This is a genomic window from Thioclava indica, from assembly GCF_000714545.1.
Classification (GTDB): domain Bacteria; phylum Pseudomonadota; class Alphaproteobacteria; order Rhodobacterales; family Rhodobacteraceae; genus Thioclava; species Thioclava indica.
In genome coordinates, this window is record NZ_AUNB01000010.1 from 1 (window position 1) to 56,495 (window position 56,495).

The 56,495-nt window shown below is 59.0% G+C and carries 53 protein-coding genes, 1 tRNA gene and 3 pseudogenes (1 of these 57 running past the window's edge); 33 read left to right on the forward strand and 24 right to left on the reverse strand.

Annotated elements, in window-relative coordinates; translation table 11 throughout:
* Positions 1-192: 192 nt before the first annotated feature.
* Complete coding sequence (locus DT23_RS03250) at positions 193-1,884, reverse strand: ankyrin repeat domain-containing protein (RefSeq protein WP_038128206.1); 1,692 nt, start codon at positions 1,882-1,884, stop codon at positions 193-195.
* Positions 1,881-2,243 carry a hypothetical protein gene (locus DT23_RS19325; RefSeq protein ID WP_156023841.1) on the reverse strand — a complete coding sequence of 121 codons (363 nt, stop codon included), beginning with the start codon at positions 2,241-2,243 and terminating at the stop codon, positions 1,881-1,883. Before DT23_RS19325 ends, DT23_RS03250 begins: the two co-directional genes overlap by 4 nt.
* 925 nt (positions 2,244-3,168) lie before the next feature.
* Between DT23_RS19325 and DT23_RS19680 the strand changes: the two genes are divergently transcribed.
* The 4 genes from DT23_RS19680 to DT23_RS03275 all read left to right on the forward strand — a co-directional run bounded on the left by DT23_RS19680 (position 3,169) and on the right by DT23_RS03275 (position 8,799).
* Entirely contained in the window at positions 3,169-3,351 is a 183-nt protein-coding gene (locus DT23_RS19680) for a hypothetical protein (protein WP_162177169.1), read from the forward strand.
* A gap of 156 nt (positions 3,352-3,507) precedes the next feature.
* Positions 3,508-4,119 carry an ImuA family protein gene (locus tag DT23_RS03265; protein WP_240473535.1) on the forward strand — a complete coding sequence of 204 codons (612 nt, stop codon included), beginning with the start codon at positions 3,508-3,510 and terminating at the stop codon, positions 4,117-4,119.
* Entirely contained in the window at positions 4,034-5,494 is a 1,461-nt protein-coding gene (locus tag DT23_RS03270; RefSeq protein ID WP_038128214.1) for a Y-family DNA polymerase, read from the forward strand. The genes DT23_RS03265 and DT23_RS03270 overlap by 86 nt, the downstream gene beginning before the upstream one ends.
* On the forward strand, positions 5,491-8,799 hold the full coding sequence (locus tag DT23_RS03275; protein ID WP_038128216.1) for an error-prone DNA polymerase: 3,309 nt from the start codon (positions 5,491-5,493) through the stop codon (positions 8,797-8,799). The genes DT23_RS03270 and DT23_RS03275 overlap by 4 nt, the downstream gene beginning before the upstream one ends.
* A 129-nt stretch (positions 8,800-8,928) precedes the next feature.
* Here DT23_RS03275 and DT23_RS03280 read toward each other — a convergent pair whose 3' ends face one another.
* The 6 genes from DT23_RS03280 to DT23_RS03305 are packed head-to-tail and all read right to left on the reverse strand — an operon-like array spanning position 8,929 to position 15,128.
* Positions 8,929-9,342, reverse strand: a complete 414-nt coding sequence (locus DT23_RS03280) for a Na+/H+ antiporter subunit G (RefSeq protein ID WP_038128218.1) — start codon at positions 9,340-9,342, stop codon at positions 8,929-8,931.
* Between the two features lie 7 nt (positions 9,343-9,349).
* Entirely contained in the window at positions 9,350-9,619 is a 270-nt protein-coding gene (locus tag DT23_RS03285) for a K+/H+ antiporter subunit F (protein ID WP_038128220.1), read from the reverse strand.
* Positions 9,616-10,107 (reverse strand): Na+/H+ antiporter subunit E, encoded by a 492-nt coding sequence (locus tag DT23_RS03290; RefSeq protein ID WP_038128331.1) that lies wholly within the window; start codon positions 10,105-10,107, stop codon positions 9,616-9,618. Before DT23_RS03290 ends, DT23_RS03285 begins: the two co-directional genes overlap by 4 nt.
* Before the next feature lie 13 nt (positions 10,108-10,120).
* Entirely contained in the window at positions 10,121-11,791 is a 1,671-nt protein-coding gene (locus DT23_RS03295; protein ID WP_081846898.1) for a monovalent cation/H+ antiporter subunit D, read from the reverse strand.
* On the reverse strand, positions 11,791-12,129 hold the full coding sequence (locus DT23_RS03300) for a Na+/H+ antiporter subunit C (RefSeq protein WP_038128221.1): 339 nt from the start codon (positions 12,127-12,129) through the stop codon (positions 11,791-11,793). Before DT23_RS03300 ends, DT23_RS03295 begins: the two co-directional genes overlap by 1 nt.
* Complete coding sequence (locus DT23_RS03305; protein ID WP_081846899.1) at positions 12,129-15,128, reverse strand: monovalent cation/H+ antiporter subunit A; 3,000 nt, start codon at positions 15,126-15,128, stop codon at positions 12,129-12,131. The genes DT23_RS03300 and DT23_RS03305 overlap by 1 nt, the downstream gene beginning before the upstream one ends.
* Before the next feature lie 402 nt (positions 15,129-15,530).
* Here DT23_RS03305 and DT23_RS03310 point away from each other — a divergent pair, with 402 nt between their 5' ends.
* Genes DT23_RS03310 through DT23_RS03325 form a run of 4 tightly spaced genes read left to right on the forward strand, consistent with a single transcriptional unit; the run spans position 15,531 to position 20,445 of the window.
* Positions 15,531-17,192 carry an OpgD/OpgG family glucan biosynthesis protein gene (locus tag DT23_RS03310; protein WP_038128223.1) on the forward strand — a complete coding sequence of 554 codons (1,662 nt, stop codon included), beginning with the start codon at positions 15,531-15,533 and terminating at the stop codon, positions 17,190-17,192.
* Positions 17,189-17,407 carry a hypothetical protein gene (locus DT23_RS03315; RefSeq protein WP_038128224.1) on the forward strand — a complete coding sequence of 73 codons (219 nt, stop codon included), beginning with the start codon at positions 17,189-17,191 and terminating at the stop codon, positions 17,405-17,407. Before DT23_RS03310 ends, DT23_RS03315 begins: the two co-directional genes overlap by 4 nt.
* 1 nt (position 17,408) lies before the next feature.
* Positions 17,409-19,220 carry a glucans biosynthesis glucosyltransferase MdoH gene (mdoH, locus tag DT23_RS03320; protein WP_038128227.1) on the forward strand — a complete coding sequence of 604 codons (1,812 nt, stop codon included), beginning with the start codon at positions 17,409-17,411 and terminating at the stop codon, positions 19,218-19,220.
* Positions 19,213-20,445, forward strand: a complete 1,233-nt coding sequence (locus tag DT23_RS03325) for an OpgC family protein (protein ID WP_051697021.1) — start codon at positions 19,213-19,215, stop codon at positions 20,443-20,445. Before mdoH ends, DT23_RS03325 begins: the two co-directional genes overlap by 8 nt.
* Positions 20,446-20,452: 7 nt before the next feature.
* On the opposite strand, the gene DT23_RS03330 is transcribed toward DT23_RS03325, so the two are convergent.
* Positions 20,453-21,349 carry a LysR family transcriptional regulator gene (locus DT23_RS03330; RefSeq protein ID WP_038128228.1) on the reverse strand — a complete coding sequence of 299 codons (897 nt, stop codon included), beginning with the start codon at positions 21,347-21,349 and terminating at the stop codon, positions 20,453-20,455.
* 330 nt (positions 21,350-21,679) lie between these two features.
* Between DT23_RS03330 and ffh the strand changes: the two genes are divergently transcribed.
* The 11 genes from ffh (at position 21,680) to DT23_RS03385 (ending at position 29,967) form a co-directional block, all read left to right on the forward strand.
* Positions 21,680-23,176 carry a signal recognition particle protein gene (gene ffh, locus DT23_RS03335; protein WP_038128229.1) on the forward strand — a complete coding sequence of 499 codons (1,497 nt, stop codon included), beginning with the start codon at positions 21,680-21,682 and terminating at the stop codon, positions 23,174-23,176.
* Positions 23,177-23,180: 4 nt separating this feature from the next.
* Positions 23,181-23,477, forward strand: a complete 297-nt coding sequence (locus DT23_RS03340) for a chorismate mutase (protein ID WP_038128232.1) — start codon at positions 23,181-23,183, stop codon at positions 23,475-23,477.
* 57 nt (positions 23,478-23,534) lie between these two features.
* Entirely contained in the window at positions 23,535-23,909 is a 375-nt protein-coding gene (rpsP, locus tag DT23_RS03345; protein WP_038128235.1) for a 30S ribosomal protein S16, read from the forward strand.
* 76 nt (positions 23,910-23,985) lie between these two features.
* Positions 23,986-24,492 (forward strand): ribosome maturation factor RimM, encoded by a 507-nt coding sequence (gene rimM / locus DT23_RS03350; RefSeq protein WP_038128238.1) that lies wholly within the window; start codon positions 23,986-23,988, stop codon positions 24,490-24,492.
* Between the two features lie 3 nt (positions 24,493-24,495).
* On the forward strand, positions 24,496-25,317 hold the full coding sequence (locus DT23_RS03355) for a hypothetical protein (protein ID WP_038128240.1): 822 nt from the start codon (positions 24,496-24,498) through the stop codon (positions 25,315-25,317).
* The gene (gene trmD / locus DT23_RS03360) at positions 25,310-26,146 is read left to right on the forward strand and encodes a tRNA (guanosine(37)-N1)-methyltransferase TrmD (protein ID WP_038128242.1); all 837 of its coding nucleotides are present in this window, start codon (positions 25,310-25,312) and stop codon (positions 26,144-26,146) included. The genes DT23_RS03355 and trmD overlap by 8 nt, the downstream gene beginning before the upstream one ends.
* A gap of 252 nt (positions 26,147-26,398) precedes the next feature.
* Entirely contained in the window at positions 26,399-26,770 is a 372-nt protein-coding gene (gene rplS, locus DT23_RS03365) for a 50S ribosomal protein L19 (RefSeq protein WP_038128337.1), read from the forward strand.
* 11 nt (positions 26,771-26,781) lie between these two features.
* Entirely contained in the window at positions 26,782-27,003 is a 222-nt protein-coding gene (rpmE, locus tag DT23_RS03370; protein WP_038128245.1) for a 50S ribosomal protein L31, read from the forward strand.
* A 274-nt stretch (positions 27,004-27,277) separates the two neighbouring features.
* Positions 27,278-27,817, forward strand: a complete 540-nt coding sequence (locus DT23_RS03375) for a hypothetical protein (RefSeq protein WP_156023842.1) — start codon at positions 27,278-27,280, stop codon at positions 27,815-27,817.
* Positions 27,818-27,824: 7 nt separating this feature from the next.
* On the forward strand, positions 27,825-28,826 hold the full coding sequence (locus DT23_RS03380) for a glycosyltransferase family 2 protein (RefSeq protein ID WP_156023843.1): 1,002 nt from the start codon (positions 27,825-27,827) through the stop codon (positions 28,824-28,826).
* 4 nt (positions 28,827-28,830) lie between these two features.
* Positions 28,831-29,967, forward strand: a complete 1,137-nt coding sequence (locus tag DT23_RS03385; protein ID WP_038128249.1) for a glycosyltransferase family 2 protein — start codon at positions 28,831-28,833, stop codon at positions 29,965-29,967.
* A 407-nt stretch (positions 29,968-30,374) separates the two neighbouring features.
* Here the strand turns inward: DT23_RS03385 and tnpC are convergent.
* A pseudogene (gene tnpC, locus DT23_RS03390) lies at positions 30,375-31,672 on the reverse strand (IS66 family transposase); the annotation flags it as partial.
* Positions 31,673-31,890: 218 nt separating this feature from the next.
* Between tnpC and DT23_RS19935 the strand changes: the two are divergent.
* Both DT23_RS19935 and DT23_RS03395 read left to right on the forward strand, forming a co-directional pair.
* Positions 31,891-32,220: an IS110 family transposase gene (locus DT23_RS19935; protein WP_240473533.1), complete on the forward strand. Its 330-nt coding sequence runs from the start codon at positions 31,891-31,893 to the stop codon at positions 32,218-32,220.
* Positions 32,199-32,825 carry a transposase gene (locus tag DT23_RS03395; RefSeq protein WP_240473534.1) on the forward strand — a complete coding sequence of 209 codons (627 nt, stop codon included), beginning with the start codon at positions 32,199-32,201 and terminating at the stop codon, positions 32,823-32,825. Before DT23_RS19935 ends, DT23_RS03395 begins: the two co-directional genes overlap by 22 nt.
* 49 nt (positions 32,826-32,874) lie before the next feature.
* On the opposite strand, the pseudogene DT23_RS03400 reads toward DT23_RS03395, so the two are convergent.
* From DT23_RS03400 to DT23_RS03410, 4 genes and pseudogenes are all read right to left on the reverse strand, one after another.
* Positions 32,875-33,404 (reverse strand): annotated as a pseudogene (locus DT23_RS03400) (IS66 family transposase zinc-finger binding domain-containing protein); the annotation flags it as partial.
* Between the two features lie 18 nt (positions 33,405-33,422).
* Positions 33,423-33,824, reverse strand: a complete 402-nt coding sequence (gene tnpB, locus DT23_RS20285) for an IS66 family insertion sequence element accessory protein TnpB (protein ID WP_420804674.1) — start codon at positions 33,822-33,824, stop codon at positions 33,423-33,425.
* A 23-nt stretch (positions 33,825-33,847) separates the two neighbouring features.
* Positions 33,848-34,171, reverse strand: a pseudogene (locus DT23_RS20290) (transposase); the annotation flags it as partial.
* A 226-nt stretch (positions 34,172-34,397) separates the two neighbouring features.
* Positions 34,398-35,237, reverse strand: a complete 840-nt coding sequence (locus tag DT23_RS03410; RefSeq protein WP_156023845.1) for a sulfotransferase family protein — start codon at positions 35,235-35,237, stop codon at positions 34,398-34,400.
* Between the two features lie 400 nt (positions 35,238-35,637).
* On the opposite strand from DT23_RS03410, the gene metG reads away from it, so the two are divergent.
* The 5 genes from metG (at position 35,638) to DT23_RS03430 (ending at position 39,295) form a co-directional block, all read left to right on the forward strand.
* The gene (gene metG, locus DT23_RS03415; protein WP_038128253.1) at positions 35,638-37,347 is read left to right on the forward strand and encodes a methionine--tRNA ligase; all 1,710 of its coding nucleotides are present in this window, start codon (positions 35,638-35,640) and stop codon (positions 37,345-37,347) included.
* A gap of 139 nt (positions 37,348-37,486) precedes the next feature.
* Complete coding sequence (locus DT23_RS20135) at positions 37,487-37,618, forward strand: hypothetical protein (RefSeq protein WP_276202207.1); 132 nt, start codon at positions 37,487-37,489, stop codon at positions 37,616-37,618.
* Positions 37,619-37,669: 51 nt separating this feature from the next.
* Positions 37,670-38,551: an SPFH domain-containing protein gene (locus DT23_RS03420; RefSeq protein ID WP_038128255.1), complete on the forward strand. Its 882-nt coding sequence runs from the start codon at positions 37,670-37,672 to the stop codon at positions 38,549-38,551.
* The gene (locus tag DT23_RS03425; protein WP_038128259.1) at positions 38,551-38,826 is read left to right on the forward strand and encodes an NfeD family protein; all 276 of its coding nucleotides are present in this window, start codon (positions 38,551-38,553) and stop codon (positions 38,824-38,826) included. Before DT23_RS03420 ends, DT23_RS03425 begins: the two co-directional genes overlap by 1 nt.
* Positions 38,827-39,055: 229 nt before the next feature.
* Positions 39,056-39,295, forward strand: coding sequence for a hypothetical protein (locus DT23_RS03430; RefSeq protein ID WP_038128260.1), 240 nt, complete (start codon positions 39,056-39,058; stop codon positions 39,293-39,295).
* An 8-nt stretch (positions 39,296-39,303) separates the two neighbouring features.
* Here DT23_RS03430 and pyrF read toward each other — a convergent pair whose 3' ends face one another.
* A complete protein-coding gene (pyrF, locus tag DT23_RS03435) occupies positions 39,304-40,017 on the reverse strand; it encodes an orotidine-5'-phosphate decarboxylase (RefSeq protein ID WP_038128263.1) in 714 nt (237 codons plus the stop codon).
* Between the two features lie 71 nt (positions 40,018-40,088).
* Positions 40,089-40,298 carry a hypothetical protein gene (locus tag DT23_RS03440; protein ID WP_038128265.1) on the reverse strand — a complete coding sequence of 70 codons (210 nt, stop codon included), beginning with the start codon at positions 40,296-40,298 and terminating at the stop codon, positions 40,089-40,091.
* 213 nt (positions 40,299-40,511) lie between these two features.
* On the opposite strand from DT23_RS03440, the gene clpB reads away from it, so the two are divergent.
* The 3 genes from clpB to DT23_RS03455 all read left to right on the forward strand — a co-directional run bounded on the left by clpB (position 40,512) and on the right by DT23_RS03455 (position 44,958).
* On the forward strand, positions 40,512-43,133 hold the full coding sequence (gene clpB, locus DT23_RS03445) for an ATP-dependent chaperone ClpB (protein ID WP_038128266.1): 2,622 nt from the start codon (positions 40,512-40,514) through the stop codon (positions 43,131-43,133).
* Between the two features lie 96 nt (positions 43,134-43,229).
* Positions 43,230-44,507 (forward strand): DNA polymerase IV, encoded by a 1,278-nt coding sequence (locus tag DT23_RS03450; protein WP_038128269.1) that lies wholly within the window; start codon positions 43,230-43,232, stop codon positions 44,505-44,507.
* Positions 44,508-44,577: 70 nt separating this feature from the next.
* A complete protein-coding gene (locus DT23_RS03455; protein WP_038128271.1) occupies positions 44,578-44,958 on the forward strand; it encodes a CZB domain-containing protein in 381 nt (126 codons plus the stop codon).
* A gap of 4 nt (positions 44,959-44,962) precedes the next feature.
* Here DT23_RS03455 and DT23_RS03460 read toward each other — a convergent pair whose 3' ends face one another.
* Positions 44,963-45,829 carry an N-formylglutamate amidohydrolase gene (locus DT23_RS03460; RefSeq protein ID WP_038128274.1) on the reverse strand — a complete coding sequence of 289 codons (867 nt, stop codon included), beginning with the start codon at positions 45,827-45,829 and terminating at the stop codon, positions 44,963-44,965.
* A gap of 183 nt (positions 45,830-46,012) precedes the next feature.
* Between DT23_RS03460 and DT23_RS03465 the strand changes: the two genes are divergently transcribed.
* Positions 46,013-46,087, forward strand: a tRNA-Val gene (locus tag DT23_RS03465).
* A gap of 73 nt (positions 46,088-46,160) precedes the next feature.
* A complete protein-coding gene (ykgO, locus tag DT23_RS03470; protein WP_038065693.1) occupies positions 46,161-46,286 on the forward strand; it encodes a type B 50S ribosomal protein L36 in 126 nt (41 codons plus the stop codon).
* 77 nt (positions 46,287-46,363) lie between these two features.
* On the opposite strand, the gene DT23_RS03475 is transcribed toward ykgO, so the two are convergent.
* From DT23_RS03475 to DT23_RS03505, 7 genes are all read right to left on the reverse strand, one after another.
* Positions 46,364-46,852, reverse strand: coding sequence for a holin family protein (locus tag DT23_RS03475; RefSeq protein WP_038128277.1), 489 nt, complete (start codon positions 46,850-46,852; stop codon positions 46,364-46,366).
* Positions 46,843-47,454 (reverse strand): holin-associated N-acetylmuramidase, encoded by a 612-nt coding sequence (locus tag DT23_RS03480; protein WP_038128279.1) that lies wholly within the window; start codon positions 47,452-47,454, stop codon positions 46,843-46,845. The genes DT23_RS03475 and DT23_RS03480 overlap by 10 nt, the downstream gene beginning before the upstream one ends.
* A 92-nt stretch (positions 47,455-47,546) precedes the next feature.
* Positions 47,547-47,990 carry a cytochrome c maturation protein CcmE gene (ccmE, locus tag DT23_RS03485; RefSeq protein WP_038128282.1) on the reverse strand — a complete coding sequence of 148 codons (444 nt, stop codon included), beginning with the start codon at positions 47,988-47,990 and terminating at the stop codon, positions 47,547-47,549.
* Between the two features lie 24 nt (positions 47,991-48,014).
* The gene (argC, locus tag DT23_RS03490; RefSeq protein ID WP_038128284.1) at positions 48,015-49,043 is read right to left on the reverse strand and encodes an N-acetyl-gamma-glutamyl-phosphate reductase; all 1,029 of its coding nucleotides are present in this window, start codon (positions 49,041-49,043) and stop codon (positions 48,015-48,017) included.
* 80 nt (positions 49,044-49,123) lie between these two features.
* Entirely contained in the window at positions 49,124-49,747 is a 624-nt protein-coding gene (locus DT23_RS03495) for a VPLPA-CTERM sorting domain-containing protein (protein WP_162177170.1), read from the reverse strand.
* A 66-nt stretch (positions 49,748-49,813) separates the two neighbouring features.
* Positions 49,814-50,626 carry a glutamate racemase gene (gene murI, locus DT23_RS03500; protein ID WP_038128286.1) on the reverse strand — a complete coding sequence of 271 codons (813 nt, stop codon included), beginning with the start codon at positions 50,624-50,626 and terminating at the stop codon, positions 49,814-49,816.
* A gap of 90 nt (positions 50,627-50,716) precedes the next feature.
* A complete protein-coding gene (locus DT23_RS03505) occupies positions 50,717-54,127 on the reverse strand; it encodes an indolepyruvate ferredoxin oxidoreductase family protein (RefSeq protein ID WP_038128288.1) in 3,411 nt (1,136 codons plus the stop codon).
* 159 nt (positions 54,128-54,286) lie between these two features.
* On the opposite strand from DT23_RS03505, the gene DT23_RS03510 reads away from it, so the two are divergent.
* The gene (locus DT23_RS03510) at positions 54,287-55,195 is read left to right on the forward strand and encodes a LysR family transcriptional regulator (RefSeq protein WP_038128289.1); all 909 of its coding nucleotides are present in this window, start codon (positions 54,287-54,289) and stop codon (positions 55,193-55,195) included.
* 451 nt (positions 55,196-55,646) lie between these two features.
* On the forward strand, positions 55,647-56,495 hold the start of the coding sequence (gene purL / locus DT23_RS03515) for a phosphoribosylformylglycinamidine synthase subunit PurL (protein WP_038128290.1). Its footprint extends 1,314 nt past the window's final position; only the first 849 of its 2,163 coding nucleotides appear in the window; its start codon is at positions 55,647-55,649; its stop codon lies off the right edge, out of view.

Here is a 56,495-nt window from a genome sequence, read left to right on the forward strand (position 1 = left end):
AGTGTGGGAGCGGCGCACCGCTTACGCTACAAAGCTACTATGCAACAGGATTTTGCAACTACCTAAATGGCCCATAGGTCCACGTTGCGCAAAGGACCGTTTGCGAAGCAGCTATGGTTGGGCAAGGAGCGAGATCCAATAAGTGTTCTTGCGGTCAGACCGATCCGCTGACTATTCAGACCGCGGGGATGATCAGTCGAACATCGCTGTCTCTCTCAGCCAAATCCGATCTGACGGTGGTAACCAGCTAAGAAATTCTGACACCAGTCGCGAATGGCCAAAGAAGTGAAGGCGTGACAAGGCGGTTCCGCCGCGCGCATCGCGCGAACGAATTTCAGCACCATGATCGATGAGCGATTTTAAGAGCCAAGGGTTTCCCACTTCGGCAGCATACAAGAATGGCGTCAACTTCCCCTCTCCGATCGGTGCATTTACATCGGCGCCAGCATCCAGAAGAAGTCGGATGATTTCACGGATTGCTGAGCTGTCTCCTCTGACAAATTGCTTTGCGATCTCTGGCAGAATGGCCAATTCCTCAGGGGTGTATTGAGAAGTTGATTGCGCCTTGACTTCCTCATCTACGAACGGTGAGCTTGTCTTACGCAAGGCCGCAGGGATGTCGGCGCCAGCCATTCCGTTCTGCATCGCCGCTTGGACAAAAGCGTTTGGGTCTGCAAAGTGTCCGACCACTTCGAACAGAGCCGTTTGTTGCTTCGGCCCCTTCATTTCAACATCTGCACCTTGGTCCAGAAGGGCTTGAAGAATGTCCGCCCGCCCGTTGGCAATCGCTTCAAAGAGCAGGGATTTACCGCCCTTTGTTCTGCTGTTGATCAGCTCTCTGCGCGTCATTGGCATCAAGGCCCAAAAGCACGTGTCATGACCACCCTGAAGCGCGTTCAAAAGCGCCGAGCCGCCACTTTGATCCAGGATATTTGGATCAGCTCCAGCCGCTAACAGTTGCTTAACTTTGTCGAGCTGTCCGAGATGCGCAAAAATTGCGAGCTGAGGAGACGGGGTCGGGCCGTATCCTTTGATAGTTCGGTTCGGGTTGCGAAGGTCGACAAGGCGGTTTTCCCATTTTGAAAGATCGAGGACATAGTTTTCGACTGGATGCGACTTGAAAACAGGATCCGCTTCGGGAAACAAATTGGGAAAATCCCTCGCGACCGCGAGATTTGCATCTGGGATGTCGAGTCTCAGACCTAGGCCTTCACAAAACCCTTTCCACTTCCCATAGATCCGTTGCTTCCCAAGCATCTGCGAAATGTTAAGAACATAATGAAGGCACCTCTTGAGCTGAACTGCACTGCGAAACTGGAACCAATCGGCTGCATTATCAAAAGCCTTAAGTGCGCTTTCGAGCTCGCCCATTTGCGCAAAATAATGCCCCCGGTAGAAGCCCAGACCTGCCAAACGAGGTTGCCCGCGCAAAGAGCTCTCCAAACTTTCGAAAAGAGTTTCGGCAGTGGCAGCATCGCCATGCATCTTTTCTCGGCGTGGGTCCGTAAGCCGCGCAATTTCATTGACAGCGCTCTGTTGTGCATCTGTCAGCTCGCAGCTGCGCCGAAGATCTGGCAACTGCATTAGCTTTCCAATCGCTGACTGAATTACATCGAGATTGAAGGGTATTTCGTAGTCTAGAACATGCTTCTGGCAATCGACCAAACTCAAGTCGCAGTAGCGTTGGTATAGCCTCGCTCCCAATAGAGCTCGCGCGAATTTCCGATCCCAGTTCTTCAACAGCGCCAGTATAGTGTTGATCTGAATGTCGTGTTCGCCTTTCGACCACCGCTTGATCGAAGCTTCCCAGTTCTCCACTCCACGGCGCAAACCGGGCTTGGTCTCGATTTCTAGTGCAAGCCGTGTTGCCCCCTGGTCTTTCACGCGGGATTGCGGAAGATGTCTTGGAAGACGCCGAATACTACCCTATCGAAAACTCCGCGCACGACCTGGAAGGGCAAAGCGGCACAATCAAGACGAAGGCACAATTGTGTGTATTCCTCAAGCATTGGCAAGAAATCGGTTGCCGCCCAATATTCATTGCCATTTGCATCATGAAAATCGCGCAGGTGCTTTCTCAGAAGGTCATTTGCTGCGTCGGGAGACAACGGTTTGCCTTTACGAAGGCGTTGCAGCTCCTTCTTAAGGCCTGCCTCATTGGCGTCGTCTACATGAGACATCGCACGGATCAGGAATGCGACGATTTCTGACGGTTGAGGGATAGGTGTAATATCGTGGCGCATTATGCTTGAGCCTGCTGTCGATGCAATCTGGCCAGGTCTGCCTTCACATTCCGAATTGCCCTGCGGTCACTCGGCGTACGCGAAAATACAAGTAGGCCGCCACCTGCGAAGAACAGCTTTGCATGTTTCTTTCCTCGGACGAAATGCGCTCCAGAATTTACTTCGCCTGAAATCAACTTGTTCAACGCTTTGTCTTTTGTGTAGTACATCTTGCACCTCGATAACGGGATGGTGGATTGACCACCATCCCGAACCCTTCACTTCTTGCTACTGGACCGGTTAGCGCTTTTTGCAGCGGCACTTTGCGCACGCGCGGCGAAACTTCCCTTGGCCGTTTGCCCCCCCGTCTTGGCCGCGCCTGCGGACTGAATGCGGGCGGCGGCCTTCTGGCTCATATTTTGTGCTTTTGACATCCTTGCTTCCTTTCGTTTTTAGGATGCCTGAAATGTGTGAAACGTGGTGGCGATTATCAAAGGACAAGCTGGGGACAGCATTTGGAGATTTTACTGGCGCAAGCTGTGCCTCAGCACCGTTGATGCCAATGGCAGAGTTTGTCCAACTCGGCTCTTTCGATGTATTCAACCCAACTTCGACGAAAGGCCAAAATACGTACTAGGTCAGAAATGCTCGACGTTTGAGTCAGAATTGAATGATGAGATTTACTCATTTACTGAGGTAACGGTAATCCAAAGAGTCAAAGGTCCGTGACGTTCCACACCTCTTGTTGAACGGCGCAGGTGTTCACCCATAGATCATCATGTCGCAATCCCCTCTGGCGATGATCCCGCAATTTCATGCATCCATCCCTTTAGCGCACCCAATGCGATGCTGCTGATGCAAGTCGACTGGTTCTGCCTCATCATGATCAACCCGAGCGATCAGCGCCAAATGATGCGTGACACGCGTGCGACCGATCTGATATTATATGCTCATGAAACATGTCCCCAAAGAAACCACGGATGATGCGCTTATTCAGGAATTCCTGAACAAAGGCGGCACGGTCAGCGTCGGGAAAACCAAACCCCTTCCAAGCGAATTGGGTTTGAGTAACAATTCATGGAACAACAAACTAACCAAAGAAGAAAAAGCGGCACGCGAGAAGAAGTGATCGTGTCGGCGGATATTGATTGTCCGCGCGTGATACGAGCCGAACCTGGCCCTTACCCGACTTTCATAGCCTCTCGATACACTCTAACCTTAGCGGTCATTCATTCACCTTTGCAGCACTCACGAGCACTGGAGGCCATGAACCGCCCCATTGGCAATGACGTGCGATCGCCGTAGTTTCGGTGTTATGCAAGCTGATCGTCTTTCCCAGTTTCCTTTGCGCTGCGGGCGGGTGCATGAGGTTTACGGCCCCGCCAGCGTCGCGTTTGCGGCCATTGCGGGGGCGAAGGGGGCTGTGCTGTGGATCGGGCAGGCGTGGCAGGGCGCGCAGTTGAACCCCATCGGGTTTGAAACCTTCCTTGATCCCGCACAGCTTTTGCTGGCGCGCACGCAAAACCAGACCGACAGTCTCGCGATTGCCGAAGAGGCGCTCAAGGATGGCGCGCTGCCTTTTGTGGTGATCGAAACCACCCGCACGCTTGATCTGCGCGAGGGGCGGCGGCTGCAACTGGCGGCCAAAGCGGGGGGCACGACGGGGCTGTGTCTGATTCCCGAAGGCATGGGGTCGAACGCGGCCGAGACCCGGTGGCATGCCGCGCCGGTCTTTGATCCTGCAAGGGATGACTCGACTCTGATGCGCTGGGAAATTATTAAGAACAAAGCAGGAACGATTGGGGCCTGGAATGTTCGATGGGAGCGCGAAACGCGTCGTGTGCATGTGGTTTCCCCGGCTGGCGAGCGACCGGGTTTTACGCGCACGCCCGATTGAGGGCCCCTTTGCGCTGACGTTGAAGCAGCAAAACACCGACCGAATCTATTGTCTGAACATGGCGGCCGAGCGGCTGGGCCTGCATCGCGCCATGAGCTGTGCCGATGCCCGCGCGTTTTGCCCCGATCTGATCAGCCAGCCCGCGCGCCCCGATCTGGATCAGCGCTTTCTGGGCGCGCTGCGGCGCTGGGCCACGCGCTATTGCCCTTGGGTGGGATATGAAGGCGCGGACGGGTTGGTGCTGGATGTCACCGGGGCCGCGCATCTGTTTGGCGGTGCGGGAACGATGCTGCGGGATATGCGCGCGCGAATGGCGCGGGCGGGGCTGACGCTGCGGCTTGGGATGGGGGCCACGCGCGGCGCGGCTTGGGCGTTTGCGCATTTCGATGAACACGGCACGGACCTGAACGCCTTGCCCGTGGCGGCACTACGGCTGGATGCGGGCACGGTAACCGCCTTGCAGCGGCTTGGTCTGCGCAGCATCGGTGATCTGTCCGCTGCGGCCCGCGCGCCTTTGGCCCGTCGGTTTGGGCCGGAACTGCTGTTGCGGCTGGATCAGGCGTTGGGTCAGGTTGGCGAGGCGATCTCTCCCGAGGTCGAGCCGCCCCATTACGGCATCGCGCTAAGTTTTCCAGACCCCATCGGCCTGTTTGAAGATGTGATGGCGGCCACGGCCCGGCTGCTAGACCCGCTTTGTGACAAGCTCAAAGCTTACGAAACGGGGGCGCGTGAACTGACGCTGACGCTGCGCCGCGTCGATCAGGGCAGCCAGCAGGTTACGTTGCGACTGGCCGCTGCGATGCGCGATCCGGCGCGGATTTTGCCGCTGTTTGCGCGCGGCTTGGGCGAGGTGGATGCAGGCTTCGGGATTGACCGGATGCGGCTTGAGGCGACGGTGGTCGAGCGCCTGCCGGTGCAACAAACCGGCGCTATGGCCACGCCAGCCAGCCCCGACCGGCTGAACGATCTGATCACCCGTATCGGCACGCGGATCGGGCTGGAGAATATCCAGCGGTTTCTGCCCGCCGACAGCCATATCCCCGAGCGCAGCTTTCTGATCGCGCCCGCGGCCTATTCCACCCCCGAAAGCGGTTGGTCCTCCCCGCGCCCGCGCCCACTGCGTCTATTTGCGCCCGAACCGATCACAGGGACGGGGCCGCAGCCGCCAAAGCAGTTTCGCTGGCGGCGCATGGCCTTCACGCTTGCGCGCGCCACGGGACCGGAACGCATCACGCCGGAATGGTGGTTGGAGGATGACGCGTGGCGCTCTGGTCTGCGCGATTACTGGAAGGTGGACACCCGCGAGGGCCGCCGCCTTTGGCTGTTTTACACGCCGCAAAATCCGGGCTGGTTTGTGCAGGGGGCGTTTGCATGAGCTATGCTGAACTGTGCGTCACCTCGAATTTCACCTTTCTGACGGGGGCCTCGCATCCCGAAGAACTGGTGCTGCGCGCCGCCGAATTGGGGCTGGAGGCGATTGCGATCACCGACCGTAATTCGCTGGCGGGCGTGGTGCGGGCCTATAGCGCGCTGAAAACCTTGCGCAAAGAGACGGACGCGGCGCTGCGTGTCAGATCGAGCCAGCAGTTTGATAGCTGTTCGCGCCAGGAGGTGGGCCATCCGATTGATCTGCCCCATGCCCCTGCTTTGACATTGCCCAAGCTGATTGTTGGCACGCGGTTGGTATTGCGTGATTGCGCGGTGGAGTGGCTTGCTTTGCCCACCGACCGCGCCGCCTATGAACGGCTTTCGCAGCTTTTGACGCGGGGCAAACGGCGCGCGGAAAAAGCGCAGTGTTACCTTGATCTGGCCGATCTTGAAACGGGCTGTCAGGGGATGATCCTGATTGCGCTGCCGCCCCCCGATCTGACCTGCTCGCGCGCGCCGATCCAAAGCCTCGCACGGCGCTATCCGGGGCATGTCTTTCTGGGCGCCGCGCCGCGCTATGACGGCTCGGATCAGGCGTGGTTCTCGGCCTGTGCCGCGCTGGCCCTGCGCACGGCTGCGCCGATGGTGGCAGTGGGCGATGTGATGATGCATCACGGCGCACGCAAGCAACTGGCCGATGTGCTGACCTGTCTGCGCGAGGGGATCACGATTGACGCCATCGGCACCCGCGCCTTGCCCAATGGCGAACGCCGCCTGAAGGGGGCGTCTGACATGGCGCGGCTTTATCGCAATCACCCCGCCGCCCTGCGCCGCACGCTGGAAATCGCGGCGCGGTGCAGCTTTGATCTGAGCGAACTCAGCTATGAATATCCCGACGAGATTGCGGATGACGAAACCCCGCAGGGCCGTCTGGAACGCCTTGCACGCGAAGGGATCAAGCGGCGCTATCCGCATGGGGCCAGCACGCGGGTGCATGATCTGATCACCAAAGAGCTGACCCTCGTGGCCGAGCTGGGCTATGCCGCCTATTTCCTGACCGTGCATGACATTGTGTCCGAGGCGAAATCGCGCGGTATTTTATGTCAAGGGCGCGGCTCTGCGGCCAATTCGATCATCTGCTATCTGCTTGGGATCACGGATGTTTCGCCCGATATGATCGGGATGGTGTTTGAGCGGTTTATCTCGCGCCATCGCGGCGAGCCGCCCGATATCGACGTGGATTTCGAACATGAGCGGCGCGAGGAAATGATCCAGTGGATCTATGCCCGTTATGGCCGCCACCGCGCCGGGCTTTGCGCCACGGTGATCCATTTTCGCACCCGTGCCGCGATCCGCGAGGTGGGCCGCGTGATGGGGCTAAGTCAGGACGTGACCGCCAGTCTTTCGGGGCAGATTTGGGGCCAATCGAACGGCGGCGCTGATCCCGCACGGATCCGCGAATTGGGCCTCAACCCCGACGACCGCCGCCTTGCGCAAACCATCCGTTTGATCGGGGACATCATCGGCTTTCCGCGCCATCTTAGCCAGCATGTCGGCGGGTTCATCATCACGCGCGGACGCCTTGATGCGCTTTGCCCGATTGAAAACGCCGCGATGGAAAATCGCACAGTCATCGAATGGGACAAGGATGATATCGACGCTTTGGGCATTCTCAAAGTCGATATCCTTTCACTGGGGATGCTGACCTGTCTGCGCAAAAGTTTCGATCTTCTGGAGGCACACGAGAAGACCCGCCTCACTCTGGAGAGCGTTCCCCAAGAAGACGCCACGACCTACGAGATGCTGCAACGCGCCGATGCGGTGGGGGTGTTTCAGGTGGAAAGCCGGGCGCAGATGAACTTTTTGCCCCGGATGAAGCCAAAGACGTTTTACGATCTGGTGATCGAGGTCGCCATCGTGCGCCCCGGTCCGATCCAGGGCGGCATGGTGCAGCCCTATATCCGGCGACGGCAAGGGGTGGAGGCCCCCGAACCCTTCGGCCCTGCCTTGGCCGAGGTCACGCGCAAAACGCTTGGCGTGCCGCTTTTTCAGGAACAAGCGATGCAGATCGCCGTGGTCGGCGCGGGCTACACGGCGGAAGAGGCCGATCAGCTGCGCCGCTCGCTGGCCTCGTTCCGGCGTATGGGCACGATTGGCGCGCATCGCGACCGCTTCGTCGATGGCATGTTGAAAAACGGCTACTCAACTGAAATCGCACAGCAATGCTTTTCCCAAATCGAGGGCTTTGCCGATTATGGTTTCCCCGAAAGCCACGCGGCCGCCTTTGCGATGCTGACCTACGTGTCGTCCTGGCTGAAATGCCACCACCCGGCAATCTTCGCCTGCGCGCTGCTCAATTCCCAGCCGATGGGGTTTTATGCCCCCGCGCAGATCGTGCGCGATGCGCGCGAACACGGAGTAGAGCTGCGCCCCGTTTGCGTCAATCACAGCACGTGGGACAATGCGCTGGAACGGCGCGGCGATGGTGCCTTGGCGCTGCGTCTCGGGTTTCGCCAGATCAAAGGCTTTCGCGCAGAGGACGCGGGTTGGATCGTAGCCGCGCGCGGCAATGGCTATCGCGATCCCGAAAGCCTGTGGCTGCGCGCGGGGCTTGCGCCGGGCGTGTTGGAACGTCTGGCCGAGGCGGATGCGTTCTCGGGGGTGGGGCTGACGCGGCGCGACGCACTTTGGGCGGTGCGCGCGATCCGCGCCCCCAAACCGCTGCCGCTATTTGCCAATCCGCTGGATGGCGAGGGGCTGTCTGAGCCGCAAGTCACGCTGCCGGCGATGCACTTGGGCGAAGAGGTGGTCGAAGATTACGTCGCCCTACGCCTGTCCCTGCGCGCCCATCCGATGGAGCTTTTGCGCCCTACAATCGCGGGGCTTACGCCGCATGATCAACTCGCCACCGCACCGATCAAACGCACAACCGTGTGCGGCCTTGTCATCACCCGCCAGCGCCCCGGCACGGCCTCGGGCGTGATTTTCCTGACATTAGAGGACGAAACCGGCGTCTCGAATATCGTAGTTTGGCCAAAGGTTTACGAGCGTTTTCGCCGCATCGTCATGGGCGGGCGCTTGCTGCGCGTCACAGGGCAGCTGCAACGCGAAGGCATCGTCGTGCATCTGATCGCCGAACAGATCGAAGACCTCTCCGCCCGGATTTCCTCTCTCGGCCACCCGATGCAAGAGGTCATCGGCATCACCCAGCCCCAAGCCGACGACGCCCCCCGCCCACAACGCTACCCGCCCCGCGCCTACCACCCGCGCGATCAAGCCAAACGCCTATTCCCCAGCCGCGATTTCCATTGAGCTACCGGCTGTACAGGCCCGTCCAGTCGGGACTGGCGTTTCATCAATTTTGGATGTCGGCTTCGAAGAGATGGGGCTCAAGCTTTGCATCATGAAGTAAACTGTCGCGCAGAAACAGACATCGCCGCGTCAGTCCTGCTGCGTCGCCTCGGTCTCTTGCTCGCCAGCCAACTCTTCCTTTGAGGTATCGGCATCGGACTGATGCACCGCCCATTCGCCCTCGCCTGCCGGGCGGGGCAGCTTATCGGCAGGCCAGTCGCGAAAGATATTTGCCTTGGAGATGAAATGCGCTGTGACCGGAGCGGTGAGAAAGATGAACACCGTCACTATCAGCTCATGCAGGCTGAGGTGATCTTGCTTGACCGCGAACCAGATCATCGAGGCGATCAGGACCGAACCCACGCCCACGGTCGCGGCCTTGGTCGGGGCATGCAGCCGTGTCATCGGATCGGGCAGCTTCACAAGGCCAAGCGAGCCAACAAAGCCAAATATCCCACCGATTACGAGGAAGGCCGAAATCACGATATCCCAGATCAATTCCATGATGCCCTCACTCGATGATATCGCCGCGTAGGATGAATTTGGCAAACGCCACGGTCGCCACGAACCCCGTCATCGCATAAAGGATCGAGGCTTCGAAAAACAGCGCCGTGCCCTCATAGATGCCAAACAGCACGATCAATGCGATTGCGTTGATCGCCATCGTATCGAGCGCCAGCACGCGGTCGGTCACGCCGGGCGCCTTGACCACGCGGTAGAGGTTGAACAACAGCGCCGCGCAATAGCAGGCGAAAGCGAAGATCAGTGCGTAAGCGATCATTCGAAGATCTCCTTCAGTCGTGCCTCGTAACGGGTCTTGATCTCATCGCGCACCGCATCAACATCGGGCGCATGCAGGCAATGCACCAACAGCGAATGACCATCAGCGGCCAATTCCGCCGTCAGCGTGCCCGGCGTCATCGTGATCGTGCCGGCAAGCACCGTGATCGCCTCTGGTTCGATCAGATCAAGCGGCACGGTGACCCAAGCCGGTTGCAGCTTCGCATTGGGCATGAACAGCACGATTTTCGCGACCGTGATATTGGCTATGATAATATCCCAAATCACGACGAACATGTATTCGATGATCTTGATCGGATGACCGATATGGGGGCGCGCGGGCCAATAGGGAGAGGTCATCCACGGGATCACCAACCCAACCAGCAGCCCGAAGACGAGCGAGTTCAGCGTGTAGCTATTGGCCAGCAGCAGCCAGATGCCAGTCAGCGTCAGCGTCAGATACGGGTGGGGCAGTAGCTTGCGGATCATGATGCGCCCTCCCTCAATGCGCGGCCGGGGCGTCATGCCCGGTCTGCGGAGTTTCGGTTTGCGGTGAGGTGGCGTGCGGATCGCTGCCAGCGTCCTCTTGGCGCATCTCGTCGATCACCTCCATATGGCCATGCGCGTGCTGACCGATCCGGGCGGCCTCCTGGGCACGTTCCTCAGCGCCTCCCATCACCGCGTCGATGTAGATTGCGGGCGTAAAGAGCTGCGATGCCGTACCCTGCATCCAGCCACTCACCGGACCAGCCAGCGCCGTCAGGGCCACAAGCCCTGCGATCAACGCCCCCGTTGCGGTGAACGCCAACGCGGGTGAGGTCATATCCTTGGGCAGCTCGGGGGGCTCTTCCTCGGCAAACCCGTAGGGACGCCAGAACACCTGCGAACCCACACGGGCAAAGCCGACAATCGCGATCAGCGAGGTAATCAGCACCGTCGCCCACAGCCCCCATTGCCCGCGCGTGGCGTCCAGAATCATCAGCTTGCCAAGGAAGCCCGAAAGCGGCGGCATCCCCGCCATCGCCAGCGCGCCGATAAAGAAGAACGCCGCCAGCATCCCGTGATTGCGCATCAGCGGTGCATCGACCAGCGACAGGCCCCAACGCCCGCGCCGCTCACGCACGAGATCGGCGATCAGGAACAGCGCTGCGGCCACCAGCGTTGAGTGGACCAAGTAATACAACCCCGCCGCCGTCGCCCCTTGGGTGAATTGCGCAAAAGCCAGCATCATCGTGCCGACCGAGCCGATCACCGAATAGGTCACCGCACGCCCCAGATCACGCGCGCCCAAAATACCCACCATGCCGATCACCAGCGTCACCAAAGCGGCAGGTAACAACAGATCATGCGCCAGCGTGCCCGTCGTGCCGGTGATCGGGAAGATCAGCGTGTAAACCCGCACGATGGCATAGACGCCCACCTTGGTCATGATCGCAAACAGCGCCGCCACAGGGCCGGGCGCGTTGGTATAGGTCGCAGGCAACCAGAACTGGAACGGCACCAGCGCTGCCTTGACGGCAAAGACCAGCATCAACAGCGCTGCGCCCACCGCGATCAGCGCGGTATCATCGGCAGGCATCTTGGCGACTTTTTGCGCCAGATCGGCCATGTTCAGCGTGCCCGCCACCGCATAGATCGTGCCCAGCGCGAACAGGAACAGCGTCGATCCCGCAAGGTTATAAACGACATATTGCACGCCCGATTTCAGCCGCGCCTTGCCACCGCCGTGAATCATCAGACCATACGAGGCGATCAGCAGAACCTCGAAGAACACAAACAAGTTGAACGCATCGCCCGTCAGAAACGCGCCATTGATCCCCATCATCTGGAACTGCATCAGCGAGTGGAAATGCCAGCCGCGCCGGTCCCAGCCCGACCCGATGGCATACAGCACCACGACCAGACCCAATATCGCATTCAGCACCAGCATCAGCGCCGACAGCCGGTCGAGCACCAGCACGATGCCATAGGGCGGCTCCCAATCGCCAAGGCGGTAGACCTCAGGCGGGCCATTAGAGGCCGAGACCATCAGCACAATCGCCAAAATCAGCAGCGCCGACATGCCTAGAACCGAGGCCACACGCTGCGTCACCAGATCGTAGCGCATCCACAAAACGATCAGCGGTGCCAGCATCGCAGGCAGCACGACCGGGGCAACAATCCAATGCTCCATCATTGATCGCCCTCGCTCTCGTCAAGGTCGATCCGGTCATCGCCCGCCTCGATAAAGGCCCCGAGCGCGAGCATCACCACCACCGCCGTCATCCCGAACGAGATCACGATTGCCGTCAGCACAAGGGCCTGCGGGATCGGGTCGGTGTAGCTCGTGACGCCCTCGCGCAGGATCGGCGGTTGGTTCACCACCAGACGCCCGGTGGCGAACAGGAACACATTTACGGCGTAGGATAGCAGCGACATCCCGATCACGACCGGAAAGCTGCGCAGCCGCAAGATCATGTAGATACCGGCAGCGGTCAGAACGCCGATGGCTGAGGAGACAAGCACTTCCATTAGTGATCCTCCTCCTTGTTTTTTACTTTGTTTTCATGGACCTGATCGCGTTCGGACTTGGTGGCCTCTTGTGCGGCGCGCGCCGTGCTCCACCAGCGGCGCGGCACTTTGGCCTCGGGCGGATAAGGCCCGGCGGCAAGCGGGGCCAGCACGCGGGCCTCGGGCTTTTCAGCCGCGATATGCGCGCCTTCTTCGCCGTCTTGTTCACCCATCGCGGCGCGCCGTGCCAAGCGGCTAAGCCCGCCCAGTGCCAGCATGACCGACCCGACCACGCCAAGGAACACGCCAAGGTCAAACCCGGCCGCCGTGGCCAGTTCGAACTTCTCCAAGCCCGGCAGTTTGAAATAGCCGAAATCCGAGGTCAGGAAGGGCATGTCATTAAAGAACGCCCCTGCGCCCGTGATGCCCGCCACCAACACGCCCGAGGCGATCAGCACATGGTAATAAACCTTCTGGCGCGCCTGCGTCCAAGCAAAACCGCTGGCCATATATTGCGTCACGAGCGCAATCGCAACGACCAGACCGGCGATAAACCCACCGCCCGGCTCGTTATGGCCGCGCAGGAAGATATACAGCCCGACCACCAGCGCAATGGGCATCATCACCCGCGTCACGATCAGCAAGATCAGCGGGTGCTTGTCCCCTCCGCGCGCCACATCCGGCCGCCACGCGATCAGCTTGCGCGAGGAGGCCCCCTGCAACAGCGTCTCGGTCAACGCAAAGATCACCAGCGCGGCAATGCCCAGCACGGTGATCTCGCCATAGGTATCATAGCCGCGGAAATCCACGAGGATCACGTTCACCACGTTATCCCCGCCTGCCAGATTATAGCTGTTGTCCAGCATATATCCCGACATCGGCGCAAAGGCGAAATCACGCATCAGCAACGCGTAAATCAGCCCCGACACCGCCACGCCCGCAAAGACCGACAGCATCACGTCGAAACTGATCTTGAAGCGGCTGGATTCGATGCGGGTGACCTTGGGCAGGAAGTTCAGCGCGAGCAACATCAGCACCGCCGTGACCACTTCGACCGAGATTTGCGTCAGTGCCAGATCAGGGGCCGAGAGATAGATGAACGACATCGACACCGTCAGCCCGACGATCCCGATCAGCACCAACGCCAGAATACGGTTGTGATGCAAAGCCACGATGCAGACCGCCGCCGTCAGCAGCAGCAGCCAAGCCGTGATCGCCGCCCCGTTCACAGGCGTCAGGGCGCGCGTCTGCGCTCCCAGCGTTCCGGTCGTGAAGGCGTAAAGCCCCGCCCCGACCGAAGCCAGCGTGAACAGCATCAGATAGCGCGCCATCGCGCCGTTATGCAGCCCTTGCGTGATCCAATCCGACGCGCTTTGCACCTGCGCAACGATCCAATCGAAGATCACCTTGGCATCGGGGCGCGGCGTGGCATCCCACAACCGTTGCAGCGGCGCATGTGCGGCGAGAAACAGCAAACCGCCCGTCACCGCGATCACCGACATGATAAGCGCTGGCGTCAGCCCGTGCCAGATCTTGAGCGTGTGCATGTGATAGCCCCCGCCCACCACAGCATTGGTCGCCATCTGCACATAGGGACCGGCCACGGCCATAGGGAACACCCCGATCGCCACCACCAGCACGGTCAGGAAGGCCGGGCTAAACCACATACCGAAAACCGGATCATGGGGCGTTTGGGGCATATCCTTGCTGACCGGGCCGAAAAACGCGTGACTGATAAAGCGAAACGCGTAAGTGGCCGAGAACAGCGCGGCCAAGGTCGCCAGCGCGGGAACGATCCAATCATTGCCCAGAAACGCGGTATGGGCGGCGGCCTCTAGCATCATCTCTTTGGACAGGAAGCCGTTGAAATAGGGAATCCCCGCCATAGACAGCGCGGCAATCGTCGCGATCACAAAGGTAATCGGCATCAGCTTGCGCAAGCCACTGACGCGGGTCAGATCACGCGTGCCTGCCTCGTGATCGACAATGCCCGCCGACATGAACAAGGCCGCCTTAAAGGTCGCGTGGTTGATGATGTGAAACACCGCCGCCAGCGCGCCGGCCTGCGTGCCAAGCCCCAGCATGAAGGTGATCAGACCCAAGTGCGAGACGGTGGAATAAGCCAGCAGCGCCTTCATATCATGTTTGAAAATAGCGATCTTGGCGGCGATCAGCATGGTGATCAGCCCGACCCCCGCGACGATATAAAACCACTCGGGCGTGCCAGACAGCACCGGCCACATACGCGCCATCAGGAACAAGCCCGCCTTCACCATCGTTGCCGAATGTAGATAGGCCGAGACCGGCGTGGGGGCGGCCATCGCGCGGGGCAGCCAGAAATGGAACGGGAACTGCGCCGATTTGGTAAACGCGCCGCCAAGGATCAGCAGCAGCGCGGGCAGATACATTGGGCTGGCTTGAATCGCATCCTTATGTTTCAGGATTTCCGAGATGTCATAGCTGCCCACGATATTGCCAAGGATCAGCATCCCCGCGATCATCGACAGCCCGCCCAAACCTGTCACCGTCAGCGCCATGCGCGCACCTTGGCGACCTGCGGGCAGGTGCTTCCAATAGCCAATCAGCAGGAAGGACGACAGCGAGGTCAGCTCCCAGAAGATCAGCAAAAGCAGAATGTTGTCGGAAAGAACGATCCCCACCATCGCACCTTGGAACAGCAGCAGATAGGTGTAGAACTGCCCCACCGGATCCTTGTTGGACAGGTAGTAGCGCGCATACAGAATAATCAGCAAACCGATCCCAAGGATCAGCGTTGCAAACAACATCCCAAGACCGTCAATCCAGAAGTTGATATTCAGGCCAAGCCACGGCAGCCAGTCGATCCGGCTTTCCACGACACCCCCCGCCAACACGGTCGGCAGATGCAACAGCAGCCCCAACAACGCGAGCCCGGTGATCACGGCAGAAACGGACGCAGCATTGTTGCGCCCGGTGCGGATCAAAAGGGCGGGCAGGGCTGCACCCAGAAACGGTAAGGCGGCGATCAGGGCTGGCGACATTCTCTCTCCGGTCCGTTCTTTGGCGGGCCTTAGGCGGAGGATCCGCGTTTTGTCAGCCCCCGCAAAAGCTATCCTTTACCTGCGCAAGCGGGTCTCGCCTGTCAAGCGTAACGGGCGGAATCATACCGAGAATCGCTCTGGGCTGCGGCATTTAGCGTCACTCACAAACTGCTTCACAGTTTTGCAAATGCAGCATTTGTGATCGAGCCACAGCAAAAATCGGCGGGAAACCGCGCTTTAGGTGGCAAATATGGGCGAGGTTGTGCAAATTTTGCATAGCTCGCCCCGTGGGGCTTGGCTTGGCCACTATACTCTCTTGAAAGTTTTACGATGCTGTGACTATGCAATCACCGACCCGTGCTTATGTATGAGCGCGAACCTTCTGTTTATGCAGGGAAACCAATGAACTCTTCCCAGCCTGTCTCGATGTCTCGTCCGACCCGCCGCGCCCTGCTTGGTGCGGGCTCTGCGTTTGGCCTTTTGGCTTTGGCGGGCCTGCCTGCACGTCCGGCTTTGGCCCAGGATGCCGCAGCACCAGCGCCTGCTGCCCCCGCTACGCCGGAACCGGCCCCCGCGCCTGCTGCGCCGCAGCAAGTGCCGTTTTCCTTTGATACGCTCTCAAGCGAAATGCAAAGCGAAGCCAAAGGCGAGCCGGTTGCGCCCGCGACGGCCAGCGAAGCATTCCTCAGCAAGCTGACCTATGACACCTATCGCCTGATCCGGTTTGACCCAAAGAAAGCGGTCTTTGCCGATATCAAGGACACGCAATTCGAGTTGCAGGCCTTCCATCTGGGCTGGCTGTTCAAAGAGCCGGTGCAAATGTTCTCGGTTGCTGACGGGCAATCCAGCCCGATGAACTTCTCGACCGATGATTTCATCTACGAGCGCGAGGCGCGCAAAATCGTCCCCGAGCATGTGCCACTTCCCGGTGTCGCAGGCTTCCGGCTGCACAGCCCGATCAACCGTCCCGATGTGATGGATGAGTTGGTCGCCTTCCAAGGCGCGTCCTATTTCCGCGCGCTTGGGCGTGGCTCAGCCTATGGGCTGTCGGCGCGTGGTCTGGCGCTCAATACCGGTCTATCCGTGGCCGAGGAATTCCCGCGTTTCACCCGCTTCTGGATCGAGACGCCGCAGCCCAGTGCCCAGACGATCACGGTTTATGCCGCGATGAACTCGAAATCGCTGACTGGGGCGTATCGCTTTGTCATTACGCCGGGCGAGGCGACCGCGATGGAGGTCACGGCCCGACTATTCATCCGCGCTGACATTCCACAACTCGGGGTCGCGCCGCTGACCTCGATGTTCCTGTATGGTCCGCGCAACCGTGCCGATTTCGACGATTATCGTCCCAAGGTCCATGACAGTGACGGGCTGGGGATTGAACAATCCGATGGTGATCTGATCTGGCGGCCGTTGCAGAACCCCGGCACGCTTGCGTCGTCCTATTTCGCCGAGACCGCGCCGCGCAGCTTTGGGCTGTATCAGCGCGATCGCGATTTCGATCACTACCAAGATGCTTCGGCCCATTACGAACGCCGCCCCTCGGCCCGCGTCACCCCGATGGGCGATTGGGGCAAAGGCATGATCCGGCTTGTCGAGATCCCCTCGAAGCTGGAAGTGAACGACAATATCGTCGCCTTCTGGGTCCCCGAGGCCCCCGCCAAGGCTGGCGATGCGCTGGAATTCGCCTATCGGTTGGATTGGGGCGATCTGCCCCCTGATAGTGGCGATGCCCGTGCCCATATAGACGAGACACGCGCCGGAACCGGTGGCGTCTCGGGCGTTGAGAATACCAAAGGAACCCGGAAATTTGTTATAGATTTCAAGGGTGGAGAGATCGCGAACCTTCCCGCAGGAGCCGCTGACACGATTGAGGTCGTCACGCATGCGGGCAAAGGGGAAATCGTGACACAGACACTTTCTAAGGTCGAGCAGGACGGCGTGTGGCGGCTTGTGTTGGATGTTTCCGCCGATGGCGATGCGCCAGTGGAACTTTCTGCACACCTTTCGGGTTTTGGACGCAAGTTGTCTGAAACCTGGCTTTACCAGTGGAACCGATCATGAACCCATCTCTTACGCTGCCGACCGTCCCCGCAATGGCGGACCCTTTTGTTGCGATGCGCCCCTCCCCCGAGGCGCTGATTTCCGGCCCTTGCGCGCTGCCAACTGCGCCGCTTGCGATGCCGCAACAGAAAATCGAACCTGATTTGCGCCTAAGCACCCGCTTGGCCCGTTGGCTTGGCCTTGGCGGTGACGACTCCCTGCGAGGCACCACCTGACATGGGCTGGCTGGCGCACCCTCGCGGTGCCGTGCTGATCGCCCTGCGCATTCTTGCGGTGGGGCTATCGGCGATGGCGGGCTTTGGGGCTTTTGTTCTGTTCTTGCAATTCGGTCAGGCCGATGGCTTGCAGACCCTTGATGTCGTGCGCGCCGTTCTGATCCTGATTTCGACGCTCTGGCTTGCCTGGGGCGCGGTGCAGGCGTTGATCGGCCTGACAACGCTCCCGCGTGCGCCGCGTTTCGACGCAAGCGCGCCGATCAAAGGTGCAACCGTGGTGTTGGTGCCGGTCTATAACGAAGACCCGGTGTCGACGTTTTCGCGTGTGGCGGCAATGGATGCCTCGCTGGCGGCCACGGGCGAGAAGGCCAACATCCACTTCGCGATCCTGTCAGACACGCGCAATGAAGACATCGCCGCGCGCGAGGCGTTGGTTTTCGCGCATCTCATCGAAGAGCGCGACGGGATCGGGCGGTTCTTTTATCGCCGCCGGGTCAATAATATCGGCAAAAAGGCCGGCAATATCGAGGATTTCATGACGCGCTCAGGCGCGGCTTATGATTACGCGCTGATATTGGACGCCGACAGTCTGATGGAAGGCGAGACGATCTTGCAGATGATCCGCCGGATTGAGGCCGAACCGACCCTTGGCCTGCTGCAAACCCTGCCCCGCGTGATCCGTGCGCGCTCGCGCTTTGCCCGCGCGATGCAGTTCTCGGCCAGTTTCTTCTCGCCGGTTTTCGCACGTGGTCTGGCGATGCTTCAGGGTCGCACCGGGCCGTTCTGGGGCCATAATGCCATCGTGCGCACCCACGCGTTCGCAGAATCCTGCGGCCTGCCCGCGCTGCGTGGCACCCCGCCTTTTGGTGGCCATGTCATGAGCCACGATTACGTTGAGGCGGCTTTGCTGGCGCGCAAGGGGTGGCTGGTGCGGCTGGATGATGACCTTGAGGGCTCGTTCGAGGAAGGCCCGGAAAACATCGTAGATCATGCCAAACGCGACCGTCGCTGGTGTCAGGGCAACCTGCAACATGCCCGTATCATCGGCGCGCCGGGGCTGCGTGGTTGGTCGCGGTTTGTCTTTGCGCAAGGTATCATGGCCTATATCGCGCCGCTGTTCTGGCTGGGCTTTCTCGCGGCTTCGATTGCGGCGCCGCTGTTCGTGCCGCCACCGGATTACTTCCCCGAACCCTATTGGCCCTTCCCCTATTTCCCGCCCTCCGAGGCGTCCAAGGCGATCGGTCTGGCGATTGGCGTGTTCGGCCTGCTGCTGGTGCCCAAACTGTTGATCGCTGCGCGCGCGGCGCTGCTGGGTCATGCCCGCGATTTCGGAGGGTCTGCGGTAGCGTTTTCCTCGACGGTTGCCGAGCTGGCGTTTTCCTCGCTGACCGCGCCGGTGCTGCTGGCCTATGCGACGCGCTCGGTGTTTCAGGTGGTGTTGGGGCGCGATGGCGGCTGGCCGACGAACAATCGCGGCGATGGCCGTCTTAGCCTGATCGAGGGTTTTATTGCCTCGTGGTGGATCGTCTTTATCGGCGCGGGCGGACTTGTGCTGACCTATTTCCTCGCGCCGGGTCTGCTGTTCTGGTTGCTGCCCGTGGGGCTGCCGATGCTGGCCGCGCCGTGGCTGATTTCATGGTCGTCAAAGCCTGCGCATTCCAACCTGATGCGCGTGCCGTCCGAGACCACCCTACCCCCCGTCGTGGCGCTGCACGACCGTATCCTGACCCGCTGGGACAACGCCTTCCCGGCCCCCGATGACGCCCGCGTCGAGCTCTCCTCGGCCTCGGGCCGGAGCCCCGCCCATGCGTGATATCGTAGCCCCTCAACCCGGTGCCGTGAAATCAGTGCGCGATCTGCGGATCGACCTGTTTCGCGGGCTGGCCTTGGTGATGATCTTTGCCGATCATATTCCGGGCAACTTTTATGAGCATCTGACCACCCGCAATCTGGGCTTTTCCGATGCGGCGGAGGGGTTTGTCTTTATGTCAGGCATCGCCGCCGCGCTGGCCTATGGTCCGGCGCTGGCGCGCGGGCTGAACTGGGAGGGCACCTCGCGGCTGTGGGGACGCGCATGGCTGCTGTATCTGGTGCATATGATGACCGCGATCTGGGCGATTGCGATTGTCTCGGCGGCGGTGCAGTTCTGGGGCGCAGATGCGATGCTAACCAAGAACGCGTTCAAGACCTTTACCACCGATCCGTTCGGATTTCTGATTGGCATTGCAAGCCTTGGGCATCAGCTTGGCTATGTGAACATTCTGCCGATGTATATGGTGCTGTTGCTGATGGCGCCGGGATTGATCCGGCTGGGTCAGCGCGCGCCGTTGGGTCTGCTTGCGACCTCGGTCGGGCTTTGGGCTGTGGCGGGGTTGTTCCGTATCAACCTGCCGAATTATCCGATGCCCGGCGGGTGGTTCTTCAACCCCTTCGCGTGGCAATTGGTGTTTACCTTCGGGTTGCTGACCGGGCTGGCGCTGCGCCAAGGACGGCGGCTGGTGCCTGTGCGTGGCTGGCTGGTCGTGCTGGCGGCAGGCTGGTTGGTGCTGACCGCTATTTGGGTCAATTCCGACTGGATGCTGAAGAATTTCGGGCATGGCACTTGGCAGTTGCGTCAATGGGGCGTGCCGTTCTTTGTCGCCGGATTTGACAAGACATTTGAATCGCTGCCGCGCCTTTTGCACCTGTTGTCGCTGGCCTATATCTTGTCGCTCCCCGGCCTCATCCCGCGTATCGCCGCGACGCGTGCGCTGGAACCGCTGCGGATGCTAGGTCGCCATTCGCTGCCGGTGTTTGCAACCGGCACCGTGCTGGCGATTGCCGGACAGGCGGTGAAAACGATCCATCCCGGTGGCTTCGCGCAAGACAGCGCGCTGATCTTTGGCGGGCTGGCTATACAATTCGCGCTGGCCTATCTGCGCGACCGCTATGGTCCCAAGGCGCTGCGGGCGGCGAAACATAAGGCCGAGGCATCCCACGCCAATGCCACGCCCGCCCCCGCAGCATCGCCGCAAATGCTAATCCGCGCCGCCGAATAGGCGCGGTTCAATCCGAGATCAAACCCTCGGATTTCAGCGCCTGTTCCTTGATCGCCTTGACGGCGGCCTGAACCTTGGGCGTGCGGTGCAAATCGACATGGGTGACGAGCCAGATGTTGGAATCCCATGTGTCATAGGGCTTCACGACCTCTTCCAGTTTGGGGTCGGCGCGTCCCATCGGCACGGTCAAAAAGCCCATACCCAAGCCCTGCTTGATCGCATCGACCTGCGCCTCGTGCTCATTGGCGCGAAACACGACATTCGCGTCGGGCACGTTTTCCGAGATCCAGCGGAAAAACGGGGCGCGGCTGTCGCGATTGTCGGTCGAGACAAAGCGGTGCTTGGCCATGTCTTCCTTGGAGCGTGGAATCCCATAGCGTTCGATATAGGCATGGCTCGCGAACAGCGTGCTCTGCATCCGCCCCAGTGATTGCACCACATTGTCAGGCTCGGTCGGGCGATTGCCCGCGCGGATCGCGACATGGGCCTCGCCATATTCCAGCCGGAACACGCGCAGATCGGTCAGATAGCGCAGCCGCAATTCAGGGTAATCCGTCAGCAACTTGTCCATCGCAGGCAGCACCAGAACCGAAGCCGGAGTAATCGAGGTCACGATCAATTCGCCCGACACCTCTTCGCCCGCACCGGCAAGACGCGCCGCGAGTTGGCTGAACTGATCTTCGGTCGCCTGCCCCACCGACAACAGTTGCTGCCCCGCCTCGGTCGGGGTGTAGCCGCGCGGGTGGCGTTGGAACAGCTTGGTGCCCAGCTTGTCCTCCAGCGCATCGACATGGCGGATCACCGTCGCATGATGCACGCCCAGCACCTCGGCCGCGCCCGAAACGGTGCCCACGCGGGCCACCTGAAACGCGGTGCGAATTTCGTCCCAGCTATCTAAACCCATCTTGCGCGCCCACCTGTGCATCCACGAACGTATCCCGGACAGTCATGCAAGTTGCGTTCTTTTGTGCAAGAGCGATTCCGCCCCGACAGCATCAAATTCCGCAACCTTCTTGTGAAATAGAGCCATAGCCCGCTGCTGTGGGAAAACCTGCTTGCGTGCTTCACGTCTCGCCCCGTAGTTGACTCTGCGTGGCCTTTGTCCTATCCACGCCCAGATTCCCCGGAGGACTATTCCCTCCGGTCCCGGCATTCGGTCGGGATCGCCACCAGTCAGCGCGTTGCGCCCACTGGTGTGATTGTCGTTTGTCTGGCCCTGTTTATGGAGGTGCCCATGTTTGAAAGTCTATCAGAACGCCTTGGTGGCGTATTCGACCGGCTCACCAAACAAGGTGCGCTGTCCGCAGATGACGTGAAAACCGCGCTGCGCGAAGTGCGCACGGCATTGCTTGAGGCTGACGTCTCGCTGCCCGTTGCGCGCCAGTTTGTGAAATCGGTTGAAGGCAAGGCGACCGGCGCGTCGGTCACCAAATCGGTGACGCCCGGCCAGCAGGTCGTCAAGATCGTGCATGACGAGCTGATCGCAATGCTCTCGGGCGACGGCCCCGCTGATGCGCTGAAGATCGACAACCCGCCTGCGCCGATCCTGATGGTCGGCCTGCAAGGCTCGGGGAAAACCACGACCACCGCGAAACTCGCCAAACGGCTGAAGGATCGTGAAGGCAAGCGGGTGCTGATGGCCTCGCTCGACACCAACCGCCCCGCCGCAATGGAGCAGCTCGCGATCCTTGGCACGCAGATCGGCGTGGATACGCTGCCGATCATCAAGGGCGAGACCGCCGTGCAAATCGCCAAGCGCGCCAAGCAACAGGCGATGCTGGGTGGGTATGACGTTTACATGCTCGACACCGCCGGGCGCCTGCATATCGACGAAGTCCTGATGGACGAGGTGCAGGCGGTTCGTGACGTGGCGAACCCGCGCGAAACCCTGCTGGTCGTCGATGGTCTGACCGGTCAGGACGCGGTGAATGTCGCGACCGAGTTTGACGAGAAAGTCGGCGTTTCGGGCGTCGTGCTGACGCGGATGGATGGCGACGGACGCGGCGGTGCGGCGCTGTCGATGCGCGCCGTCACGGGCAAACCGATCCGCTTTGTCGGTCTTGGCGAAAAGATGGACGCGCTTGAGACCTTTGAGGCCGAGCGTGTCGCGGGCCGCATCCTTGGTATGGGCGATATCGTCGCGCTGGTCGAGCGCGCGCAGGAAACGCTGGAACAGGAACAAGCCGAGCGCATGGCCAAGCGCTTTCAAAAGGGCCTGTTCAACATGAACGACATGAAGGGCCAACTGGATCAGATGCTCAAGATGGGCGGGATGCAGGGCGTGATGGGCATGATGCCGGGCATGGCGAAATACGCCAAACAAGCCGAGGACGCGGGGCTAAACGACAAGACGATCACCCACCAGATCGCGCTGATCAACTCGATGACCAAGAAAGAGCGCGCCAATCCGCAAATCCTGCAAGCGAGCCGCAAAAAGCGGATTGCGGCAGGCTCGGGCTTGGAAGTGTCTGACCTGAACAAGCTGCTCAAGATGCACCGCCAGATGTCGGACCAGATGAAAAAGCTGTCCAAGATGGGCAAGGGCGGGATGCTCAAGCAGGCGATGAAGATGATGGGCGGCAAGGGCGGCACGCCCGATCTGGCCAATATGGACCCCGCCGAACTGGAAGCCGCAGCCAAAGCGATGGGTGGCAAACTGCCCAAAGGCGGGCTTGGCGGTTTGGGCGGCGCGTTGCCGCCGGGCCTGTCGGGCTTTGGAAAGAAGAACTGAGCCGATGAGCGATCCCACCACCCGCGCCGCCGATCTGCTGGCCGAACATCGCGACAGCATCGACCGGCTGGATGCCGTGCTGATCTACACTTTGGCCGAGCGGTTCGCGCAGACCAAAGCTGTGGGCAAACTCAAGGCCGAACATGCGCTGCCCCCGTCCGATCCCGCGCGCGAAGCCACGCAAATCGCGCGACTTGAAACGCTGGCGCTTGAGTCCGGGCTTGACCCGGAGTTCGCCAAGAAATTCCTGAATTTCGTGATCTCGGAAGTGATCCGGCACCACGAGAAACTACAGAAATAACACCAGAAATGACGGGCCAATTGAGCCCATCACCAGCCATCTAAAGGAGATAACGCAATGGCTATGAAGATCCGTCTCGCCCGTGGGGGCTCCAAGAAGCGCCCGTTCTATTCGATCGTCGCTACCGACTCGCGCATGCCGCGCGACGGTCGCTTCCTGGAAAAGCTGGGCACCTATAATCCGCTGCTCGCCAAGGACAGCGAAGAGCGCGTGAAAATGGACATGGAACGCGTGAAATACTGGCTCGAAAAAGGCGCTCAGCCCACCGACCGTATCACGCGTTTCCTTGAAGCGGCTGGTGTCGTTGCCAAGACCGAGCGCAAGAACATGAAAAAAGCGGTTCCCGGCAAAAAAGCCACCGAGCGTGCCGAGCAGAAAGCTGCAAAAGAAGCCGAAGCCAATGCTCCGGCCGAAGAAGCCTCGGCAGAATAAGTCGCGATTTGCGATGGCTGGCGGGCCGGGCATAACGCCCGGCCCCTACCCGTTTTTCGGCAGTTAGGAGCGCGTCATGTCCAATTCCGAGCGTATCTGTGTGGGCGCCATCGCCGGCGCGTTCGGCGTGCAGGGCGAGGTTCGTATCAAAAGCTTTTGTGCCGAACCCGAAGATATCGCCGATTATGCCCCGCTTTATAGCGAAGACGGCACACAGACCTATGAGATAAAGCTCACCCGTCCGCTCAAGAACGGGCTGGGCGCGCGCATCGAAAACGTCGCGACCAAGGAACAAGCCGATGCGCTGCGCGGCACCACGCTTTGGACCGATCGCGCGCAACTGCCTTCGCTGCCTGATGACGAGTTCTACCACGCTGATCTGATCGGGCTTGAGGTCGTTGATACGGGCGGTGCGAAAGTCGGCAAGGTGCATGCGGTGCACAATCATGGCGCGGGCGATATTCTGGAAATCAACGCGCCGGGACGCAAAACCGCGCTGCTGCTGCCGTTCACCAAAGCCCATGTGCCCACAGTCGACCTGGCCGCCGCGCGCATCGTGATCGACCCGCCCGAGGATCTGTAACCGATGCGCGTGATCGTTCATGCCGGTTTTCACAAGACCGGCAGTTCGACCATTCAAGCGATCTTGCGCGAGGCGCGCGACAGGCTTCCCGATTGGGTTTTCGGGCTGCGCTATGACATTGCGGGGATTTCGCGCGCGGCGCGCCATGTCTCGATCAATGGTGATCCGCTGGAGCTAGGCCTGTTCAAGGCGGCTCTGGCCGATTGGCTGGACGAGCAACGCCGTGACGCGCGTGGCATCGTCATCTCGAACGAGCGGATCATGGGCGCGATGCCCGGCGATCCGAACGTCACCAGTTACGCGGTCGCACCGATCCTGCTGGGGGCGATGCGCGAGGTAATCCAGAAACAACTGGGGAAATCTGTCGACCTGCAGTTTTACCTAGCCACCCGCGATACCGCAGCGTGGATCGACAGTCTGCATTGGCAACAGGTACGCACCAGCTCGCTGACTGAAACGCAAGCCGCCTTTCGTGCGCGCATTACACCACATTTCGATATTGATAGGGTGCTGGCCGAGACCCGCGCTGCGCTGGGGGACACGCCACTAACCGTGCGCGCCCTTGAAGACACGCGCAGATTGCCCGAAGGTCCGATTGCGCCGCTGCTGGATCTGATGGGCCTTGGCTCAGCAGATCGCGCGCAGATCAAGCCGGCTCAGCCGCAGAATGCGCGCCCCCGCGGGGTTGATTTGACCACTTTGGCCGATGCCTTGGCAGCGATCAATGCGCAGGGTTTGTCGAGCGAAGCAACCGAGCAGGCCAAGCGCGAGCTGATGCGCGTAGCATGGCGTGAAGACGCAAAATTGAGGGCTAAGAATGACTGACACTCCCCCGATGGGTCGCAAATCGCATGGCCGTCTCAGCATCTCTGCCAGCCGTCAGCCGCGCTCGTTGATGGATGAGCCGCCGCACATCAAGGGCGCGTGGACCGCGAAGATCGTGACGCTGTTCCCCGATGCGTTTCCCGGCACGCTGGGGCTTAGCCTGCTTGGCAAGGCGCGGGAATTGGGGCTTTGGGCGCTGGAAACGATTGACCTGCGCCCGTTCGGGATCGGCAAGCATCACAATGTCGACGACACCCCTGCAGGGGGCGGCGCGGGCATGGTGCTACGCGCCGATGTGGTCGGTGCGGCGCTGGCTCAGGCGCGCATCGGAACGCCACAGGACCGCACGCTTTGGCCGGTGGTGTACCTGTCGCCGCGCGGTGCGCCGCTGACACAAGCGATGGCGCAACGCTATGCGCAGGCCGAGGGAATGACCTTGTTATGCGGGCGATTCGAGGGGGTGGACGAGCGCGTGCTCGAACAGTTCGGCATCGAAGAGGTCAGCATCGGGGATTTCGTGCTGACTGGCGGCGAGGTGGCCGCGCAAGTGCTGATCGACGCGACCGTGCGGCTGATCCCCGGCGTCTTGGGCAATGCCGAGTCTGCGGTAGAAGAGAGCCATTCCAATGGCTTGCTGGAACATCCACAATATACCAAACCCGCCGAGTGGGAGGGGTGCGCGATTCCCGAGGTGTTGATGTCGGGCCATCATGGACGCATCGAAAAATGGCGTCACGAGATGTCAGAGGCGCTGACGCGCACCCGCCGCCCCGATCTTTGGGCGCAATACCTGCAAAAACAGGGAAAATCGGGTGATGGCGAGGCTTGATTTCATCGCGATTTGACCGTATCAGGCGCAGGTCTGAGCCGGAATCGGTCTTCGGACCTTTGGTCTATGGCGTGCGGACGCTTTCTTCCTCCGCGCAACCGTCGCAGATCAAAGCCTAAAGCGAAAGACGACCTGAACCCTCCCGGCGGGCATGACCCTTGCGATCAAGGCACGCACCCGACGAAGACCCGGAGCTCTGAGGCGGCGACAAACCTTCACGGAAAAAACCGTGAGCATATGAAAGGACTTGCGATGAACCTGATCGCGCAGATCGAGGCGGAACAAATCGCCGCACTCGAAAAGACTATCCCCGATTTCAAAGCCGGCGACACCGTTCGCGTGGGCTACAAAGTAACCGAGGGCACCCGCTCGCGCGTTCAGATGTATGAAGGCGTCTGCATCGCGCGCAAAGGCGGCGCAACGCTGGCCGCTTCGTTCACCGTGCGCAAGATCTCGTTCGGCGAAGGCGTGGAGCGTGTGTTCCCGCTGTATTCGACCAACATCGATTCGATCGAAGTTGTCCGCCGTGGTCGCGTGCGTCGCGCCAAGCTGTATTATCTGCGCACCCGTCGCGGTAAATCGGCTCGTATCGCCGAAGACACCAACTACAAAGCCAAAGCGTAAGGAGCGGGACTATGAAAGCCGAAACCCATCCCGACTACCACATGATCACCGTCAAAATGACCGACGGGACCGAGTACCAGACGCGCACCACTTGGGGCGACGAAGGTGCGACCATGACGCTCGACATCGACCCGACCTCGCATCCGGCGTGGAACGGCGGCAGCTCGCGCCTGATGGATACCGGCGGTCGTGTGTCGAAGTTCAAAAACAAATATGCTGGCCTCGGCTTCTGAGCCTGAGCGCATGTTTCGCAGATCAAGGGCGTCCTTCGGGGCGCCCTTTTTCGTTACTGGATGGGGGAGAGTTGAGCCTCAGCCCGCCACGTAGCACGCATGTAGTCGCGCCCAGAACCCGGGAGATACTGCCAGAAACGAGCAACCGATAATCCTAGTCTCAAAAGGTCATTCTCTTCGGGGGCGGCTCTAAGACAGCGCCATGCAATCATAGGTTGACTATTCTTCATCGATTTCATCTTATTGGCCGACGCCCCTAGGATAAGATGAATTCATGAATAACTTGCTAACCGGAGCCGATGCGCAGGCTCGATTCCTTCTTCAATCCCTGAAAGCACATGAGGGTCGAGGCAAGCTTTTAGCTGCGGAGACGCCAATCATTGAGGGTATTCGGCTTTCGAATGATCCTATCAGCAAGGTGAAGGGGCATTATGAATCTACGAGCGGAGAAATGCTGTCGCTGTCGATGCAACATGGCGGATCAAAAACACCGAAATGGCAGGCGCTGCATATTTCTCTGGGTGAAATGAACCTAAGCGGCTCGTTGCTGCTTGGCGTGCTTATCAAAAGCAGATCTCCGTCATCAATGACCACGAAAATTTGTCTGCGCTCGGGGAAAGATGGAGATTTCCAAGATATATTCTTTTCGAAAACGATGGTCTCATTTGCACAAGCAAGCGTTCATCTAGACGTGATTGAATTCGATAAAAATCCAAATTTGCCACGTCAGGTTCAGTGGCGGGATTTAATTTTATTCTTTCGTCCGGGTGAGTTTGACATAAGTCTTCTCGACATTCGCCTATTTGTCGTTTGATAGTCACTTGAGCGAGCAAGACACAATGGGCCAGCCGGAAGACTTGGCAATCGTAATTCCAGTATGGAATATACCGCAAGACTTAGTTTTCTTGCTAACCCAAATCTCACGCATGAATATATTCTCAGAAGTTATCGTATGCGACGATGCGTCTGATGTAGATTGCAATCCCGAACATCTCGGCTTCACTTCAGAAACTCTTGGTGCTCGGCTTACTTATATCCGATCTCCCGAACAACGTGGTGCCGGGGCTGCGAGAAATATAGGACTCGCGGCCGTAAATGCGAAGAACGTATTGTTTTTTGACGCTGATGACCACCTATCCGAAAAGCTGCCTCTGATTTGGCGACGCCACATTCGAGATGAAATACCAGATTTTACGATCTTCCGGCACACCGATTCACGCGTCTTAAATTCCGAGGGTCGCGAGGCCTCATTCGCCACAGATGAACGACAATGGGACGTCGCGTTGGGCAAGACCAACGAGAAGCTGCTAACCCGAGAGCAGAGCGCTCATTTATGCACGATCAGTGCTTATCCCTGGAATAAGATATATCGCACCGGTTTTCTACGGTCGCAGAAAATAAACTGCTCGGAAACGCCAGTGCACAACGATATTCGCCTGCATTGGCTTAGCTTCCTAAAAGCTCGCTCTATTCTGGCCGTGCGTGAAATTGGAGCAATCCATATCGTCGGCGAGAGGGATCATCATCTGACGACTCGACGCGGAGAAGAACGTCTTTGTATAAACGAAATCTTGGAAGACTTAACAAATTCCATTCGAGAAAGTCACCGCAACACTATATTCATGCGTCATTTTATACATTTTGTCGATACGATTTGCCGTTGGAACCTCAATCAAGTGGACCATGATATACGAGCCAAATTCTCTGAACTGACCTTAACAGCCTACCTGCGCTTTCATCCAGACGAGTTTCGCGTTTTTGCTTTATGGCAACCGGAAAAGGCAGAAAGTATCGTAAAATTTCTCTTGCGAGAGGGCGCGTGATTTCATGTCCAAAATCAGCTTTATCATAACGACATATAACATCGAAAATTATATCCTTAAATGCCTAAAGAGCGTATCAATGATCGTTCGTCCCGGAGATCAAATAATTCTTGTCGATGATGGATCGACCGACGCTACAGAAGCTATAATTCGCGAATTTTCAGAAGGCACAGGCTTCATCGATGATGTTGAAGTTAACCATATTTTCCTGGGAACAAATACTTATGGCGGCGTAGGCATAGGCGGAAATATCGGCTTAAGAGAGGCATCGCGCGATACGGTCTTTTTTGTTGATGGCGACGATTGGCTTGATGTCAATGCCTTTCGTGAAGCTCGGAGCTATTGGTCTCTCCATGAGCTCGATATTATGATTGCAAATTATAAGGAGTACGATCAGAAAAACGATATATTCAAGAAACCCTCCGATTCGCAGCGCTGGAATAACATTAATCATAGCGCGAACTTGGAAGAGCTTCGCCAAGTCGCTGTTTCCTTTATAGCCGTTCCTTGGAGAAAATTCTACCGACGGGAGTTTCTTTTAGAAAATGAAATCCTCTTTCCCGAGGGTGACTTTTTCTTTGAGGACAATCCTTTTCACTGGGATGTTTGCCTTTACGCAAATAGCATCGGATTTTTTGACAAAGCGATCTGCTACCATCGCATCAATCGCCCCGGCCAAACTATGACGTCAACCGGTGTGGAGCTTGCAGCATTTTTTATCCATTTTGATACAATTATGAACAAAATCGATAAAAATCGCAGAGATTTAAAAATGAGCCTATCGCGCTGGCTTTTAGGAAACATGACATGGCAGCTGGACCGAATATCGGAATCGGCCCTTTATATCTACTTCTCTCAAGCCTCCAGAGCTTTGCAACAAATTGAGTCGAGCATTTGGAAAGAGGAACTTGCTACTACTGAAAGTTCAAAGAGAATTTGGACGACAGCCAATAGACTTAGAGATGGGGATATTTGGGGACTGATTGATCAGTGGAAGCTTGATAAAATGCGAATCGCTATGACTGAAGCCCGAGGGGTTTTCTCGGACGCCTTGAGAACAGCTCGAGAAAATAAGAAAATGCTTCAGGGCGCCAATGCCGCTTTGCTATTTGAAGCCATAGCGAGCCGAAAAGAAATTTAGTTACCTTTGATCCGCATGGCATTTAGAGAGCCTTGAATCTATGGATTGTTGGAATCTCATAACCTCGACCCAAAAAAAGCCATAACTATCTGAATTTGTGAACCAACCCACTGAAAATGTTTGCGCGAAACCGATCATTCCGACCGATTTAGAGACCTTCATTCTCGCTGCATTCTGCGCTGCCATTATGTCGACAGAGAGTGAAAAGGCGGAATACCATCAACGAATCGCGCTTGTTAAATCGAGCTTTAACGTCCACTGGAAGTTGAATACTGCAGGTAATATTTTTTAAAGAACACCTGAGGCAAACTATCCCGCCTCTCCGCAAACATGCGATGCGACCGCCTCACCAAAACAAAACACGCAGAAGATAATCTGGTTCGCAAGCGCCCCGTTGATACCGCAGCTTACGCAGCTTGACTGCCCGTTGCTGATGCCCGCGTCGCCCAATTCCAGGGCAACAATTCATCCAGCCGATTGATCTTGTGATCGTGGATACGGTCGAGGATGTCAGCGAGATAGGCCTGCGGATCAAGGTCGTTGAGTTTGGCTGTCTCAATGATGGTCATGGCGCGCGCAAGGCTTTCTGCGCCGGTATCCGCGCCCGCGAAGAGCCAGTTTTTTCCTCCTATCCCGATTGGGCGTAGGGCACGCTCGGCTGGACTGTTATCGATCGCCACACGGCCATCGGCCAGAAACAAGCTAAAGGCTGCCTGCCGATTGAGGCCATAGCGGAAGGCCTTGGCCAGATCGCTTTTGCCCGGAATGCGCAGGAGCTGCTGTTCGGGCCATGCAAAGATGTCTTCGACATGCGGGCGGCTCAACTTTTGCCGTGCCGCATGGCGGACGTCAGCGGGCTGGCCGTTCCTGTCGCGCTCGACATCGTAGAACTTGCCGATCCGATCAAGCGCCTCGCGGGCGATCTCGGCTTTCGTCGAGGCCCAAAAGTCATGGAAGTCACGTCGGAGATGCGCCCAACAGGCCGCTTCGCGCAAACGGGGCGGGCCATCGGGTTCTGGCTCGTAGAGCTTGGCATAGCCCTTGTAACCATCCGCTTGGAGGATACCACGGGCATTGGCCAAATGGCTCAGGACGTGCTCTTCCTTCCAGTCCGGGGCAAAGCGATATACAGCACCGGGTGGCGCAGCGCCCGCCCAAGCTCTTTGATCGCGCACATAGGCCCAGATCCGGCCTTGTTTGCCCCCTTTGCCAAGGCCTTTGTCGCGTAAAGAGCGATCCAGCACCCGGATCGGCGAGTCATCTGTTACCCGGCAGGCGATTGCGAAGCAATCGGCCGAGAGGGCGCGTGCAGCAGATCGCTGGTCATGATGTCCGCCTCGATGCGTTCGATCAACGGCGACAGGGTATTCATGGCGCGGCCACCCTGGGCTTCGCCCGTTCACACCTCGGTGCGTCCACTGGACGCCCCGCCACTTCGTGGACCGGCGTTCACCCAGCCGACCAGAGTGCTTTCGGGGATATCAGCCCCCATGCGCGCGAAGATCTCGTGCTGGCGATAAAGGGGAAGGTGGTCGTCGAACTTCGAGACCAGAACATGGGCCAGCAGGTTTGGCCCCCGTTGCCCGGCAGGCGATTGTCTGCAATCGCCGAGAGGGGCCATGCTGCCCGGGATCGGACGGCTGGGGGCCGGCTCCTGCACCATCCGCTCGCAGCGACGACAGGATTTCTTGATCCGGGCGATCTGCCCTCTTGTCTTATTAATTGAGCAGTTCCTGTGTGAAGCTGGAATAGCTGCCCGGCACGGCAGTCGCTTGCGGGGCCGGGCAGCGGCGGAGGTCGGACCGTTCCCCTCTTGGTCGTCGTGGACCGCGCACGAGTATGGTCACCTCCGTCTTTTCTACTGACCTGGACGGATACTTGGGCTGTGGGCCCGCATGACAAGACAAGGTGAGGAAAAGACGCATGAAAGATACCATTGGGATCGATATTTCGAAAGATAAATTGGATGCGTATTGGCTTGCCAAGGAGGAGCACAAGCAGTTCAGCAACGACAAAAAGGGGGTTAAGGCCCTCGCACTTTGGGCGGCTACAACAGGGGTTTCGCGCGTCATTTTTGAATCGACCGGCATCTATCATCGATGTGTAGAAACAGGCTTGGCGCAACACGCGATTGGCTTTTCGCGTGTGAACCCACGCCAGGCACGGCGCTTTGGCGAAGGGGCGGGCCAGTTGGCAAAAACAGACCGCGTAGACGCTGTAATGCTGGCCAAATGGGGTCGCTATTACAGTTGAAGGCAGATCAACCAAAGAGCGAAACGCTGCATGATCTCAAGCAGTTGGCAACTGCGCGGCAAGCTCTGATCAAGGATCGCACTGCGGCCAAAGCACGCCTTGCGGCCACAACTCACCGCTTGCTGTCCCAGCAGATCAAACGCCGATTGGGTCAGATCGATCGCGACCTTTTGCAGATTGCAGATCTGCTCGACACGATCATTGCCGCAGATCAGGAACTGCGCGCAAAGGCTGACATTCTGGTAAGCATTCCTGGCATAGCCAAGGTCACGGCCTGTGCGATCCTGACGGACATGCCTGAACTAGGGCATTTGAGCGGTAAGCAAGCCGCAAAACTGGCCGGTCTCGCTCCAATCTCCAAGCAATCTGGAAAGTGGCAGGGCAGAGAACATATTCAGGGCGGTCGTGCCAGCGTCAGACACGCAGTCTATTTACCCGCGGTTGTAGCAACACGTTTTAATCCTGACATGAAAGCAAAATACGAGCAGTTGGTATCGACCGGGAAGTGCAAGAAGCTGGCCATCACAGCCGTCATGCGCAAGCTGATTGTCATGGCAAACGCATTGCTGCGAGATGGGCGAAAATGGAATGAATATCCCGCTTGATCAATACGGATACTCGGGCTTTTGCTGCGCAAAACCCTGCCGGGTAACAGATCACCTTCATCTGAGCGGCGATCATGTCGAGAAGTTCGCTGACATCCTCGCCCACCACGTACAGATCTCCGCCACAGTCGGAGCAACAGGCACCAGGATCAAGCTCATGGCGTTCACGCGGTGTCGCATCCGAGACACGCGGGGGCGGCGCGGCGCGGATGCAGAGGACGCATCACTGGCCGGTTCGTCCTGCCCTTCGTCGATGGGCGCGTCATCCTCCTCGGCCACCGCAACCAGCAGATCTTCCAGTGCCAATTCCAGTTGTTCCGCTGCACGGCAGGGCATTGCGAAGCCAATGGCCCGAGAGGGAATCTCGCGCTCGATCCTTTCGGAGGACTTGCCGAAGGCCATTTTCTGGAGCTTGGCGATCCGCAAGCGAAGAGCCTGAACCAGCTGGTCATGAACCCGCAACGTCGCCGACATCTTGGCATTCTCTGCCTCGATCCGGGCGTTTTCCGCCTGCAAAGCTGCGATCATCGCCCTCAATTCGGCGGGATCGTCAGGCAGATTTTCAGCAGGTTTCGACATGGGCCTGACTACCAAAAATCAGGGGAAAGCACCATATAAATAACGTGAATGAGGGCGCAAAACTACCCGACACGCGCAGGAGGAGCGCCCCAATCCGGGCGTCGCCAATCGATCCCCCCCTGCCCGGCAGCGCATGCCCGCATGCGCGAGAGGGGCCCAGAGCATCGCGAGCTGCGCAGAAGTCAGCCGCACCGCGCCATCCTTGGCGCCCGGCCAAGGGAAATGGCCACGCTCCAGCACCTTGTAATAGAGACAAAAGCCTTGGCCATCCCAGTAAAGCAACTTCAGACGGTCACCACGGCGCCCCCGGAATGCAAACACGGCCCCACTGGCGGGTTTTTGACGCAGCACGTCTTGGGAAAGTGCCGCCAGCCCCGCGATCCCCTTTCGCATATCTGTTACACCGCAGGCCAGATACACCCGAACACCAGTCCCAGGCCCGATCAAGCGGCTTCGACCGCTCGGATTAGGGACGTCAGTGCGGCTGGGTCCATAGCGCTGTCAAAGTGCAAACTGCGGCCATCCCGCAAGCGTAACTCAACCACGCTCGATGGCGGCGTTTCGGCAGTTAATGGCTCCATCACAGGAACTCTGGCCGCCACTGGAATACCCAACGGAAAGAAGACCGCCCCGGCCGTAGGCGACCACAGGCCTTTCTTCTTGAGCTCATGCCGCCATTTGTAAATCTGCTGCCTGGTCACCTCATGACGCTGCGCCACCTGCGTCACCGTTGCTCCGCCAATCCCCACCGATGTGACGATCTCGAGCTTGTCCTCATCTCACCAAAACCGTCGCCGCTCCACTCCAAGAATTTCGCCACGCATCGCAGACCCCGCATAAGACACGTCGTTAACGACGTAGTTAAGCACGTGTCTTAGATCATCGCCCCAGCGTCAGGCAGGCGGTGCCAATGGCGCGCTTACGAATGTTCGGCACTTTTCTCATCTTTGATAACTATCACGGAGACCGGCACCAAAGCGCAACAGGTCAAACCTATTTCACTCTCACCTTGGCGCTTAAACGCCGATCAAATTCACGTCTGTTATTTTGCCCTGTTAGAAATTCTTCTGGATCTCGCTCGCGCGCGATGTCCAGAATTTCAGAACCACTGAGGGAATAACCCAAATGGCCCACAACGTCGCGTTCAGTGGCAAGAATATTACTGATGGAAATCACTTCTTCTGAGGTGAAAAATCCTATTGATCTGCAATATGCAGACTTGATCCCGGAGATACCGGATCTCTTTTTTCCGGGTAGATCCGAGTCTTTGATGCGAACTCCAAAGATGTCATTCACGACACTTGGCCGCTCTACAAAGTCTTCGTAACGAACAAACGGAAAAAACGGATACTCCTGTCGAAGCTTCATGATTTGGCGCGCCTTACGCAACCAATTTCGAGCAACCAATTTGGGATCTTTGTGATAGCGTCGATAAGCCGATGATATATGTTGATACGGATTACAGATACTTATCAAGCCTGAACTATCTTGTCCGAAAACGGCCTTAATATCGTCCACTCTGATCAAGTTTGGTGGCGATGCCTCTACGAACATATCGCCCGCCGCAAGAGCTTCCCACTCCTTCCGTATAAATGCCCAATCAAACTTTTGATCTTGATCCCACGGCCGAGTGCGCATCATTTCCGTCACGGCGGGAGCCATCTGCCCCTCATTATTCCCGAAAGGCGGCAGATAGCCACTAGTTTGACTGGCGAAATATTGCGACAGTATTGTCGTGCCAGAATTGTTAGGGCAGAAAATAAAGAAGAATTTCAGCTCAGTTAGAGAAGTTTCTTCCCCAAAAAAGTTCCGAACGATAGCGGCATGTCCCAATTCGGCTACCCTCTGCATAAATTCTAACTGATGCGCCCCCTCTTCTATCCCCTACTCAGCGACCCAAGCAAATCTTTCTCTATGCGCAGCAGCGATCAAATGGAGCGCCCGTAGGTTAAACTCGACAGTGTAGAAACCAACGAGGGATCGGCATGAGCATGGAGGACAGGCGTCCAGGAAACGCGAAGCCCTCATCCCGTCCTGGCGTTTTGCGCAACACCGTCGGGGATGCCATCACGGTTGGCTTCATGAAAGCCTGATGGATGAGACAGTTAGCCGCCGCCCATAACGGCAATCAAATCGCTTCGCGTTAAGTCGGTGGCGCTACCGTGCCACCCCTAGCCCTCGCTCGCAAACCCCTGTAAACCCGCGCCAAACGCATCTGTTCAAGAGGCCTCTCATGGCGCGTCATCTCATCACCTCGGCCATTCCCTACATCAACGGGATCAAGCATCTGGGCAATCTCGTGGGCAGCCAATTGCCCGCCGATCTGTTTGCCCGCTACCAGCGCGCGCGCGGCCACGAGGTGATGTTCATCTGCGCGACGGACGAACACGGCACGCCCGCCGAATTGGCCGCCGCCAAAGCGGGTAAGCCAGTGGACGAGTATTGCACCGAGATGCACGAGGTTCAGGCCGGGATCGCGCGCGGCTTCAAGCTGAGTTTCGATCATTTCGGGCGCTCGTCCAGCGTGCAGAACCGCAAGCTGACGCAGCATTTTGCCGTGCAACTGGCCAAGGCTGGGTTGCTGCGCGAAGTGACTGAAAAGCAGATGTATTCCAACGCTGATGGCCGCTTTTTGCCCGACCGCTATATTGAGGGCACCTGCCCCAATTGCGGTTTCGAAAGCGCGCGCGGCGATCAATGCGACAATTGCACCAAGCAGCTTGATCCGGTCGATCTGATCAATCCGCATTCGGTGATTTCCGGCTCGACCGATCTGGAATTGCGCGAGACCAAGCACTTGTTCTTGCGTCAATCGGCGATGAAGGATCAGTTGGATGCGTGGATCGACAGCAAGACCGACTGGCCGCTGCTGACCACCTCGATTGCCAAGAAATGGCTGCATGATGGCGACGGTTTGCAAGATCGCGGCATTACGCGCGATCTGTCTTGGGGGGTGCCTGCGCAGTTTGAGGGCGCGCCGTGGTCGGGCATGGAGGGCAAGGTTTTCTACGTCTGGTTCGACGCTCCAATCGAATATCTTGCAGCGACGCAGGAATGGGCCGACAAGACCGGCGGCGATTGGGAGCGCTGGTGGCGCACCGACAAGGGCGCCGATGACGTGACCTACACCGAGTTCATGGGCAAGGATAACGTGCCCTTCCACACGCTGTCTTTCCCGGCGACGATTTTGGGCAGCAATGAGCCGTGGAAGCTGGTCGATTACATCAAATCGTTCAACTACCTGAACTATGATGGCGGCCAGTTCAGCACCTCGCGCGGGCGCGGCGTGTTCATGGATCAGGCGCTGGAAATCCTGCCCGCCGATTACTGGCGCTGGTGGCTGCTGTCCCATGCGCCCGAAAGCGCCGATAGCGAGTTCACTTGGGAGAATTTCCAGACTTCGGTGAACAAGGATCTGGCGGATGTGCTGGGCAACTTCGTCTCGCGCATCACCAAATTCACCCGCTCGAAATTCGGCGAGGCACTGCCCGAGGGTGGGGAATGGGGCGATCAGGAAGCCGCGTTGATTGACGAGCTGACCACCCGCATCCGCGCCTATGAAACCCATATGGAAGCGATGGACATTCGCAAATCCGCTGCGGAATTGCGCGCGATCTGGGTGGCGGGGAACGAGTATTTGCAAGGTGCGGCCCCGTGGTCGGTGTTCAAAACCGATCCCGACCAAGCGGCAGCAATTGCGCGCCTCGCGCTGAACCTGATCCCGCTTTATGCAGTATTGTCTGCGCCATTCATCCCCGATGCAGCCGAAACGATGCTGGGCGCGATGCAGACCGAGGATCGTAGCTGGCCGCAAGATGTGAAAGCCGCGCTGACCGCCCTACCTGCTGGTCATGCGTTCACCACGCCAGAAGTTCTGTTTCGCAAGATCGCAGATGAAGAGCGCGAAGAGTGGCAAAATCGTTTTGCCGGAACACGCGACTGACGGCGCGATCTGCCTGCGGCGTTAACACTTTCCAAAACGCACCTTTTGCGGCACTCTGGGGCAAAAGGCAGGAGCAGGCCATGACAGTTTTACACAACGAAAGCCCGCGCTGATGGGGGCGGTTTTGGGTGTGCTTGGCATGGCAGGCTCACGCCTGGTCCTTGCCAGTGTTGCCGTCGCGATCTGGCTGCTTTCGCGCCCCGGCGGCTGGGCCGTTCTGGTGGTGTTGGTGTTGCTCGGCCTCAGAGTTTTCCCCAATGCGCCACAATAAGGCTATACTCACGGTCAAACTGCAAAGCAGCATGTAATCAATAGGACAAGTATGAACATTATCGATCTACTGGGCGGCGGCGACATCGTGATGATCGCTATTGCGGGTTTCCTGATCATCTGCGTCTTTCTGGGCGTGCGGATCGTGCCGCAATCTGAAAAATATGTCGTTGAACGCTTTGGACGGTTGCGCTGCGTACTGGGGCCGGGGCTGAACTTTATCGTGCCGTTTCTGGACCGCGTGCCGCATAAAATCTCGATCCTAGAACGTCAGTTGCCCAATGCGCTGCAAGACGGGATCACCGCCGATAACGTGCTGGTTAAGGTCGAAACCTCGGTCTTTTATCGCATCATCGAGCCGGAAAAAACGGTCTATCGTATCCGCGATGTCGATGCCGCGATTGCTACCACGGTCGCAGGGATTGTGCGCTCGGAAATCGGTGTGCTGGAACTTGATGAGGTGCAATCGAACCGCGCCCAGCTGATTTCCAAGGTCCGCGAACAGGTCGCTGCGATGGTCGATGACTGGGGGATCGAGGTGACGCGCGCCGAAGTGCTGGACGTGAACCTTGATGAGGCCACACGCGCCGCGATGATGCAGCAGCTCAACGCCGAGCGCGCGCGCCGCGCCACCGTGACCGAGGCCGAGGGGCGCAAACGCGCAATCGAGCTGAATGCCGAAGCGCAGTTGTTTCAGGCGCAAAAAGAGGCAGAGGCCCGTCGCGTCACCGCCGATGCCGAAGCCTACGCGACCGAGGTCGTGGCCGTCGCGATTTCTAAAAACGGGCTTGAGGCGGCGCAATATCAAGTCGCGCTGAAACAGGTCGATGCGATCGCCCAAATTGCCAAGGGCGAAGGAAAGCAGACGGTTATCCTGCCCGCCGCCGCGCTGGAGGCCTTTACCGACGCCTTCTATCTACTCGGGAAAAAGTGATGGAATACTGGCAACAAGGTTGGGTTTGGGTCGTCGCGGGCGTCGTACTGGGCGTGTTGGAAATGCTTATCCCCGGCTTCGTATTCTTGGGCTTCGCAATCGGTGCGGTGATAGTCGGGGCGCTGATCTGGATTGGCGTTCTCGGACACGCCTTGCCGCTGACGCTTTTGATTTTCGCGGTGGTTTCGGTGGTGACATGGCTGGTGCTGCGCCGCGTGCTGGGCGTGCGGCACGGCCAAACCAAACATTGGGATCGCGACATCAATGAAAACTGAGGTGATGTGATGGAACGCACGCGCGGGGTGTGCCGTTTTCCATTCGATTATACGGTTAAAATTGTTGCAGTCTCATAGGCAAAGCAAACCCCGCACGGCAAGCTTTGCAAAATAAACACGGCGCCTTTCGGGGCGCCGTTTTTCGACAAGCCGGTCATCGCCGATCTTGACGATCAAGGGAACGTGTCGCCCGTCTCTGCGTTTCTCGTGTGTAAGGAAAGGAACAAGCATGACGCTTAGATCTTCACGACAAACCAATCTTGGTGGGTTGATCATGACCTTCGTGGCGCTTGCTGTCGCTCTGGGTGTGGTGATCTGGCTTGTCGCTGACACCCCGTTGGATGGCGGCGATCAGGTGGCCACCGACCCACCACCCTATAGACAGATATCCGATCCGAATGCGGCAAGCGTGACCGTGGACCCCACACCGAAAGGCGGAGTGACTGCGGATCCGACCAAGACGCAATGAGGTTGCGATCAGACGCCGCGTAGCTCGGCGATGATCGCCTCGGCAGCGGCGCGCGGATCGCTGGCGCGATGGATGGGGCGGCCTACGACGATATGATCAGCGCCTGCTGCGATGGCCGAAGCTGGAGTTGCGATACGTTTTTGATCGCCCAGATCGGCCCCTGCGGGGCGCACGCCGGGTGTCACAATCAGCTTTCCCTCGGCTTCGGGCAAGGCGCGAATCAGCGCGGCCTCTTGCGGGCTGGCGATCACCCCATCTGCGCCCGCATCAAATGCACGGCCTGCCCGTTCGAGCACCAGATCGGCGATGTCACCGGGCTTGATCAGCGCACCATCCAGATCGGCGCGATCCAGCGAGGTCAGGATTGTCACCGCGAGGATTTTCATATCCTTGCCGGCAGCGCCCTGCTTGGCCGCGTTTACGACATGGGGGTCGCCATGCACCGTCAGGAAATCCAGCTCGAACTGGGCCAGCCCCTTCACCGCAGCCTCAACCGTCGCGCCGATATCAAACAGCTTCATATCCAGAAAAATACGCTTGCCCTGATCGAGCTTGAGTTCGGTCGCAAGCGCGAGTCCGCCCCCCGTCAACATCCCCAGCCCGATCTTGTAAAACGACACGGCATCACCCAGCCGATTGGCCAGCAAAAGCCCCTCATGGGCGTTGGGCACATCTAGCGCGACGATCAGGCGGTCATCTGCGGGCAAGGTGAGGTCAGTCATCAGGGCGCTCCTTTCGCGGGTCACTTCCTGATGAGGGGCAATTGCGCCTAGGTCAAGCGCGGCTGCGGCGTTTAGAGCCCGCCGATGCCGCGACGCTGCGCCTCGCGCGTCAGCGCGCGGGTGAGTTGGCTATGGCAGATCCGCTCATTGGCCTCGACACGCACGGGAACGCGCAGCGGCATCGCAAGGCCGGGCGTGAAGAATTCCACGACTGCCTCAAAGCGGCGTTGCGCGGCGTTATAGATCAAAAGCGCGATCCGGGTGGCGATAGCGTGATGCATTTTACAGGCCTCCACGATCAAAACGAAGTTATCTGATAATCAACGCAGAAGGTTACCATTTGGTTTCCCGGCGCGACAAAATATCATCGCAAGCCCCGTAAATTGCTCTTGAAGCTTCACGGCAATGCGCCCATTTCTTAACCGAGACCCGGCCAGTGGGCGCCTTTTCAGGGCCCGAAATTTTCCGGGGGCTTTATCAAAAAGGAGAGACCGATGGACATGGAAAAGTTCACGGAACGGTCGCGCGGATTCCTTCAGGCCGCACAGACCATCGCGATGCGTGAGGGCCATCAACGCGTGGTGCCCGAGCATCTTTTGAAGGCATTGATGGATGACGACCAAGGCCTGTCGGCCAATTTGATCGCCCGTGCAGGTGGCGAACCCAAGCGCGTGCAAGAAGCTGTTGATATTGCGGTGAACAAGCTGCCCAAAGTTTCGGGCGGCGACGGTCAGGTTTATGTCGAGCAAAGCCTTGTACGTGTTCTGGACGAGGCCGAGAAGATCGCCAAGAAAGCCGGTGACAGCTTTGTGCCCGTTGAGCGCGTGCTGATGGCGCTGGCTTTGGTGAACACACGCGCGAAAGACGCGCTTGAGGCCGGGGCGGTCACGGCGCAATCACTGAATACGGCGATCAATGATCTGCGCAAGGGGCGCACGGCCGATAGTGCTTCGGCCGAGGAAGGCTATGACGCGCTCAAGAAATATGCGCGCGATCTGACCGAAGCCGCCGAGCAGGGCAAGATTGACCCGATCATCGGGCGCGATGATGAGATCCGGCGCACCATGCAGGTGCTGTCGCGGCGCACCAAGAACAACCCCGTGCTGATCGGGGAACCGGGCGTGGGTAAAACCGCGATTGCCGAGGGTCTTGCGCTGCGCATCATCGACGGTGACGTGCCTGAAAGCCTGCAGAACAAAAAGCTGCTCGCGCTGGATATGGGTGCGTTGATCGCCGGTGCAAAGTATCGTGGCGAGTTTGAGGAACGTCTGAAATCCGTGCTCAAGGAAATTGAGGCGGCTGCGGGTGAAATCATCTTGTTCATCGACGAAATGCACACGCTTGTCGGCGCAGGGAAATCCGATGGTGCGATGGATGCGGCCAACCTGATCAAGCCCGCTTTGGCGCGCGGTGAGTTGCATTGCGTGGGCGCCACGACGCTGGATGAATATCGCAAATATGTCGAGAAAGACGCGGCTTTGGCACGGCGTTTCCAACCTGTGATGGTCGAAGAGCCGACGGTCGAAGACACGATTTCTATCCTGCGCGGCATCAAAGACAAATACGAGATGCACCACGGCGTGCGGATTTCGGATAGCGCGCTGGTTGCTGCGGCACAGCTCAGCCATCGCTACATCACCGACCGCTTCCTGCCCGACAAGGCGATTGACCTTGTCGATGAGGCCGCGTCGCGTCTGCGCATGGAAGTCGACAGCAAGCCCGAGGAACTTGACGCGTTGGATCGCCAAATCCTGCAAATGCAGATCGAGGCCGAGGCGCTTAAGAAAGAGGATGACGCAGCGTCCAAGGACCGGCTCGAAAAGATCGAGAAGGAACTGGCCGAAGTGCAGGAACGTGCCTCGGAGATGACTGCCAAATGGCAGGCAGAGCGCGACAAGCTGGAATCGGGTCGCAATCTGAAAGAGCAACTCGACAAGGCGCGCGCCGAGCTGGATCAGGCCAAGCGCGAAGGCAATCTGGCCCGCGCAGGTGAGCTGTCTTACGGCATCATCCCGTCGCTGGAAAAGCAGCTATCGGAAGCTGACTCCGCCGATGGTGACGATCTTTTGGTCGAGGAATCGGTGCGCCCCGAGCAGATCGCGGAAGTGGTCGAGCGTTGGACGGGTATCCCGACCAGCAAAATGCTGGAAGGTGAGCGCGAGAAACTGCTTAAGATGGAAGAAGAGCTGCACAAGCGCGTCATCGGTCAGGATACCGCGATCACGGCTGTGGCCAACGCTGTGCGCCGTGCGCGGGCGGGTTTGAACGACGAGAACCGCCCGCTTGGCAGCTTCCTGTTCCTCGGCCCGACAGGTGTGGGGAAAACCGAGCTGACCAAGGCCGTCGCGAACTATCTGTTTGATGATGATCAGGCGATGGTGCGCATCGACATGTCCGAGTTCATGGAGAAGCATTCGGTCTCGCGGCTGATTGGTGCCCCTCCGGGCTATGTCGGCTATGACGAGGGTGGCGTGCTGACCGAAGCGGTGCGTCGGCGTCCCTATCAGGTCGTGCTGTTCGATGAGGTCGAAAAGGCGCACCCCGACGTGTTCAACGTGCTGTTGCAGGTGCTTGATGATGGTGTGCTGACCGATGGTCAGGGCCGCACGGTCGACTTCAAGCAAACGCTGATCGTCTTGACGTCGAATCTGGGATCGCAAGCGCTAAGCCGGTTGCCCGAAGGCACCGACACAAGCGAGGCCAAGGAGCAGGTCATGGAGGCCGTTCGGGCACATTTCCGCCCCGAATTCCTCAACCGTCTTGATGAGATGGTGATCTTTGACAGGCTCAACCGCGCGGATATGACGGGCATCGTGACCATTCAGCTCAAGCTGCTGGAGAAACGTCTGGCGCAGCGCAAGATCTCGCTGGATCTGGATGAGGCAGCGCGCAAATGGCTGGCGGATGCGGGCTATGATCCGGTCTATGGGGCGCGCCCCTTGAAACGGGTGATCCAGCGGTCGCTGCAAGACCCGCTCGCCGAGGCGATATTGGGCGGCAAGGTGATGGATGGTGCAACTGTGACGGTCACGGCTGGTCCCGATGGGCTGGTGATTGATGGTCATGCAGCCGCGCCCAAGGGCCAACCGAACGGCGAAGGCGTGCCCTTGCACTAAAGAAAACCGGCCGGGGGGCTCTGCCCCCCGGCCCCCCCGGGATATTTCCGTCAAGAGGAAGATGGCGTACAAGATGGGTCTGGAGACAATCTGACCATGCCCGCCTTATGCCGCGACTGCCTTGAAAGCTTCGAAGACGCGCCCAAACGCTGCCCGCGGTGTGGGCGCAGTCGTATTTTGTCCCACCCCGAACTGTTTGAATTGTCAGTCGCGCATATTGATTGCGACAGTTTTTACGCGTCGGTGGAGAAGCGCGACGATCCCTCGCTGAGTTCAAAACCCGTGATTGTCGGGGGCGGCACGCGCGGTGTTGTCACCACCTGTTGTTATATCGCGCGGATTTCGGGTGTGCGCTCGGCGATGCCGATGTTTCAGGCGCGCAAGCTGTGCCCCGATGCCGTGATTATCAAGCCGCGCATGGATCATTACGTTGCCGTTTCGCGCCAAATTCGCGCGCGGATGGCGGCGCTGACGCCGCTGATAGAGCCGCTTTCGCTGGATGAGGCGTTTCTGGATCTGACTGGCACGGCCAGGCTGCATAGCGCCCCTCCGGCGCTGCAAATGGCCCGGTTGGCACGCGCGATTGAAACCGAGATCGGGGTTAGCGCCTCGGTCGGGCTCTCGCATAACAAGTTTCTCGCCAAGATCGCTTCGGATCTGGATAAGCCGCGCGGGTTTTCGGTGATCGGGCGCGCGGATACCGAGGCGTTTCTGCGGGACCAGCCGGTTGGCGTTTTGTGGGGTGTCGGGGCGGCGACGCGCGCCGCTTTGGGACGCGCTGGTATCCGCACGCTGGCCGATATTCGCCGCGCGGGCCATGATCGGCTGGTTGCGCGGTTTGGGGTGACTGGCGCGCGTCTGTTTGAGTTGGCGCATGGGCGAGATACTCGCAAAATCACCCCTGGCGCGCCGATCAAATCGATCTCGAACGAGACCACGTTCGGCGTGGATATCAGCGGGCGGGATGCGCTATTGGCGCAGCTTTGGCACCTGGCCGAAAAGGTGTCGGCGCGGATGAAGGCGCGTGAGATTGCCGGGCGCACGGTGACGCTCAAGCTCAAGCGCGCCGATTTTTCCACGCTGACGCGGCAAACCCAACTTGAGGAACCGAGCCAGCTCGCCGACACGTTGTATCGTGCGGGCGAGCGGCTGTTTGATGCGCTGCCCCCCGATACCGCCTATCGTTTGATTGGGATCGGGTTCACAGACCTTGGTGCCGCTGACGCGCGCGATCCGGTGGGCGATCTGCTGGACCCGCAAGCCAGTAAGCGCGCCGGGGCGGAGCGGGCAGCCGATGCGATCCGCGCGCGCTTTGGTCACGAGGCGATCAGGACCGGGCGCGGGTTGGGCGTGAAGGACAAAAACACGCCCTAAGCCAAAAATTTACCCGATCTTCACTCCTGAACGCGCATGTTTCGCGGGACGACATGCGAAGGACGGATGGATGAACAAATCTCTAGATGATGCGCTGCGGACCGCAATTGGTGCGCATGCCTCTTGGAAAATCAAGCTTAAGGCGACGGTGGCTTCGGGGATTTCGACGGTCACGAGTGAGGACGCGAAATGCGACACTTGCTGTTCATTTGGAAAATGGATGCATGCGCCCGAGCAAGAGTATCTGCATACTGACGCGCAGTTTTGCGAAATCAATCGTTTGCATCACGCATTTCACCAAACCGCTGGTGAGGTGATCGGTGCGATTGAGCAGCGCAATGAAACTTTGGCCGTGCAACTTCTTGAAGCGGAATTCATGCCGCAATCGGATCACCTGATGACCGAGTTGAAAAACTGGCTGCGTGAGATCAAGGCACAGCAAGCTGCCTGACCTGCTATTCGGCGGCCAGTCGCATAGGCTGCGCACCGATGGCACAGATGCGGGCGATGGTGCGTTCCATCAACGCCCGAAATGCCTCGAACTCCTCGCTGGGCTCGATCAAGGTCTCATCCATGTAAAGCGCGCGGTCAATCTCGATTTGCACGACATGAACGTTGTCACGCGGTCGGCCATAGCGTTGCGTGATGTAGGCCCCGGCGAAGGGATTGTTGCGCGACACGGCAAGACCCTCATCGGCGAAGACTGATTCGATCTGCGCCACAAGACTGCGCACCGCCGAGGCACCGTAGCGATCCCCCAAAACGATTCTTGGCCGCCGTGCGCCCAAACTGTCGAGCGCCTCGGACGGCATTGAATGCACATCAATCAAAATGGCCTGGCCATGGCGGCGATGGGCCTGACGCAACAGATCGTCCAAAGCGGCGTGATAAGGACGCCAGACATGGTTTAAGCGGGTCTCTGCCTCGATCTGGGCGATCTTGCCGCGGTATATTGCGCGGCCCCCTGACACGACACGGGGAATCACCCCAAGCCCAGCCGCTACACGCGGGCCGGGATGCGACCGCTCTAGCCCTGCGATCAAGGCCGAATCAAGCTCGTCGTCAGAACGGTTCAAATCGACCCAAGCCCGCGGGTATTGCGCCGCGATGAAACTGGCGCCATATCGGGGCGCACAGGTCAGCAACCGATCCACAAACGCATCCTCGGATGAGCGCAACTGCCTTATATTCAGCACAGAGCGCTGTTTCAGGCTGTCCGGGTAGTACGCACCCGAATGCGGTGACGCAAAAATCACCGCCGTTTCCTCGGTTTCGGGGCGCAGCAGGGTAAACGCCGCCGGGGGATGTGGTTTTTCGGTCATGGAGCCTCGCGATAATGCGCGCCAGCTTACACCGGAACGCTTTGTAGCCAAATCCCCCTTGAAAGCCCTTTCGACTCCTTTTATAGACCCCCAGACCGACGCGATCCCGCGTCTTTCGGTTTGTTCATCTGCTCTTAGGGTATTTGACGTAATCGATGCGATGAAACGGGGTCAGGCGGCTGTGGGCGGTTAGCTCAGCGGTAGAGCACTACGTTGACATCGTAGTGGCCACTGGTTCGATCCCAGTACCGCCCACCATGATTCACCGCCCCCGGTGTTCGGGGGCATTCGTTTTTCAAGGCGCACGCGCGCCGCGAATAGGAGAAGGCCAATGAAGGTCCGTAACTCGCTCCGCTCGCTCAAGCAGCGTCATCGCGATTGTCAGGTCGTGCGCCGCAAGGGCCGCGTCTATGTGATCAACAAGACGCAGCGTCGCTTCAAAGCCCGTCAGGGCTGAAGCAGACCGAGCCTAACGTATAAAGCCGCGCCGTGTATTCCACCGGCGCGGCTTATTCATGTCTGCTTTGCTTGGACCTATTTTTCCCCACCTTCGCGCCACGCCGAAAGAGCGGCATTGTGCTCGGGTTCTTCGGGCGGGTTTAGTGCGGCGGGCGGTGTGACCGTTTTCTTCATACGAAAATAATAAGCCTCGCGCGCCCCGAAATAAAAGCTCACCACCGCGCCCAGCAGCCACCAAAGCGGTTCAGGGACATAGTTCAGCCCAACCATGCGCTGCGCAAATCCCACCGGGTCAATCATCGCGTAGACGAACAACCCGACAATCCCAAAGGCCAGAACCGGGCGCGGCAAACGATTGATTCCATTTACGATTCGATCAAACACACCCGGACGGACATATTCAAACTCTGCCCCGTGTTCCTGCAGCGCAGCAACATAGGCAGCCTGCGCGGCTTCGATTTTTTTGGTGGCGTTGGGCACGAACACTTCGGCCAACGAGGTCGCGGCTTCCCCCACCGCCTTAGCCGCCCCTGCGCCGCCAATCAGCTTTTCGATCACGCCCATTTCGAGACCCGCTTGCGATGCTCGCCCTCAGTCAGTCGAAAGCGCGGCGAGATGAATTCCTCGGCGCGCAGAATCCAGCCGCCCTTGGTGCCAGCGCGCGTGTTGGCGTATTTACGGCTGGCGGGGCGCGCATCGGCAACGCGGTAGTAATAGTTGCGCCGCGCAATTCCATAGGCATCGACGAAATAGCCCGGTGCCGCCGCTTGCGCCAACTCTGCCGCCGCGATGGTTTGCGGCCCGATCGCACCGTCGACCACGACACGCTGGCCCATATCGTTCAAAAGCCGCTGCAAAATCACAACCGCGTTGCCGCCCGCATTGACATACATATCGAACACCGAGGGCTGGAGCGCGCCGGGCAGTTTCTTGATCAGCGGCTCTTCAAAGTAGTGCTTGATGAAAATGTCGACGGCCTGCTCGCGGCTGAGCGCGCGCACATCCATCTCATCGACGCGGCCATCGCCGGTCTGATCAAGGTCAAGCCGCTGCAACGTCCCCAGCGTCACCCCGTATTTCGTCGCCCCGCCCGGATCATCCGGATCATCGACGTAACCGCCTTCACGCGCAACGATCTCTTGCGCAATCTGCGTGACAGATTTCATGGCCTATCCCCGTTTTGACAACGGCGACAGGCTTGCAATTATGGGTTAAAAGGCGCGCAAGGCAGCGTTCGCTGGCGAAGCAATCAGCGGCGTTACGAGGTCGGCTGCTCGTACATGCCTTGCTCTTTAAGCGCGTCGATCACTTCCTTGGGCATGTAATTTTCGTCATGTTTGGCCAGAATTTCAGAGGCAACGAACGTCCCCCCTTCCATCTGCCCGGTGCCGATCATGCCCTGACCCTCTTTGAACAGATCCGGCAGAACGCCCGCGAATTTCACAGGAACCGTCGCGCCGCCATCGGTGACGGAGAAGGTGATAACCTCTCCCTGACCACGTTTGAGAGTACCGGCTTCGACCAGCCCGCCCAAACGAAAGACTTCGCCGGGCTTGGGCGGCTCGGTGGCAAGTTGCGAGGGGGCACGGAAGAAATTGATGCCATCGCGCATCGAATAACCGATCATCCCGGTCGCCATCACAAGGGCAACTGCGGCCACGGCAAGCACCTGAATACGGCGTTTCTTCTTAAGGCTTTTCATCGTCTCTCCTCCTCGCACCCGATCTTACGGGAAAACCGGCGCCAGCATAAGCCCCTCGGCCTCATCCATCCCCAGCATCAGATTGGCATTCTGCATCGCTTGGCCCGAAGACCCTTTGCACAGATTGTCCAACGCGACCACGACGGTTGCGCGACCGGGGATACGATCCCCTGATACACCAATATGGACAAAATTGGACCCCGTAACCGACCGAGTTGAGGGGAGTGCGCCGAAAGGTAGCACCTCTAAGAACCGCTCAGAATCGTAGCGATCCCGCAAAGCCTGATAGATCGCCTCTACATTTCCGCGCACATAGGCGGTCGCGAGAATTCCGCGATTGAACGGCGCAAGATGCGGGGTGAATTGGACCATCACGGAACGGCCAGCCAACGCGCTGAATTCCTGATCGAATTCTCCGATATGACGGTGCGTTCCGCCTGCGGAATAGGGACGCGTCCCGCCCGACAATTCAGCATGAAGCAGGTTTTCCTTGAGCGCGCGACCCGCGCCAGACACCCCGTTTTTCAGATCGAGAATGATCTCGTCAACGTCAATCACGCCCGCCTCAATCAGCGGACGGATGGCATACTGCCCGGCGGCCGCATTACAGCCCGTGCCCGCCACAAGCCGCGCCGCGCGAATCGCCTCGCGGTAGAATTCGGTCAGCCCGTAGACCGCCTCTTTCTGCATCTCGATCGCAGCATGGGGTTTGCCGTACCATTTCTCATAGGCCGCCGGATCGCGCAGCCGGAAATCGGCGCTCAGATCGACGACTTTCAGATCGCGCGGCAAGTCTTTGATTACCGCTTGTGAGGTCGCATGGGGCAGCGCACAAAACGCCAGATCCACATCCGAGAAATCAATCTCCTCGATCTTGACCAAGTCGGGCAGGTCCAAATGGCGCAGATGGGGGAACACGTCGCCCATGCTCATGCCCGCTTTTCGTTCGCCCGACAGCGCCACGATGTCCATACCTGGATGGGTGGCGATCAGGCGAACAAGCTCGGCACCGGTGTAGCCGGATGCTCCGAGGATGGCGATTTTGTGGGGCATGGATAAACCTTCGCATCATGGACGGGCGGTCAACGCCGCTTTGCGCTCTATTTCGGCGCTCCACCCTGCTGCGTCAAGATTTATCCCGCGCGAGGCTGACGCCGACGCATCAGCAAAAGCCCCGCCAGAGCGGTCAGCAAAAGGGGCGCTGTCGCGGGAAGCGGCACCGCCGAGGGGCTCTCGACAAGCGGATCCCCCGGCAAAAGCGCCGATGACAGGTCAATGCCATAGCTGAGCGGCGCGTTGCCGTAGGTAAAGATCATCGCCAGATACAGCGTGCCGCCAAAGCTGCTATCGAGCGTGATGCTGCGGCTGGCGGTCAGGTTGTTGGAGACGCTGACCGCCTGAAACGGATCGTATGAGATGCCGAAGTCGCCGGGGTTCAGGCCGTCCCAGTTATGGGCAAAGGGCGTGGAACTGTAGCGAATTGACCCGCCACCGTTCAGATAGCTGTCAGTGAACGCATCCGCACCCGACAGAGACAACGTCAGAACCTGCGCGCCGCTGGCCAGACCACCAACCGCAAAGATATCCGTGTCGCCTGCGGTCCCGGTGCCGCTGATCGCCGAGGTGCCATTCGCGATCAGCGTCGGGCTGCTCCAGTCCGAGGAATACTCTCCAGCATCCAGTTCGGACACGGTCAAAGCCGATGCCGGGCCGGCTGAAAGGGCCAGCAGACTGACAAGAATACGCAGGGTCGCCATCATCGGCCTCGATTCGGGTTTCGTTAACGAAAGAGTTAACGCCAGATTAAGGCCGAATTAGGCGCCCTATGCGGCAACAAAACGGATCGGATGACGCAGGAACTGCGTGGCGTGACTGGAAACCGAAGACGGATCGCCGGTCGTCAGAAACTTCACCGCATCGCCCGGACCTTTGAATTCTGGGTGGCGCGTCAGGTAATCGGCAAGGCTCTCGGCCACCAGACTCGCTTGGCTGTAGACCGACACATCCGCGCCCAGCGCCTGCTGGAACACCTCTTGCATCAACGGGTAATGGGTGCAGCCAAGGATCGCGGCCTCGGGCTTGGGCATGCGCCGCTTGAGAGCCTCGACATGCGATTTCACCAAGGCTTCGGCGAGGATTTCATCACCCACCTCAATAGCATCGACCAAGCCGCCACAGGGCTGCGCCTCGACATCCACGCCAATCGCGCGAAACGCCAGTTCGCGTTGAAACGCACGGCTGGCCACCGTTGCGGGCGTGGCAAACAGCGCGACATGCTGCACCGCCACTTCGCGCGGCGCGGAATTGTCGCCCCATTTGCGCTCGGTCAGCGCCTCGATCATCGGCACGAACACGCCCAGCACGCGCTTGCCCTCAGGGATCCAGCTTTCCTGCATCCGGCGCAGCGCCGCAGCCGAGGCCGTATTGCACGCCAAAATGACCAGATCGCAGCCCTCGTCCCAAAGGCGCTCAACCCCCGCGCAAGTCAGATTGAAGATGTCATCGCTATCGCGCACCCCGTAAGGCGCATGGGCATTGTCGCCAAAATAGCAAAACGGAACATCGGGCAGGCGCTTGGCGCAGGCGTCATAAACCGTCAGCCCACCCAGACCTGAATCAAATACCCCAACGGCCATGGCACTCTCCCGCGCGAAACCCCGGCGCGGAACTTGCGCCGGGTGAGCCTCATTTAAGCCCAAGTCTTCGCGAAAGAAACGCCTTTATGTTCACTCCGCCGCCATCGGTTGCGGGTGACCGCCCGCACGAAACGCCGCCAGCAGCGCTTCGCGACGTTTCGCGGCCATCACCTCGCCTTGCGCCTTAACCGGACCGTAGCCACGGATGCTAAGGGGCAGTTCGGCCAGTTCGCGCGCGATTTCCATCGTCTCGGGCGTGATTTTGGGCAGGATCTCGGCCATGTCGGCCTCATATTGCGCGATCAGGGCACGTTCCATCTTGCGCTCGGCGGCGCGGCCAAACGGGTCCAGCGGCGTACCACGCAACCCCTTGAGCTTGGCGAGTACCTTGAAACCGCGTGCGATCCACGGGCCGAATTCGCGCTTGATCGGTCGCCCGTTCGCGCCCTCTTTCGCCATGATCGGCGGGGCGAGATGGAAGTGCATCTCGAAATCGCCATCAAACTCTGCGCGCGCCTTGGCCGCCGTGTCCAGATGCAACCGCGCGACCTCGTATTCGTCCTTGTAGGCCAGCAGCTTGTGATACCCCTTGGCGACCGACACCCGCAGATCGTCCGGCGCGCTATCCACCAGTTTACGGAAGCGCTTTGCCAGCCGCTTGTTCTGATAGGCCACCAGTTGATCGGCGCGGAAATCGACGGGATCAACCGGGGCTTTCACAACCTCGGACACCATCGCCCGCGCCGCCTGTTCGGGATGCACCATCGCCCAGCGCCCCAGATCAAAGGCGCGCTTGTTTTCTTCGGGCTTGGCCCCGTTCAGATCAATCGCGCGGGTGATCGCCTCAAGGCTGAGCGGTATATAGCCCTGCTGCCACGCGGCCCCCAACACGACCATGTTAGAATAGATCGAATCCCCCAGCATGTGGCGCGCCAGTTCGGATGTATCGACAAAGGAAACGCGATCTTTGAGCCGCGCCTCAAGGCTAAGACGCAGCTGATCGCCGGGCAGGTGGAAATCGCGGTTGCGGGTGAATTCGCCCGTCACGATTTCATGGCTATTAACCACGGCCCCGGTGCGCCCCGTCGTCATCAGACCCAGCGTTTTCGAACCCGCCGAGACCACCAGATCGCCGCCGATTACACAGTCAGCCTCACCGACGGCCACACGGATCGCGCTGATATCTTCAGGTTTTTCCGCGATGCGCAGATGGATATGCACCGCGCCGCCTTTTTGCGCGAGGCCCGCCATCTCCATCATGCCCGCGCCCTTGTCATCCAGATGCGCCGCCATCGCGAGCACCGCGCCGATGGTCACAACACCCGTGCCCCCGACCCCGGTGATCACCACGTTATGCGTGCCGTTGATCGCGGGCAGCGTCGGCATCGGCAGATCGGGCAGGTCCAGATCCTTGGCCTGCGCCTTTTTGATTTTCGCGCCCTTGAGCGTGACAAAGCTGGGGCAGAACCCGTCGAGACAGCGGAAATCCTTGTTGCACGACGATTGGTCAATCGCGCGTTTGGTGCCGAGTTCGGTTTCCACCGGCACGATCGAGACGCAGTTGGACTGCACGCCGCAATCGCCGCAGCCCTCGCAGACATCGGTATTGATGAACACGCGCTTGTCGGGATCGGGGAATTTGCCGCGCTTGCGACGGCGACGTTTTTCCGCGGCGCAGGTCTGCACATAGATCAGCGCCGAGACGCCCCTTTCCTTGGCCAGCCGCTTTTGCACAGCCATCAGCTCGGCGCGCTCGAATTTCTCGACTGTTGACGGAAAGGCGCTGAGATCGACCTCTTCCTTCTCGTCATAGACCACCACAACCGGTTTCACGCCCATCGCAGTAATTTCCGCCGCAATCTGTTGCGCGCTTAGATCGCCCTCGTTTTCCTGCCCGCCGGTCATCGCGACCGCATCGTTGAACAGGATCTTGTAGGTGATGTTGGTGCCAGCAGCCAAAGCTGCGCGGATCGCCTGAACGCCTGAGTGGTTATAGGTGCCATCGCCGAGGTTCTGGAACATATGTTCGCGGTTCGAGAACGGAGCCTCACCGACCCAGTTCACGCCCTCACCGCCCATATGGGTGAAGCCCTCGGTATCGCGGCCCATCCATTGCACCATGTAGTGACAGCCGATTCCGGCATAACCGCGCGTGCCCTCTGGCAGCTTGGTCGAGGTGTTATGCGGACAGCCCGAGCAATACCACGGCGTGCGCGCAGCGATTTCGGGCGCATTGTCCGCACGCTGGGCGGCCTCGATCTTGGCGATTCCGGCCTTGATGGCATCGGTGCCGCGCCCTTCTTCGATGAAAATCTCGCCCAGCTTTTGCGCGATCATCACCGGATCAAGCGCATAGCGCGTGGGGAATAGTTCCACCCGACGGCCATTTTCCCAGTTATCGCCCTTGTGCCAGCCATAAACGCGCCGCCCGCGACGGTCATCAAACAGCGTTTCTTTGACCTGCACCTCAATCAGCTTGCGCTTTTCCTCCACCACAATCACCAGATCGAGCCCCTCGGCCCATTCGTGAAAGCTGTCCATATCCAGCGGGAAGGTTTGCGCGACCTTGTAGGTGGTGATGCCAAGACGCTCGGCCTCGGTTGCGTCGATGCCCAGCAGCGACAGCGCGTGGCTTAGATCCAGCCAGTTCTTGCCCGCAGCGACCAGACCGATCTTGGCCCCCGCCTTGCCCCAGACGCGCTTGTCGATGCGGTTGGCGCGCGCGAACGCCTCGGCGGCGAAACGCTTGAAGTCGATCATCCGGGCTTCTTGCGCCACCGGCGTATCGTTCAGGCGAATGTTCAAGCCGCCCTCGGGCATTTTGAAATCGGGCGTGACGAATTGCATCCGCTGAGGGTCGCCGTCGACCACAGCCGTTGCCTCGACCGTGTCCTTCATCGTCTTGAGGCCGACCCAAACGCCCGCAAAACGGCTAAGCGCATAGCCGTAATGGCCCAAATCCAGGATTTCCTGCACGCCGGCAGGCGAGAGCACGGGCATATAGGCATCCACCATCGCCCAGTCCGATTGATGCAAAACGGTCGAGGATTCGCCGGTGTGGTCATCGCCCATCGCCATGATCACGCCGCCATGGGGCGAGCTGCCCGCCATATTGGCATGACGCATCACGTCGCCAGAGCGATCCACCCCCGGCCCCTTGCCATACCAAAGGCCAAAGACGCCGTCATATTTACCATCGCCACGCAGCTCGGCCTGCTGACTGCCCCAAAGGGCGGTCGCGGCGAGATCTTCGTTCAACCCCGGTTCAAAGCGCACATCGGACGCCTCAAGCACGGTTTTCGCGCGCGCCATCTGCAAATCGACCGCGCCCAGCGGGCTGCCGCGATATCCGGTGACATAGCCTGCCGTATGCAGCCCCGCCGCCGCGTCGCGTGCCGCTTGCGCCAGAACAAGACGCACCAGCGCCTGCGTGCCATTCAGCAACACCGGCGATTTCGTCAGGTCAAACCGATCCGAAAGAGTAATTTCTTGCCGTCCCATTAAGCACCTCCCCTTGCTGTGTGGGCATTTGCCTTATGGTAGGTCATAATTTCTGACCTAGAAAGGGAAAATATGTAACAAAGCGGTTTCGTAATAAAGCGAGAGTAAGGTAAAGGAACTTGCGCATCCAAGCGCGAAGCCGAACCGAAAGTGACCGGAATGGATTGGGACAAGCTTAGAATATTTCACGCAGTGGCCGATGCGGGGTCTTTGACCCATGCAGGCGATGCATTGCATCTTTCTCAATCTGCCGTGAGCAGACAGATCCGCGCGCTTGAAGACGTGCTTGGAACGACTCTGTTTCACCGTCATGCGCGGGGACTGATTCTCACCGAGCAGGGCGAATTGCTGTTTGATGCGACCTCGTCGATGGCGAAAAAGCTGGATAGCGCCTCGGCACGCATCCGCGATTCCGAAGAAGAGGTGCTGGGCGAGTTGCGCGTGACCACGCCAACGGGCTTTGGCACGCTGTGGCTGGCGCCGCGGCTGATCAAGCTTTACGAAAAATATCCCGACCTCAAGATCAACCTGATGCTGGAAGAGCGCGTACTGGATTTGCCGATGCGCGAGGCCGATGTCGCGATCCGCATGAAGGAACCCGCTCAGGCCGATCTGATCCGCAAGCGTTTGCTCAATATTCGGATGCGCCTATATGCGACGCCGCAATATCTGGAGCAGGCCGGGATGCCTCAAAAGATTGAGGATTTGGCGCATCACCGGATGATCTGCCAGACACCCTCGACGCCCCAAGTGCAGGCAGGTGCGCAACTGGGTCAGCAGGTGCTGACCTATGATCAGGCATCAACCCTGATGGTGAACAACTATTTCGGGGTGCTGCAAGGTGTGCTCAATCACATCGGGATTGGCGTGCTGCCCGATTACCTGACCGCTGACTTCCCGAATCTCCAACTGGTGCTCCCCGAGCTTGAGTCGGTCGAGGTACCTGTCTTCCTCGCATATCCCGAAGAACTGCGCTCATCGCGCCGCGTCACGGTGTTTCGCGATTTCATTCAGGAAGAAATTCTCGCCTATCGGCGCCAGAAAAGCACTGAAACAACCGAGGGTTGAGCCGAGCCATAACCGCAACGCATAGCAGGCATGACGTAGAAGTGTTCTGTTTATCCTTGATGCGTTCACATCCTGCCCATAAATGAGGCTTAGAGGGCGAAACGTGTTTACGCACGCATCACCTTCTACCTCCCTGTTGGACTTCGGCCGAGCTTTGTCTCGGCCTTTTTTTTGCGCAGCGCATTTTCGTAGGCTGCGATGGCGCAATTCAGCCAGCCGCGCGACAATACCAAGATCGCCCTAAACGGCACTTATCGCCGCTTTTGATCACGCTGAAAAAGCCTGTCGACATGCGCGGCCCATCGGCTGACATCGACCGACCCAAGACGCAGAGCCTTCCGCATCTGCGGGTTTTGTGCCTGCCTAGGCGCGTTTGGGCCTGCCAACCCCTTCCCCCCTTGGCCCGATTGCCTTATGAAATCGGCAACGCGCATAGCCCCGGAGAATGTAGATGGACGAGCCGCAGATCACGCAGCAACTCATCGAGGCCCATGGTCTGAAGTCCGACGAATACGACAGCATTCTCGAAATCATCGGGCGCGCGCCGAATTTCACCGAGCTCGGCATCTTTTCCGCGATGTGGAATGAACATTGCTCGTATAAGTCGTCCAAGAAATGGCTGCGCACGCTGTATACTGAGGGTGCGCAAGTGATCTGTGGCCCCGGCGAGAACGCGGGCATCGTCGATATCGGCGACAATCAGGCTGTGGTGTTCAAGATGGAAAGCCACAACCACCCTTCGTATATCGAGCCTCATCAGGGCGCGGCGACTGGCGTCGGCGGCATTCTGCGCGATGTGTTCACCATGGGCGCGCGCCCGATTGCCGCGATGGACAGCCTGTCTTTCGGCATGCCCGATCATCCCAAAACCGCCCATGTCGTCAAAGGCGTGGTTGAAGGCGTGGGATCTTATGGCAACTGCTTTGGCGTGCCGAATGTCGGGGGCGAGGTGCGCTTTCACCCCTCCTATAACGGTAACTGTCTGGTTAACGCCTTCGCCGCCGGGCTGATCGACAGCGACAAGATCTTTTACTCTGCCGCTTCGGGCATTGGCATGCCGGTGGTGTATCTGGGCGCGAAAACCGGGCGCGATGGCGTGGGCGGGGCCACGATGGCCAGCGCCGAGTTCGACGACACGATCGAAGAAAAGCGCCCCACCGTGCAAGTCGGCGACCCCTTCACCGAGAAATGCTTGCTTGAGGCCTGTCTGGAACTGATGGCCTCGGATTCGGTGATCTCGATTCAGGATATGGGCGCGGCGGGTCTGACCTGTTCGGCCGTTGAGATGGGCGACAAGGGC

What these genes read in the sequence shown, in the direction of transcription:
- DT23_RS03450 (WP_038128269.1), top strand. Translation starts at nt 43,230, where the DNA reads ATGCCCGCCTTATGCCGCGACTGCCTTGAAAGCTTCGAAGACGCGCCC.
- DT23_RS03280 (WP_038128218.1), bottom strand. Translation starts at nt 9,342, where the DNA reads ATGGAATTGATCTGGGATATCGTGATTTCGGCCTTCCTCGTAATCGGT.
- DT23_RS19935 (WP_240473533.1), top strand. Translation starts at nt 31,891, where the DNA reads ATGAAAGATACCATTGGGATCGATATTTCGAAAGATAAATTGGATGCG.
- DT23_RS03325 (WP_051697021.1), top strand. Translation starts at nt 19,213, where the DNA reads ATGCGTGATATCGTAGCCCCTCAACCCGGTGCCGTGAAATCAGTGCGC.
- DT23_RS03310 (WP_038128223.1), top strand. Translation starts at nt 15,531, where the DNA reads ATGAACTCTTCCCAGCCTGTCTCGATGTCTCGTCCGACCCGCCGCGCC.
- DT23_RS03475 (WP_038128277.1), bottom strand. Translation starts at nt 46,852, where the DNA reads ATGGGCGTGATCGAAAAGCTGATTGGCGGCGCAGGGGCGGCTAAGGCG.
- rpmE (WP_038128245.1), top strand. Translation starts at nt 26,782, where the DNA reads ATGAAAGCCGAAACCCATCCCGACTACCACATGATCACCGTCAAAATG.
- DT23_RS20135 (WP_276202207.1), top strand. Translation starts at nt 37,487, where the DNA reads ATGGCAGGCTCACGCCTGGTCCTTGCCAGTGTTGCCGTCGCGATCTGG.
- trmD (WP_038128242.1), top strand. Translation starts at nt 25,310, where the DNA reads ATGACTGACACTCCCCCGATGGGTCGCAAATCGCATGGCCGTCTCAGC.
- DT23_RS03375 (WP_156023842.1), top strand. Translation starts at nt 27,278, where the DNA reads ATGAATAACTTGCTAACCGGAGCCGATGCGCAGGCTCGATTCCTTCTT.
- DT23_RS03510 (WP_038128289.1), top strand. Translation starts at nt 54,287, where the DNA reads ATGGATTGGGACAAGCTTAGAATATTTCACGCAGTGGCCGATGCGGGG.
- DT23_RS03330 (WP_038128228.1), bottom strand. Translation starts at nt 21,349, where the DNA reads ATGGGTTTAGATAGCTGGGACGAAATTCGCACCGCGTTTCAGGTGGCC.
- ykgO (WP_038065693.1), top strand. Translation starts at nt 46,161, where the DNA reads ATGAAGGTCCGTAACTCGCTCCGCTCGCTCAAGCAGCGTCATCGCGAT.
- argC (WP_038128284.1), bottom strand. Translation starts at nt 49,043, where the DNA reads ATGCCCCACAAAATCGCCATCCTCGGAGCATCCGGCTACACCGGTGCC.
- DT23_RS03275 (WP_038128216.1), top strand. Translation starts at nt 5,491, where the DNA reads ATGAGCTATGCTGAACTGTGCGTCACCTCGAATTTCACCTTTCTGACG.
- clpB (WP_038128266.1), top strand. Translation starts at nt 40,512, where the DNA reads ATGGACATGGAAAAGTTCACGGAACGGTCGCGCGGATTCCTTCAGGCC.
- ffh (WP_038128229.1), top strand. Translation starts at nt 21,680, where the DNA reads ATGTTTGAAAGTCTATCAGAACGCCTTGGTGGCGTATTCGACCGGCTC.
- DT23_RS03295 (WP_081846898.1), bottom strand. Translation starts at nt 11,791, where the DNA reads ATGGAGCATTGGATTGTTGCCCCGGTCGTGCTGCCTGCGATGCTGGCA.
- pyrF (WP_038128263.1), bottom strand. Translation starts at nt 40,017, where the DNA reads ATGACTGACCTCACCTTGCCCGCAGATGACCGCCTGATCGTCGCGCTA.
- DT23_RS03270 (WP_038128214.1), top strand. Translation starts at nt 4,034, where the DNA reads ATGTTCGATGGGAGCGCGAAACGCGTCGTGTGCATGTGGTTTCCCCGG.
- DT23_RS03340 (WP_038128232.1), top strand. Translation starts at nt 23,181, where the DNA reads ATGAGCGATCCCACCACCCGCGCCGCCGATCTGCTGGCCGAACATCGC.
- DT23_RS03395 (WP_240473534.1), top strand. Translation starts at nt 32,199, where the DNA reads ATGGGGTCGCTATTACAGTTGAAGGCAGATCAACCAAAGAGCGAAACG.
- ccmE (WP_038128282.1), bottom strand. Translation starts at nt 47,990, where the DNA reads ATGAAAAGCCTTAAGAAGAAACGCCGTATTCAGGTGCTTGCCGTGGCC.
- DT23_RS03430 (WP_038128260.1), top strand. Translation starts at nt 39,056, where the DNA reads ATGACGCTTAGATCTTCACGACAAACCAATCTTGGTGGGTTGATCATG.
- rpsP (WP_038128235.1), top strand. Translation starts at nt 23,535, where the DNA reads ATGGCTATGAAGATCCGTCTCGCCCGTGGGGGCTCCAAGAAGCGCCCG.
- DT23_RS19325 (WP_156023841.1), bottom strand. Translation starts at nt 2,243, where the DNA reads ATGCGCCACGATATTACACCTATCCCTCAACCGTCAGAAATCGTCGCA.
- mdoH (WP_038128227.1), top strand. Translation starts at nt 17,409, where the DNA reads ATGGGCTGGCTGGCGCACCCTCGCGGTGCCGTGCTGATCGCCCTGCGC.
- DT23_RS03300 (WP_038128221.1), bottom strand. Translation starts at nt 12,129, where the DNA reads ATGGAAGTGCTTGTCTCCTCAGCCATCGGCGTTCTGACCGCTGCCGGT.
- DT23_RS03265 (WP_240473535.1), top strand. Translation starts at nt 3,508, where the DNA reads ATGACGTGCGATCGCCGTAGTTTCGGTGTTATGCAAGCTGATCGTCTT.
- DT23_RS03285 (WP_038128220.1), bottom strand. Translation starts at nt 9,619, where the DNA reads ATGATCGCTTACGCACTGATCTTCGCTTTCGCCTGCTATTGCGCGGCG.
- DT23_RS19680 (WP_162177169.1), top strand. Translation starts at nt 3,169, where the DNA reads ATGCTCATGAAACATGTCCCCAAAGAAACCACGGATGATGCGCTTATT.
- DT23_RS03455 (WP_038128271.1), top strand. Translation starts at nt 44,578, where the DNA reads ATGAACAAATCTCTAGATGATGCGCTGCGGACCGCAATTGGTGCGCAT.
- murI (WP_038128286.1), bottom strand. Translation starts at nt 50,626, where the DNA reads ATGGCCGTTGGGGTATTTGATTCAGGTCTGGGTGGGCTGACGGTTTAT.
- metG (WP_038128253.1), top strand. Translation starts at nt 35,638, where the DNA reads ATGGCGCGTCATCTCATCACCTCGGCCATTCCCTACATCAACGGGATC.
- DT23_RS03460 (WP_038128274.1), bottom strand. Translation starts at nt 45,829, where the DNA reads ATGACCGAAAAACCACATCCCCCGGCGGCGTTTACCCTGCTGCGCCCC.
- rimM (WP_038128238.1), top strand. Translation starts at nt 23,986, where the DNA reads ATGTCCAATTCCGAGCGTATCTGTGTGGGCGCCATCGCCGGCGCGTTC.
- DT23_RS03440 (WP_038128265.1), bottom strand. Translation starts at nt 40,298, where the DNA reads ATGCATCACGCTATCGCCACCCGGATCGCGCTTTTGATCTATAACGCC.
- DT23_RS03315 (WP_038128224.1), top strand. Translation starts at nt 17,189, where the DNA reads ATGAACCCATCTCTTACGCTGCCGACCGTCCCCGCAATGGCGGACCCT.
- rplS (WP_038128337.1), top strand. Translation starts at nt 26,399, where the DNA reads ATGAACCTGATCGCGCAGATCGAGGCGGAACAAATCGCCGCACTCGAA.
- DT23_RS03385 (WP_038128249.1), top strand. Translation starts at nt 28,831, where the DNA reads ATGTCCAAAATCAGCTTTATCATAACGACATATAACATCGAAAATTAT.
- DT23_RS03495 (WP_162177170.1), bottom strand. Translation starts at nt 49,747, where the DNA reads ATGGCGACCCTGCGTATTCTTGTCAGTCTGCTGGCCCTTTCAGCCGGC.
- DT23_RS03505 (WP_038128288.1), bottom strand. Translation starts at nt 54,127, where the DNA reads ATGGGACGGCAAGAAATTACTCTTTCGGATCGGTTTGACCTGACGAAA.
- DT23_RS03420 (WP_038128255.1), top strand. Translation starts at nt 37,670, where the DNA reads ATGAACATTATCGATCTACTGGGCGGCGGCGACATCGTGATGATCGCT.
- DT23_RS03480 (WP_038128279.1), bottom strand. Translation starts at nt 47,454, where the DNA reads ATGAAATCTGTCACGCAGATTGCGCAAGAGATCGTTGCGCGTGAAGGC.
- DT23_RS03305 (WP_081846899.1), bottom strand. Translation starts at nt 15,128, where the DNA reads ATGTCGCCAGCCCTGATCGCCGCCTTACCGTTTCTGGGTGCAGCCCTG.
- DT23_RS03425 (WP_038128259.1), top strand. Translation starts at nt 38,551, where the DNA reads ATGGAATACTGGCAACAAGGTTGGGTTTGGGTCGTCGCGGGCGTCGTA.
- DT23_RS03355 (WP_038128240.1), top strand. Translation starts at nt 24,496, where the DNA reads ATGCGCGTGATCGTTCATGCCGGTTTTCACAAGACCGGCAGTTCGACC.
- DT23_RS03290 (WP_038128331.1), bottom strand. Translation starts at nt 10,107, where the DNA reads ATGATCCGCAAGCTACTGCCCCACCCGTATCTGACGCTGACGCTGACT.